Annotated in this window: 51 protein-coding genes and 3 riboswitches (2 of these 54 cut by a window edge); of the genes, 21 read left to right on the forward strand and 30 right to left on the reverse strand. The window is 60.2% G+C overall.

The window, feature by feature from the left end:
* The 3 genes in view from zwf to ACSQ83_RS11245 are tightly spaced (at most 10 nt apart) and all read left to right on the forward strand, a layout consistent with a single transcriptional unit that may run on beyond the window.
* Positions 1-1,282 carry the 3' portion of a glucose-6-phosphate dehydrogenase gene (zwf, locus tag ACSQ83_RS11235; protein WP_436228172.1) on the forward strand. Its footprint begins 275 nt before the window's first position, so only the last 1,282 of its 1,557 coding nucleotides appear in the window; its start codon lies off the left edge, out of view; its stop codon occupies positions 1,280-1,282.
* A gap of 10 nt (positions 1,283-1,292) precedes the next feature.
* The gene (locus tag ACSQ83_RS11240) at positions 1,293-2,144 is read left to right on the forward strand and encodes an ROK family protein (RefSeq protein WP_414952724.1); all 852 of its coding nucleotides are present in this window, start codon (positions 1,293-1,295) and stop codon (positions 2,142-2,144) included.
* Entirely contained in the window at positions 2,141-3,031 is an 891-nt protein-coding gene (locus tag ACSQ83_RS11245) for an HAD family hydrolase (protein WP_436228173.1), read from the forward strand. Before ACSQ83_RS11240 ends, ACSQ83_RS11245 begins: the two co-directional genes overlap by 4 nt.
* A gap of 171 nt (positions 3,032-3,202) precedes the next feature.
* Here the strand turns inward: ACSQ83_RS11245 and infA are convergent, their stop codons facing one another.
* The 7 genes from infA to ACSQ83_RS11280 form a co-directional block, all read right to left on the reverse strand.
* Entirely contained in the window at positions 3,203-3,469 is a 267-nt protein-coding gene (gene infA / locus ACSQ83_RS11250; protein ID WP_031361766.1) for a translation initiation factor IF-1, read from the reverse strand.
* A gap of 91 nt (positions 3,470-3,560) precedes the next feature.
* Positions 3,561-3,854 (reverse strand): hypothetical protein, encoded by a 294-nt coding sequence (locus ACSQ83_RS11255; RefSeq protein ID WP_174254562.1) that lies wholly within the window; start codon positions 3,852-3,854, stop codon positions 3,561-3,563.
* Positions 3,855-4,500: 646 nt separating this feature from the next.
* The gene (gene corA / locus ACSQ83_RS11260; protein WP_414952722.1) at positions 4,501-5,478 is read right to left on the reverse strand and encodes a magnesium/cobalt transporter CorA; all 978 of its coding nucleotides are present in this window, start codon (positions 5,476-5,478) and stop codon (positions 4,501-4,503) included.
* 173 nt (positions 5,479-5,651) lie between these two features.
* Positions 5,652-6,089 carry a bactofilin family protein gene (locus tag ACSQ83_RS11265; RefSeq protein WP_436228174.1) on the reverse strand — a complete coding sequence of 146 codons (438 nt, stop codon included), beginning with the start codon at positions 6,087-6,089 and terminating at the stop codon, positions 5,652-5,654.
* A gap of 93 nt (positions 6,090-6,182) precedes the next feature.
* Positions 6,183-6,560 (reverse strand): hypothetical protein, encoded by a 378-nt coding sequence (locus ACSQ83_RS11270; RefSeq protein ID WP_414952720.1) that lies wholly within the window; start codon positions 6,558-6,560, stop codon positions 6,183-6,185.
* Positions 6,547-7,533 (reverse strand): M23 family metallopeptidase, encoded by a 987-nt coding sequence (locus ACSQ83_RS11275; protein ID WP_414952763.1) that lies wholly within the window; start codon positions 7,531-7,533, stop codon positions 6,547-6,549. The genes ACSQ83_RS11270 and ACSQ83_RS11275 overlap by 14 nt, the downstream gene beginning before the upstream one ends.
* A gap of 229 nt (positions 7,534-7,762) precedes the next feature.
* Positions 7,763-8,725 carry a LysR family transcriptional regulator gene (locus ACSQ83_RS11280; RefSeq protein WP_436228175.1) on the reverse strand — a complete coding sequence of 321 codons (963 nt, stop codon included), beginning with the start codon at positions 8,723-8,725 and terminating at the stop codon, positions 7,763-7,765.
* Positions 8,726-8,940: 215 nt separating this feature from the next.
* Between ACSQ83_RS11280 and ACSQ83_RS11285 the strand changes: the two genes are divergently transcribed.
* The 3 genes from ACSQ83_RS11285 to ACSQ83_RS11295 all read left to right on the forward strand — a co-directional run bounded on the left by ACSQ83_RS11285 (position 8,941) and on the right by ACSQ83_RS11295 (position 12,075).
* Positions 8,941-10,485 (forward strand): CoA-acylating methylmalonate-semialdehyde dehydrogenase, encoded by a 1,545-nt coding sequence (locus tag ACSQ83_RS11285; protein WP_414952718.1) that lies wholly within the window; start codon positions 8,941-8,943, stop codon positions 10,483-10,485.
* Positions 10,486-10,526: 41 nt separating this feature from the next.
* Entirely contained in the window at positions 10,527-11,417 is an 891-nt protein-coding gene (mmsB, locus tag ACSQ83_RS11290; RefSeq protein WP_436228176.1) for a 3-hydroxyisobutyrate dehydrogenase, read from the forward strand.
* A gap of 310 nt (positions 11,418-11,727) precedes the next feature.
* A complete protein-coding gene (locus ACSQ83_RS11295) occupies positions 11,728-12,075 on the forward strand; it encodes a hypothetical protein (protein ID WP_414952716.1) in 348 nt (115 codons plus the stop codon).
* 133 nt (positions 12,076-12,208) lie between these two features.
* Here ACSQ83_RS11295 and ACSQ83_RS11300 read toward each other — a convergent pair whose 3' ends face one another.
* From ACSQ83_RS11300 to pdxY, 4 genes are all read right to left on the reverse strand, one after another.
* Positions 12,209-13,645, reverse strand: coding sequence for a dihydrolipoyl dehydrogenase (locus ACSQ83_RS11300; protein WP_436228177.1), 1,437 nt, complete (start codon positions 13,643-13,645; stop codon positions 12,209-12,211).
* A gap of 48 nt (positions 13,646-13,693) precedes the next feature.
* Positions 13,694-15,553 carry a glycoside hydrolase family 15 protein gene (locus ACSQ83_RS11305; RefSeq protein WP_436228178.1) on the reverse strand — a complete coding sequence of 620 codons (1,860 nt, stop codon included), beginning with the start codon at positions 15,551-15,553 and terminating at the stop codon, positions 13,694-13,696.
* Entirely contained in the window at positions 15,546-16,346 is an 801-nt protein-coding gene (locus ACSQ83_RS11310; RefSeq protein ID WP_414952713.1) for an SDR family oxidoreductase, read from the reverse strand. Before ACSQ83_RS11310 ends, ACSQ83_RS11305 begins: the two co-directional genes overlap by 8 nt.
* 172 nt (positions 16,347-16,518) lie before the next feature.
* Entirely contained in the window at positions 16,519-17,382 is an 864-nt protein-coding gene (gene pdxY, locus ACSQ83_RS11315; protein ID WP_414952712.1) for a pyridoxal kinase PdxY, read from the reverse strand.
* Between the two features lie 131 nt (positions 17,383-17,513).
* Between pdxY and ACSQ83_RS11320 the strand changes: the two genes are divergently transcribed.
* Genes ACSQ83_RS11320 through glgA form a run of 3 tightly spaced genes read left to right on the forward strand, consistent with a single transcriptional unit; the run spans position 17,514 to position 20,660 of the window.
* Positions 17,514-17,810 carry a hypothetical protein gene (locus ACSQ83_RS11320; protein ID WP_436228179.1) on the forward strand — a complete coding sequence of 99 codons (297 nt, stop codon included), beginning with the start codon at positions 17,514-17,516 and terminating at the stop codon, positions 17,808-17,810.
* A gap of 56 nt (positions 17,811-17,866) precedes the next feature.
* Positions 17,867-19,150: a glucose-1-phosphate adenylyltransferase gene (glgC, locus tag ACSQ83_RS11325; RefSeq protein ID WP_299711590.1), complete on the forward strand. Its 1,284-nt coding sequence runs from the start codon at positions 17,867-17,869 to the stop codon at positions 19,148-19,150.
* 34 nt (positions 19,151-19,184) lie between these two features.
* Positions 19,185-20,660: a glycogen synthase GlgA gene (glgA, locus tag ACSQ83_RS11330; RefSeq protein WP_436228180.1), complete on the forward strand. Its 1,476-nt coding sequence runs from the start codon at positions 19,185-19,187 to the stop codon at positions 20,658-20,660.
* 4 nt (positions 20,661-20,664) lie between these two features.
* On the opposite strand, the gene ACSQ83_RS11335 is transcribed toward glgA, so the two are convergent.
* The 10 genes from ACSQ83_RS11335 to ACSQ83_RS11380 are packed head-to-tail and all read right to left on the reverse strand — an operon-like array spanning position 20,665 to position 34,044.
* Positions 20,665-21,342, reverse strand: coding sequence for a response regulator (locus tag ACSQ83_RS11335; protein ID WP_436228181.1), 678 nt, complete (start codon positions 21,340-21,342; stop codon positions 20,665-20,667).
* Positions 21,339-23,288 carry a type IV pili methyl-accepting chemotaxis transducer N-terminal domain-containing protein gene (locus ACSQ83_RS11340; protein ID WP_436228182.1) on the reverse strand — a complete coding sequence of 650 codons (1,950 nt, stop codon included), beginning with the start codon at positions 23,286-23,288 and terminating at the stop codon, positions 21,339-21,341. The genes ACSQ83_RS11335 and ACSQ83_RS11340 overlap by 4 nt, the downstream gene beginning before the upstream one ends.
* A gap of 37 nt (positions 23,289-23,325) precedes the next feature.
* Positions 23,326-23,880 carry a molybdopterin-guanine dinucleotide biosynthesis protein B gene (gene mobB / locus ACSQ83_RS11345; protein ID WP_436228183.1) on the reverse strand — a complete coding sequence of 185 codons (555 nt, stop codon included), beginning with the start codon at positions 23,878-23,880 and terminating at the stop codon, positions 23,326-23,328.
* Complete coding sequence (locus ACSQ83_RS11350) at positions 23,877-24,638, reverse strand: peptidylprolyl isomerase (RefSeq protein ID WP_436228184.1); 762 nt, start codon at positions 24,636-24,638, stop codon at positions 23,877-23,879. The genes mobB and ACSQ83_RS11350 overlap by 4 nt, the downstream gene beginning before the upstream one ends.
* A gap of 20 nt (positions 24,639-24,658) precedes the next feature.
* Complete coding sequence (gene narI / locus ACSQ83_RS11355) at positions 24,659-25,336, reverse strand: respiratory nitrate reductase subunit gamma (protein ID WP_414952706.1); 678 nt, start codon at positions 25,334-25,336, stop codon at positions 24,659-24,661.
* An 18-nt stretch (positions 25,337-25,354) separates the two neighbouring features.
* Positions 25,355-26,023, reverse strand: coding sequence for a nitrate reductase molybdenum cofactor assembly chaperone (gene narJ, locus ACSQ83_RS11360; protein WP_436228218.1), 669 nt, complete (start codon positions 26,021-26,023; stop codon positions 25,355-25,357).
* Positions 26,017-27,570, reverse strand: coding sequence for a nitrate reductase subunit beta (gene narH / locus ACSQ83_RS11365; protein ID WP_436228185.1), 1,554 nt, complete (start codon positions 27,568-27,570; stop codon positions 26,017-26,019). The genes narJ and narH overlap by 7 nt, the downstream gene beginning before the upstream one ends.
* Positions 27,567-31,313: a nitrate reductase subunit alpha gene (locus ACSQ83_RS11370; protein WP_436228186.1), complete on the reverse strand. Its 3,747-nt coding sequence runs from the start codon at positions 31,311-31,313 to the stop codon at positions 27,567-27,569. Before ACSQ83_RS11370 ends, narH begins: the two co-directional genes overlap by 4 nt.
* Positions 31,314-31,341: 28 nt before the next feature.
* A complete protein-coding gene (locus tag ACSQ83_RS11375; protein ID WP_436228187.1) occupies positions 31,342-32,727 on the reverse strand; it encodes a NarK family nitrate/nitrite MFS transporter in 1,386 nt (461 codons plus the stop codon).
* A gap of 24 nt (positions 32,728-32,751) precedes the next feature.
* Entirely contained in the window at positions 32,752-34,044 is a 1,293-nt protein-coding gene (locus tag ACSQ83_RS11380) for an MFS transporter (RefSeq protein ID WP_436228188.1), read from the reverse strand.
* A gap of 220 nt (positions 34,045-34,264) precedes the next feature.
* Between ACSQ83_RS11380 and ACSQ83_RS11385 the strand changes: the two genes are divergently transcribed.
* Positions 34,265-36,820, forward strand: coding sequence for an adenosylcobalamin-dependent ribonucleoside-diphosphate reductase (locus tag ACSQ83_RS11385; protein WP_436228189.1), 2,556 nt, complete (start codon positions 34,265-34,267; stop codon positions 36,818-36,820).
* A gap of 96 nt (positions 36,821-36,916) precedes the next feature.
* On the opposite strand, the gene ACSQ83_RS11390 is transcribed toward ACSQ83_RS11385, so the two are convergent.
* From ACSQ83_RS11390 to ACSQ83_RS11400, 3 genes are all read right to left on the reverse strand, one after another.
* Positions 36,917-37,054 carry a hypothetical protein gene (locus ACSQ83_RS11390; RefSeq protein WP_414952701.1) on the reverse strand — a complete coding sequence of 46 codons (138 nt, stop codon included), beginning with the start codon at positions 37,052-37,054 and terminating at the stop codon, positions 36,917-36,919.
* A gap of 15 nt (positions 37,055-37,069) precedes the next feature.
* Complete coding sequence (locus tag ACSQ83_RS11395) at positions 37,070-37,423, reverse strand: DUF4148 domain-containing protein (RefSeq protein WP_299711551.1); 354 nt, start codon at positions 37,421-37,423, stop codon at positions 37,070-37,072.
* A gap of 1,267 nt (positions 37,424-38,690) precedes the next feature.
* Positions 38,691-39,701: a LysR family transcriptional regulator gene (locus ACSQ83_RS11400; RefSeq protein ID WP_414952700.1), complete on the reverse strand. Its 1,011-nt coding sequence runs from the start codon at positions 39,699-39,701 to the stop codon at positions 38,691-38,693.
* A 197-nt stretch (positions 39,702-39,898) separates the two neighbouring features.
* On the opposite strand from ACSQ83_RS11400, the gene ACSQ83_RS11405 reads away from it, so the two are divergent.
* From ACSQ83_RS11405 to ACSQ83_RS11425, 5 genes are all read left to right on the forward strand, one after another.
* On the forward strand, positions 39,899-40,762 hold the full coding sequence (locus tag ACSQ83_RS11405; protein WP_414952760.1) for an alpha/beta hydrolase fold domain-containing protein: 864 nt from the start codon (positions 39,899-39,901) through the stop codon (positions 40,760-40,762).
* Between the two features lie 12 nt (positions 40,763-40,774).
* On the forward strand, positions 40,775-41,965 hold the full coding sequence (locus ACSQ83_RS11410) for an efflux RND transporter periplasmic adaptor subunit (protein WP_414952699.1): 1,191 nt from the start codon (positions 40,775-40,777) through the stop codon (positions 41,963-41,965).
* 139 nt (positions 41,966-42,104) lie between these two features.
* Complete coding sequence (locus ACSQ83_RS11415; RefSeq protein ID WP_436228190.1) at positions 42,105-45,299, forward strand: efflux RND transporter permease subunit; 3,195 nt, start codon at positions 42,105-42,107, stop codon at positions 45,297-45,299.
* An 11-nt stretch (positions 45,300-45,310) separates the two neighbouring features.
* A complete protein-coding gene (locus ACSQ83_RS11420) occupies positions 45,311-46,843 on the forward strand; it encodes an efflux transporter outer membrane subunit (RefSeq protein ID WP_436228191.1) in 1,533 nt (510 codons plus the stop codon).
* A gap of 120 nt (positions 46,844-46,963) precedes the next feature.
* The gene (locus ACSQ83_RS11425; RefSeq protein WP_436228192.1) at positions 46,964-47,203 is read left to right on the forward strand and encodes a hypothetical protein; all 240 of its coding nucleotides are present in this window, start codon (positions 46,964-46,966) and stop codon (positions 47,201-47,203) included.
* Between the two features lie 12 nt (positions 47,204-47,215).
* Here ACSQ83_RS11425 and ppk2 read toward each other — a convergent pair whose 3' ends face one another.
* On the reverse strand, positions 47,216-48,112 hold the full coding sequence (gene ppk2, locus ACSQ83_RS11430) for a polyphosphate kinase 2 (RefSeq protein ID WP_414952694.1): 897 nt from the start codon (positions 48,110-48,112) through the stop codon (positions 47,216-47,218).
* Between the two features lie 291 nt (positions 48,113-48,403).
* Here ppk2 and ACSQ83_RS11435 point away from each other — a divergent pair, with 291 nt between their 5' ends.
* Together ACSQ83_RS11435 and ACSQ83_RS11440 are read left to right on the forward strand one after the other, a co-directional pair.
* On the forward strand, positions 48,404-48,964 hold the full coding sequence (locus tag ACSQ83_RS11435) for a DUF2878 domain-containing protein (protein ID WP_436228193.1): 561 nt from the start codon (positions 48,404-48,406) through the stop codon (positions 48,962-48,964).
* A gap of 100 nt (positions 48,965-49,064) precedes the next feature.
* The gene (locus ACSQ83_RS11440; RefSeq protein ID WP_436228194.1) at positions 49,065-49,406 is read left to right on the forward strand and encodes a hypothetical protein; all 342 of its coding nucleotides are present in this window, start codon (positions 49,065-49,067) and stop codon (positions 49,404-49,406) included.
* 30 nt (positions 49,407-49,436) lie between these two features.
* Here ACSQ83_RS11440 and ACSQ83_RS11445 read toward each other — a convergent pair whose 3' ends face one another.
* Positions 49,437-49,997 (reverse strand): histidine phosphatase family protein, encoded by a 561-nt coding sequence (locus ACSQ83_RS11445; RefSeq protein ID WP_436228195.1) that lies wholly within the window; start codon positions 49,995-49,997, stop codon positions 49,437-49,439.
* 39 nt (positions 49,998-50,036) lie between these two features.
* Positions 50,037-50,185: riboswitch (adenosylcobalamin (AdoCbl) riboswitch) on the forward strand.
* On the opposite strand from ACSQ83_RS11445, the gene ACSQ83_RS11450 reads away from it, so the two are divergent.
* Together ACSQ83_RS11450 and ACSQ83_RS11455 are read left to right on the forward strand one after the other, a co-directional pair.
* Entirely contained in the window at positions 50,186-50,419 is a 234-nt protein-coding gene (locus tag ACSQ83_RS11450) for a CbtB domain-containing protein (protein WP_436228196.1), read from the forward strand.
* 7 nt (positions 50,420-50,426) lie between these two features.
* Complete coding sequence (locus ACSQ83_RS11455; RefSeq protein ID WP_436228197.1) at positions 50,427-51,194, forward strand: CbtA family protein; 768 nt, start codon at positions 50,427-50,429, stop codon at positions 51,192-51,194.
* A 52-nt stretch (positions 51,195-51,246) separates the two neighbouring features.
* Here ACSQ83_RS11455 and ACSQ83_RS11460 read toward each other — a convergent pair whose 3' ends face one another.
* From ACSQ83_RS11460 to ACSQ83_RS11475, 4 genes are read right to left on the reverse strand one after another with little or no spacing between them, the layout of a single operon-like run.
* A complete protein-coding gene (locus ACSQ83_RS11460; RefSeq protein WP_436228198.1) occupies positions 51,247-51,498 on the reverse strand; it encodes a DUF1289 domain-containing protein in 252 nt (83 codons plus the stop codon).
* Positions 51,495-52,793, reverse strand: coding sequence for a cobyrinate a,c-diamide synthase (locus ACSQ83_RS11465; protein ID WP_436228199.1), 1,299 nt, complete (start codon positions 52,791-52,793; stop codon positions 51,495-51,497). The genes ACSQ83_RS11460 and ACSQ83_RS11465 overlap by 4 nt, the downstream gene beginning before the upstream one ends.
* A gap of 1 nt (position 52,794) precedes the next feature.
* Positions 52,795-53,397, reverse strand: a complete 603-nt coding sequence (gene cobO / locus ACSQ83_RS11470) for a cob(I)yrinic acid a,c-diamide adenosyltransferase (RefSeq protein WP_414952686.1) — start codon at positions 53,395-53,397, stop codon at positions 52,795-52,797.
* Positions 53,394-53,792, reverse strand: coding sequence for a cobalamin biosynthesis protein (locus ACSQ83_RS11475; protein ID WP_414952685.1), 399 nt, complete (start codon positions 53,790-53,792; stop codon positions 53,394-53,396). Before ACSQ83_RS11475 ends, cobO begins: the two co-directional genes overlap by 4 nt.
* Positions 53,793-53,926: 134 nt before the next feature.
* Positions 53,927-54,194: riboswitch (cobalamin riboswitch) on the reverse strand.
* Between the two features lie 114 nt (positions 54,195-54,308).
* Positions 54,309-54,575, forward strand: a riboswitch (cobalamin riboswitch).
* 170 nt (positions 54,576-54,745) lie between these two features.
* On the opposite strand from ACSQ83_RS11475, the gene cobW reads away from it, so the two are divergent.
* A complete protein-coding gene (cobW, locus tag ACSQ83_RS11480; RefSeq protein WP_436228200.1) occupies positions 54,746-55,834 on the forward strand; it encodes a cobalamin biosynthesis protein CobW in 1,089 nt (362 codons plus the stop codon).
* A 3-nt stretch (positions 55,835-55,837) separates the two neighbouring features.
* Positions 55,838-56,747: the 5' portion of a cobaltochelatase subunit CobN gene (gene cobN / locus ACSQ83_RS11485; RefSeq protein WP_436228201.1), read on the forward strand. It continues 2,864 nt past the right edge of the window; only the first 910 of its 3,774 coding nucleotides appear in the window; its start codon is at positions 55,838-55,840; its stop codon lies beyond the right edge, outside the window.

Genomic DNA, 56,747 nt, shown 5'->3' on the forward strand with positions numbered 1-56,747 from the left:
TTCCAAACTCGACGATCGTGCGTGGAACTGGGTCGCGGAGCGCCTGGAATACGTCGCTGGCGAGTTCGAGACCGATGACGTATTTAACAAGCTCAAGCAGTCGCTGGGTGACAGTGGAAATGTCATTTTTTATCTCGCTGTCAGTTCGCGCTTCTTCAAGCCGATCGTCGAGCGGCTCGGCAAGGCGGGTTTGCTGAAGGAAACCGACCAGGGTTTCCGGCGTGTCGTGATCGAGAAACCGTTTGGACACGACTACGCATCGGCGAAGGATCTCAACGAGAGCATTCTCAAGTTCGCCGGCGAGAACCAGATTTATCGTATCGATCATTTTCTGGGCAAGGACACGGTGCAGAGCATCCTCGCGGTGCGCTTCGCGAACGCGTTGTTCGAACCCATTTTCCGGCGCGAGTACATCGATCACGTGCAGATCACGGCGGCCGAAACCATTGGCGTGGAAGCGCGTGGCGGGTTTTACGAGCAGACCGGCGCATTCCGCGACATGGTCCCGAACCACCTGTTCCAGTTGCTCGGCATGGTCGCCATGGAACCGCCGAATTCATTCGATGCAGAAGCCGTGCGTGACAAGAAAGCGGACATTTTCGATGCGATCCAGCCGCTGAAACCCAATGACGTGGTGCTCGGGCAGTACGAAAAATCGGCGTCCATGGCGGGGTATCGGGAAGAAGCCGACGTCGCGCCGGATAGCCAGACGGAGACGTATGCGGCGGCGCGGGTGTTCGTGGAGAACTGGCGCTGGGCCGGCGTGCCGTTTTATCTGCGCACGGGTAAGCGGATGACGGCGCGGCGCACGGAGATATCGATACAACTGAAAGCCGTGCCGTTCCTGTTGTTCCGCGACACGCCGGTGGATACCCTCGTGCCGAACGTGCTGACTTTGCGGATTGACCCGGAACACGGCACGAGCTTCGATTTCAACGTGAAGGTGCCTGGGCCCGTGATGAAGGTCGGGGCCGTCAAGTCATCGTTCAAATACGGCGATTTCTTCGATGAAAAGCCGAACGTCGGTTACGAAACGCTGCTGTATGACTGCATGCTCGGCGACGAAACGCTGTTCCAGCGAGCGGACAGCATTGAAACAAGCTGGGCGGCGGTTGACGGTGTGTTGCATCCCGAAGGAGGCCCGTTGCCGGTACATGGCTACACGGCGGGCAGCGCGGGACCGAAGGAAGCCGACGAACTGCTGAAGGCCGACGGCCGCGCCTGGCGTCCGCTGGTGGCTGACGATCACACGCAAAAAACCGATCACGACGACAAGAACTAAGGAGAACCGTATGGGGACAGCAGCGCGCAAGGCCGCAGTGAAGAAAACCGTAGCAGTGAAGAAAGTCGCAAGCAAGGCACCAGCAAGCAAGACCGCCCGACGTTCGAGCGCGAAGGAACGGATTCTTGCCATCGACGTGGGCGGGACGGGCCTGAAGGCCGCGATTATCGACGCGCACGGGAAGATGGAAACGGAGCGGGTCAAGGTGGCGACGCCGCATCCGTGTCCGCCGGACGTGTTGGTGCAGAAGCTGGTGGAACTGGTCGGGCCGCTGTTGACGCCGCTGCCGGCCACGCAGATCTCGATTGGTTTTCCGGGCGTAGTGCGGGACAACCACATACTGACCGCACCAAACCTCGGCAACGAATTCTGGCGCAACGTGCCGCTCGCGGCGATGCTGGCCGAGCATCTTGGGCACCTCCCGGTGCGTATCATCAACGACGCCGAGATGCAGGGGCTTGCTGCTATCGAAGGGAAAGGGATCGAGTTCGTGCTGACGCTCGGCACGGGTGCAGGCACCGCGCTTTTCCGCGATGGTGAACTCATGCCGCATCTCGAGTTGGCGCATCATCCGGTGAGCAAGAACAAGACGTACGACGAATATCTCGGCAATGCGGCGCGCGACAAGGCGGGCAACAAGCGCTGGAACCGCCGCGTGGAGAAGATCATCGGCATTCTGAGTTCGCTCGTGAACTACGACCGTCTGTGGATTGGCGGCGGCAACGCAGCCAACCTTAACTTCGACTTGCCGGATAACGTGAAAGTCGTCTCGAACGAAGCAGGTATTGAAGGGGGCGCGCGGCTTTGGCACCCGCGTTCAGTGCGCGAGACGCGGCAGTTGCCGGCTGGAGCGTTTGAATGACATCCATTGGCGATACGGGTCTCAAGCTCAGTCCCGGTCACGATGATCCGGAGAAGGCGCTGGCGGCGCTGGCGAAGGTCGAACTCGTGATCACGGATTGCGACGGCACCTTGCTCTATACGGATAAATCGCTCGGTGAGCCTGCGAAGGAAGCGGTGCGCAATCTGACCGCCGCGGGTGTCCGCTTCACCGTGGCGAGCAGCCGGCCGGGCAAGGGCATGCATTCGATCGTCGAAACGCTTGGGATCCAGTCGCCGTTTGCCGCTTTCAACGGCGGCAAACTCGTTGATCCCGCCGGCTGGAAGACCTTGAGCGCTCACTTGTTGTCGCGCGACGCGGCGCAAGCGACCTTGGAGAGCCTGGAGCGCGACGGAGTGGATGCATGGGTGTTCATCGACGACCAGTGGTACATCACGAATCCCGGCGGCGAATACGTGCCGCTGGAGCGCCGGACCGTGGGATACGACGCGGTGGTGGTCAAGCGTTTCGAGGACATCGACCTGGATTCGGTCGAAAAGATCGTGGCATCGACGAAAGACGCGGTGCTGCTTGGACGAAAGGAGGCCGAGTTCCAGGACACGCTCAAGGGCCGCGCCATGGCGATGCGCTCACAAACCTATTACCTCGACATCACGCATCTGCTCGCGAACAAAGGCGAAGGCGTGCGCGAACTGGCGCGGCTGGCGGGCGTTGCGCTGGGAAACGTGGCGGTGCTGGGAGACATGGGCAACGACGTCGCCATGTTCGATGTGGCGGGCGTTTCCATTGTGATGGGTCAGGCGTCGGCAGACGTTCAATCGCACGCAACGTTTGTGTCGGCTACGAACGATGAAGACGGCTTCGCTTTAGGCCTCAACGGACTGCTGGCGGCCCGGAAGGGAAAATGATGATGCGAGGGTTGAGGAGAACGAGGACAGGTAGGAGAGCGACATCGGCGCCATGCGATGCTGACTGGCAGCATCAAGCGGTGGCGCCGACGAAGCGTTGCTCTCGTCTCGACTCCAGCCAACAAAACTGCGCGGGACTCGCTTTAACAGCGCGTCACGACAGCGTTCTGCTTAGCGGCGACGCATTTGCGGACGTTGACCGCCGCCGGTTGCGCGTTCGTCCTTGTGCCGGAAGTTGATCCGGCCTTTCGTCAGGTCATACACCGACAATTCCAGCGTCACACGGTCGCCCGCGAGAATCCGGATGTGGTTCTTGCGCATGCGGCCCGATGCGTACGCGCCCACGACCACGCCGTTGTCCAGCGTCACGCGGTAGCGGCTGTCGGGAAGCACTTCGTCAACAATGCCGTCCAGCTCGAGTAACTCTTCTTTCGCCATATAAAGCTCCTTAAATCATCTATTCGATGCGATTGTATGCGAGACCGGCCCGACCTCGCGATGCCTTTTAACGCCTAACAGTCGCATCTAGTCACAGATCTGCAACAGTCTGCCCGTCGATCTGGCCGTCGATCAGTTTTTCCGCATGCAACAAGCACGCCCGGCGAGCCTGGCCGCCGTTTTCAAACGATCCGGTCTGTTCAATGCGGAACACGCGGCTTTCGCCCGTTGCTTCCTCGCCTGCCGGCGGCGCGCGGCGGATGCGCACCGACGCTTCGTAGCCGGTATCCGCTGCACGGACTGCGGCACCGCCGTCACGGGCGCCACGGGGGTAAATCAGCGGATGAATTTCATAACCTTTGTACGTCTTAAGCGGCTTGACCAGTTCTTTCATGTTTCCTGAGTTCCTGTATTGCGCCCGCCCGGGCATCGAAATGGTGCGGACGATGCCTTGAAAACCACTTCGTCGACCGTTCGGTGCCCCATGGCACGCGCGGCCGACCAAGCGCTTACGAGCAAAAAATGACGCGCGGCGCACACATGGCGCAGCCGCTCGCTGGGCTGTAGGTGTTGAAGAACGTCGCGGTAACACCGCAGTAACACGTGCGCCGCGCATGTCGCGCTGCCCATGCCCCTATGCACGTATTACCTATGCAACCATGCGCGGTACAACGCGTGGAAACAAGCAACCGTCGACGTCGCTGCTGTTTAAACTTTGAAGACGAATGCAGGGCCGCGACCGTTTGCGGAGCCCACACTGCCGGGGCGATGACATTCAGCCAAAGCGAAGCGCTGAAATGTTGGATGGATCGCTGCTGCCGTGGCAAACACGCTGCGCTAGAAGCGCACTATGTATTATTAGACAGCAAATCAGAAAAAAGTTCCGCTGTCGCCGGAGGCCCCGCCTCTCGATGCTGCAATGCTGACATGCCGTCCGACGGGAGCTGCGCTTGGCTTCCGCGCTGTTTCTGCCGAATCGTCTTAAGTCATCCAACCGCCTTCCAGCGGCACCGAAGCATCCATTATAACCATCATAGCCATCCTGCCTTGCGGAACCGCCAGTAAAGGCCAATGTCCAGCGCCAGCATCACGACAATGACCGCCGGATAGCCATAGGCCCAGTCGAGTTCCGGGATGCGGTGGAAGTTCATCCCGTAGATCCCGGCGATCATGGTGGGCACGGCGAACAGTGCTGCAAACGACCCCAGCCGCTTGGTCACTTCGCTTTCCGCCAGCGAAATCATGCCCAGGTTGACCTGAATCGCGGTAACGATCATTTCGCGGCGTCCTTCGATGGTTTTCACGATACGCAACAGGTGATCGTACACATCGCGGAAATAATCCTGCATGCCGGTACAAATGCCCGGCGCGCGGCCGCCGTACAGCTTGCTGACCGCTTCCAGCAGCGGCGCGGTGTGATGTTGCAGCAGGACAAGCCGGCGCTTCAGGGAATACAGGTCTTCGATGATCACCCGCGACGCCGCCGACCCGTTGCGCTCGAAAATGCGTTCCTCGAGTTCGTCGAGCTCCGCGCCGAGCGTTTCCAGAATGGGGAAATACCGGTCGACTACATTGTCGATCAGCGCGTACATCACGAATGCCGGGCCGTGTTCCAGCAAATGCGGTTCGCGCTCGCACCGCTTGCGCACGTCCTGGAAACCCTGGCTCGTCCGGTTACGGACGGACAGCACGTAGTTCTTTCCGACGAACACGTTGATCTCGCCGACCACCAGCTCGTTGTCGGTATCGAGTTCCACGGTGTGGAGCACGCAAAACAGCGAGTCCGCGTACTCGTCGATCTTCGGGCGTTCGTGGCCTTGCTGAGCGTCTTCCACGGCAAGTTCGTGCAGCCCGAACTGGTGTGACATATGCGCGAGTTCGCCCGGGCCGGGGTCCTTCAGCGCGACCCAGACGAAGCAGTCGGAAATGTCCCGGTACGCGGAAATATCGTCGATAGCGACGTCGGCGAGCTTGCGGCCTTTCTGGTAAGCCGCGCAATTAACCAGCATGGATTCCTGCCCCCGCACGGTGATGGTGCCGGCGCATGCCGCCTTTCGCGAAGAGCGGCAGCGTATCAGGGAGGCATGGCCGGGATTGCGGTAGATGTTAGCGGATTTGCCGGGCGCCTACTGCGCAGGCGTCTTCCCTGATCCGTCGTCTTGCAACCCGGCCGGCACGCAAGTTACGTCTCGCTATGCGAGTAGTCCGAGGTCAGTTCGGAACCGAGCCGCGGCGTTTCCGCCTGCGGCGCCAGGGAGTTGTCGCGTTTCGTGAGCTTGCCTTCCACGGAAGCGCCAACGTCCATGCGCAGTTGCTGGTAATAGATGTTGCCGTTCACATGCGCATTCGATTGCAGCTCGACAAAATGCTCGACGGTGACATCGCCGGTGATGGTGCCGTTGATCACGATGTCATACGCGATGACATTGCCTGTGATCGAACCTTGGTCGCTGACGACCAGCAGCGTCTGCTCGCCCGCGCGGCCCGTCACGTTGCCCTTGACGTGGCCATCCATGCGCAGCCCGTCGCTGAATTCGAGGTTGCCGGCGATCTGGACATCGTGTGCGATCAGCGTAGCCAGCTTGGCTTGACTGACGCCGGGAGATTTTTTCTTGAACATGGGAGAACCCCTTCTGGTCTGGATTGCAAAAATGGTTGCCGGTCATGGACGGATCGATGTGCCGGCGTGGAGGGTGGCTTGGGACCGGTCGGTCTAGTTCGACTTGTCCCGTTGACGCTTGAGGAAGGTCAGGTCCGTTCGCATTCGATGAATCTCCGCCGAGCTTTCGGCCGCTTGCTGCTCCATGACGAGCCGCGTTGCCACTTCGTGGTCGAGAGCGAGGCGCGCCTTCGAAAGTTGCTCGCGGATCTCGCGTTCAGACATGGGCGGTGCGCACAACGCATCGGCCTTCTTGCTGTTGTCGCGCGACGTGACAAGTGCGAAGCCCGCCGCTGCCAGCGCGGCCGCGGCGCAGGCAGCGGCAATCGTGCCGAGCAACAGCATGGGCCACGTCGGACCGCGTCTTGATGTCAGCGAATAGGTGCGGCGCGTGAGCTTGTGCGAAGGCCTGTTTCGATCAGTTCGCGGCATTGGATTTCGGCTTGAAGAGGGCGAGATAAGACGTGGGATTGAGTTGTGTCCCGTCGATGATCACCTCGAAGTGCAAGTGCGGTCCGGTCGAGCGGCCCGTCGAGCCGATTTCGGCAATCTTCTGGCCGGGCATGACGAGATCGCCCACCTTCACGAATATCTTCGATGTATGTCCGTAGCGGGTAATCACGCCGCTGCTGTGCTGGATATCGATGGCATTGCCGTAGCCGCCATGCGGTCCCGCCTGGATCACGCGGCCGCCCGCGCTGGCGAAGATAGCCGTGCCTGTAGGGGCAACGAGATCCACGCCCGGATGAAAGTTCAGGTGTCCCGTGAAAGGGTCGATGCGGTTGCCGAATGGCGAGCCGGGGCGCGCAGCGGGCGCGGGCTGGCGGCCCGGAAACGCCATGTATGACGCGTAGTGAGCGAGCACGGCGTCATCGAGTGCACCGATGGTTGTATCGAGGCAATCGAGCGCGCTTTGTGTCCGCTTCAACCGCTGCGGCGCGGAACCGGTAGCCGCCGCGTGCTGGGCGTCGCAGAGGCGCGGCGGCATTGATGGTCCGCCCGATGCGCTGCTGTCGAGCGGCGATTCGTCGTCGTTATCGGGGAGCGGCGGAACCACGTGGATGTCCGGATGATCGGCCGCGCGCCGTGCCGCTTTCAATTGTGCTTCGAAGTCCTGAAGTTCATTCACTTGCGACACGAGTTCGATCACACGCGGTTCGATATGCGTGAGTGTTGCGCTGATCTTGCCGAGCTCATCGATTTCGTAGGAGCGCCGCTCTGTTTGCGCTTTCTCTTCGGCCGCGTGCGTGTTGCCCATGGCCGCGCCAATCGCGATGCCAAGCGCGAGCGCGGCCAGGATCATCGCAACGACGGCGACGATCACCATGGCGCGGACAGTGCGCGCTTCGACGAAACGCACACGCTGGTGCGACACGTTCCGGCGGGACCAGATGACGAACGCCATCAGCGCACCGAACGCGGCAAACGCGCGCGCAAAAACGGGGGCGAGCAAACACCCCCGGGCGATGGATGACCGGTCGGTCTGCGAGTGATAAATATGAGATGGATAAAGGTCACGTCCATGTGAAAACGCCGCAGCAGGGCTACGGCGGAAAGCCTTATGGGCGGACGATTATGCACCCGTTACGCGAATGCGTATCTCATATATAAGGGGAGCTGAACAAACACGAAATTCACGGCCTCACCGTTTCGTTCCATAGCATCTCGCGCGCCTCGCCCATCAGCAGCGGACGATTGATTTCAGCCACTGTGCGCAAGAAATCCCACACTGCCGTGATGCGTTTCAGTTTGCGCAAATCTTCGCGGCAGGAGAGATAAAAAGCGCGCGTGACGACGATGTCATCGGCGAGAACGGGCACGAGGCGCGGGTCCTGCGCGGCCATGAAACACGGCAGGATTGCGAGCGAGCGGCCCTGCAACGCGGCGTGATATTGCGCGATCACGCTGGTGCTCCGCCAACGCGATACAGCACCCGGAATCGCGCGTTCGAGATAGAGCAGTTCGTAGCTGAACGCGAGGTCATCGATATAACTCGCGAAGCGATGTGTCGCGAGGTCTTCCACCCGGCTTATCTGTTCATGCTGGTCGAGATACTCGCGCGTGGCGTAGAGGCGCAAGCGGTAGTCGCAGAGTTTGGTGTAGACGGTCTGGCCGTGTTCCGGGCGCTCGAGCGTGACGGCGATGTCGGCCTCGCGCTTGGACAAGCTGACGAAGTGCGGCACCGGCAACAAGTCGATGAAAATCTGCGGATGCGCGTCCTGAAAGCGCGCAAGTTGCGGCGCCAGAAAGAAGCAGCCGAAACCTTCGGTCGAGCCAACTCGCACGTGACCGGACAACGCGTGTCCCGAGTTGGCAATGTGCTCGGTCGCCGATTGAACCGTGCTTTCCATTGCGTCGACATATGCCAGCAGACGCTGTCCTTCGGCGGTCATGATGAAACCGCCGCTGCGGGATTTATCGAAGAGGAGGGTGCCGAGTGCGTCTTCCAGTGCGCGCACGCGCCGCGCGACCGTCGTGTAATCGACGCCCAGACGCTTCGCCGCGCCGCTTGCGCGCTGGGTTCGCGCCACTTCGAGGAAGTACCGGAGATCGTCCCAGTTCAGGTTGCTAAGGCCCGGAGTCGTGCTTTTTTGCATATCGGATGGGTATTTGTATCCATACTTCGTAGAGATTTGCATAACTATACTGAAGGTTGTGGACTCTCCCTAGCCGTTGTGTAATGGGTGAGCCAACAACATTCAAATAATCCGGAGACGACATTCCCCCTGGCGACCCGCGCGGCATTTTCCGCGTGCGTCCGCGTCTCTGTCATCCCGTTCCATCAGGAACGTTCCGTTCAAGGAGCCTCTCTATGAATACCGTTGCTGACCGTCCGTCGCAGGCCGAACAATCCAACGCCGGCGTGCGCACGGCAAAATTGCTGATCGATGGCAAGTTCGTTGAATCGACGACGCAGGAGTGGCGCGATATCGTGAACCCTGCGACCCAGGAGGTCGTTGGCCGGGTGCCGTTTGCGACCGAGGCAGAAGTGGACGCCGCCGTGGCATCGGCGGCAAAAGCGTTCCAGACGTGGCGCCTGACGCCGCTTGGCGCACGCATGCGCATCATGCTGCGCTTCCAGGACCTGGTGCGCCAGAACATGAAACGGATCGCGCAGACGCTGACGGCCGAGCAGGGCAAGACGCTGCCCGATGCCGAAGGCGATATCTTCCGCGGCCTTGAAGTGATCGAGCATGCGTGTTCGATCGGCACGCTGCAGCAGGGCGAATTCTCCGAGAACGTCGCGGGCGGCGTGGATACCTACACGCTGCGCCAGCCCATAGGCGTCTGCGCCGGCATCACGCCGTTCAACTTCCCCGCCATGATCCCGCTGTGGATGTTCCCAATGGCGATCGTCTGCGGCAATACGTTCGTGCTCAAGCCATCGGAACAGGACCCGTTGTCCACCATGGAGCTGGTCGAGCTGGCGCTCGAAGCGGGCATTCCGGCGGGCGTGCTGAATGTCGTGCACGGCGGCAAGGACGTGGTCGATGCAATCTGCACGCATCCGGACATCAAGGCGATCTCGTTCGTCGGATCGACGCATGTGGGAACGCATGTTTACAACCTCGGCAGCCAGCACGGCAAGCGCGTGCAGGCCATGATGGGCGCGAAGAATCACGCAGTCGTCTTGCCCGATGCAAACCGCGAGCAGACATTGAACGCGCTTGCCGGTGCGGGTTTTGGCGCGGCGGGGCAGCGTTGCATGGCGACATCGGTGGTGGTGTTCGTGGGGGCATCGAAGGACTGGTTGCCGGAACTGGTCGAGCGGGCGCGCGGTTTGTCCGTGAACGGCGGCACGGAGGCGAACACCGACGTCGGCCCGGTCGTCTCGCGCGCGGCCAAGGAGCGGATCCTCGGGTTGATCGATGCAGGCGTGAAGGAAGGTGCAACCCTTTCGCTGGATGGCCGCGATGTAAAGGTGAAGGGATACGAGCAGGGCAATTTCATTGGCCCGACGGTGTTCTCTGGCGTCACCACCGACATGACCATCTATAAGCAGGAGATTTTCGGACCGGTCATTTGCGTGCTGGAAGCCGCAACGCTTGACGATGCCATTGCACTGGTCAACCGCAATCCGATGGGCAACGGCGTTGGCCTCTTTACGCAAAGCGGCGCGGCGGCGCGCAAATTCCAGAGCGAGATCGATGTCGGCCAAGTGGGGATCAACATTCCGATTCCCGTGCCGGTGCCGTATTTCAGCTTCACCGGATCGCGCGGTTCGAAGCTGGGCGACCTTGGACCGTACGGCAAACAAGTCGTGCAGTTCTATACGCAAACCAAAACCGTCACGTCGCGCTGGTTCGACGACGCCACCGTCAACGACGGCGTCAACACGACTATTTCGCTGCGCTAAGTTGGTTGTCAGGTTTGCGATGCAATAAAAAGGGGTACGCAATGGAAATCGGCTTTATCGGATTGGGCAACATGGGCGGCCCCATGGCCGCCAACTTGCTGAAAGCGGGGCATTCGCTGACGGTTTTCGATTTATCGAAGACGGCATTGCAGGCGGCCGTCGATGCAGGCGCGCGGACGGCCGCATCGCCTCGTGAGGCGGCTCAGGCAAGTGAGGTAGTGATCACCATGCTTCCGGCCGCCGCCCACGTCAGGGCGGTGTATCTGGAACCGGATGGCGTGCTCGCCGGGGTTCGTCCTGGCGTGCCGCTGATCGACAGCAGTACGATCGATCCGGCTACCGCGCGGCTGATTGGCGAAGCCGCCTCGAAGCAGGGCAATCCATTCGCCGATGCCCCCGTTTCCGGCGGCACCGTCGGCGCGCAGGCGGGCACGCTGACGTTCATGGTCGGCGCCAATGCTGAGTTGTTCGAAACGCTCAAACCGGTGCTCGCCGGCATGGGCAAGAACATGGTTCAGTGCGGCGAAACGGGGACGGGTCAGATCGCGAAGATCTGCAATAACCTGCTGCTCGGCATTTCGATGATCGGCGTGGCGGAAGCAATGAAACTGGGTGCGTCGCTTGGGATTGAACCAGGCAAGCTTGCCGGAATCATCAATACATCGACAGGACGTTGCTGGAGCGCCGATACGTGTAATCCCTACCCTAACGTTTTACCGAATGCCCCTTCGTCACGCGGGTATACGGGGGGGTTCGGCGCGGATCTCATGTTGAAGGACCTGGGGCTGGCCGTTGATGCAGCGCGTCAAGTCAAGCAACCCATCCTGCTGGGTGCGCTCGCGCAGCAGCTTTACCAGACCATGAGCATGCAGGGTTTGGGCGGGTTGGACTTCTCCGCGATCATCAAGCTGTACGGTAGCGAGGAGGCCTGATTAATATTTGCCGATTGCGAATTGCTGCGGCGCATTTTATGTGATCTTTTAAGCTGCGTTGCAGCATCGCATTCGCTCTGCCATGCTAAGCAAGGACATGGGGAATACGATGATTCGCTTCTTCTGATTTTGGCCTATTCTCAAAGCACGACGTTCATGTCTTCATCTGTATTAGTAAGTAAATTACTAACTGAACGATGAATTCAGTGATGAAGGCAGCGAAGCCGCTTTGAGATGTTTATTAGGTTTATCAGGTTAATTAAGGCCAGCGAAATGCCGGCGGCAAATAGCCAGGATCAAGGAGAGCCAGATGCAAACAACTCGTCATTTTCACATGGAATTGCGGCATGCAACGCTGCCGACCTACGTGTTCAGCTACCTGTTCCCGTTGGTGCTGCTGGCGTATGAGTTATGGCGCGTAGGTTCGTGGGTGGCCGTGCGTGGCTTCAACTTCGCGGACTTCAGTTCGATGGGGTATGAATTTGCGCTGATGCTAGCGGTGTTTGCAATCCAGATTATTGTTGAAATCGCATTCATGGCTGCGGCCATGTTGACGAAACACCATGACGTTGCACATCGTGCAGGTAACTTGCTGCTTGGTGTGTTCTGCTCGGTGGTGGTGCTCGGATTTGACCTCGCACTGCAATACGCAATGTAACGTCAAAATAAAAGCGCGCGGTTTATGTGAGCAGTCGCGCTATTCAGGTTCTCGCAGCAATAAAAAGCCTGTTCGAATGTTTTGTTCGAGCGGGCTTTTTTCGTTGGGTTTTAAGCGCTTGCGGATTCGAAAATCAGCAACCTACCGCGGTTGGCAATTCAGGCGCCGACTGCGAGCGTGATTCAAAGCATTTCTTGTTCGCTTCCTTGAGCGCCGTGCGCAATCCTTCCTCGATCACCGGGTGATAGAACGGCAGCTTCAACATGTCTTCCACGGACAGTTCCAGTTGCACCGCCCATGCAAGCAGATGCCCGAGATGTTCGAGGGCCGGTCCACACCCTTGCGCACCGAGCAATCTGCCGGTCTTGGCGTCGGCATAGACATGCAGCAAACCCCGATTTTGCCGCAGTACGCGACTGCGCCCCTGGGTTTCGAACGACACGCTTCCGGTTACTGTCATCTGCTTGTCGAGGTCGTCGTAGGACGCACCCACGATCGCGACTTGTGGCTCGCAGAACACAATGGAAAATGGCGCCTTGCGTTTGACGGATTGAACATCAGGAAAACACGCGGCGTTGTCGCCGGCGAGCTTCCCTTCGTCGGCGGCATCGGAGAGAAAGGGACGCGTGCCGTCGCAATCGCCTGCCATGAAGATATTGCTGTCGCCACACTGCATCGACTGTTCGTTGAAGAGGGGAACGCCCTTGTCGTTAAGTTCGACGCCGGTCTTTTCAAGCTGCAATGAAGTCAATGCAGGCTTCCTGCCGGTCGCCACGAGCACGCGGTCGAAGCGCTCAGTGCGTTCGGTCCCATCCAGCGCTTTAAAGCGGATCGTGGGTTCTCCATCCTGCATCGATTTTTCGAGGATGGTCGCGTCGGGGTCGAGGTAAAACTCCTGCTGCAGCGCTTCAATCAATGTATCGCGCACAGGAGTGTCCGACAGCGCACCCACCTGGTTTTTCTGGCTGAACATGAAGACTTCCACGCCGAGTCGGGCGAATGCCTGGCCGAGTTCCAGGGCGATTGGCCCCGCGCCGAAAACGGCGCAGCGTTTGGGCAGGGTCTTCAACTCGAAGACATCGTCGCTTGTGATCAGGTGGTCGCCGAACAACTTGAAATCGTCTGGAACGATGGATGCCGAGCCTGTGGCGATCACTACGGCCGTGGCTTCCACGCGCGCGAAGTCATCGATGAGAAGAACGGTACGCGACTCGAAGCGGGCGTAGCCACGGATCACCGTGTCCTGAGGAAACGAATCCGTCTCCTCCAGCACCCCTTTGACGAAGTGATCGCGCTCCTTGCGCACATAGGCTAATACATGCTCACCGTTTGCTTCAAGCTCATACGTGCCTTCAATGCCTCGGGGCGCTTGTGCCTTTGCATCGTGTAGTCCATTGGCCGCCGCGAGCAGCAGCTTGGACGGCATGCAGCCCACGCGCGCGCAGGTGGTGCCGAACTCGGCGCCTTCGATGATTACAGCCTTTTTGCCTGCATGCCGTGCCGCACGATACGCGGCCATGCCAGCCGTCCCAGCGCCAATGACGGCGACGTCCACCTTGATCTGCTTCATTGTTACCCTTGCATTAGATAGCTTCGACTGCGTACTCGAGCGTGTTTTTTATGACCACTGCGGATGTGCCCCGTCCAGGCTCCGGTCGAGCTGGAACGCGGTGCTGATCAGCGCAAGATGGGTCAGTGCCTGGGGGAAATTGCCCAACGCTTCGCCGCTGATCGCAACCTCTTCGGAGTACAGGCCAACGTGGTTGGCATAGGCCAGCATCTTCTCGAATATCAGCCGTCCTTCATTCACCCGGCCTGCTCGCACAAGTGCTTCCGCGTACCAGAACGAACACGCGCTGAAACCGCCTTCCTCGCCGGGAAGACCATCGAGCGAATCGCCGCGCGTGTAGCGGAAAATCAGCGGATCGACGCCTAGTTCGCTGCCGATTGCATCGAGCGTCGAAAGCCAGCGCGGATCTTTCGGGCCGATAAAACGTACGAGCGGCATCATCAGCGTGGATGCATCCAGCGTCGCCGAATCGGGCGTCTGCACGAAGCTCTGGATCTTGTCGTTCCAGAAGTTCGCGTAGATATCGGCGTGAATGGCGTCGCGTACCGCGTTCCACTCGGCGAACGGCGCGGGCAGAGAACGTTTTTGCGCGAGGCGGATTGCGCGATCCATGGCGACCCAGCACATCAGGCGGGAATGCAGCAATGGCCGGCCGCCGTTGCGAAATTCCCAGATTCCCTGGTCTGCTTGTTGCCAGTTTTCCGCAACGAAATTCACCGTCTGCGTGACGTGGCCCCAGCCGTCGTAGGAAATGGCTTCGCCGTATTTGTTGTACAGGTAAATAGCGTCCAGCAACGCACCGTAGACGTCGAGCTGCGTTTGATCGCGCGCTCCATTGCCGACCTGTGGAGGTTCGCTGCCGGTGCCATAAAGTTCGGGGACGATTTCTTCTTCCGGCGTCTCCTCGCCATCTACCGCGTACATCACCCTGAATGATCCGTCCGAGCCGCACTCCTTGTTGCGCGCGGCGATCCAGTTCTTGAAGTCGCGCGCCTCGCCAATGTAGCCCAGCCGGAGCAACGCGTAGACGGAGAATGCAGCGTCACGAATCCAGGTGTATCGATAATCCCAGCGGCGTTTGCCATCCGATGTTTCCGGCAACCCGAACGTAGGCGCAGCGACAATCGCGCCAGTTGCCCGCGAGCTCAACAACTTGAGCAGCAGCGCGGAGCGCATCACGACTTCGCGATAACGGCCGCGGTAGGTGGATTGCGCGGACCATTCGCGCCAGAAGTCGATGGTGCCGGACAGCGCTTCCTTGCAAGGAAGCGTCCTGCGCAAGGCTTCAGATTCCGCGCCGAAGATGAAGCAAACCGTCTCGTCCTCCTTGAGATCGAAGCTTGCGACAGCGTCGTCGTGATCGATCGACAAGGGCACGGTTGCATCGAGCGTGAGGGCTTCTGTCTGAGCGCCAGCCGCCCGGCTTGCGGGCGTGAAGCGCAGCGTATTGGCATCGACTTGCGTAATTTCGTGACTGCCGCGGGCATAGTCCAAACGCGGTGCGCAGCGCATTTGCACGGACATGTCGCCGTAAATCGCACGCACGATCCGCACGACGCAATTGGAGGTCGCCTTGGCGTCGTCGCCATCCGAGACGGGCATGAAGTCGACGATCTCGCACACGGCCTGCGCCGACATGAAGCGCGTCAGCAGCACGTTCGTTTCCGGCAGATACATCTGCTTCGTGCGCGAGACGTCGAAGGTCGGCGTGATGCTGAACGCGCCGCCATTTTCCGGGTGCAGCAGTGATCCGAACACAGTCGGCGAATCGATGCGCGGAAAGCACATGAAATCGATCACGCCATCGGTCGACACGAGCGCGGTCGTGCGCATATTGCCGATCAACCCATGCGCCTCAACCCCAATGCCCTGTTCCGGTCGGGGGCGGTCTTCGCGAGGGCTAACCATTGTCGGCAAAGCCCGGATACAGGGTCATGCCGCCGTCCACGAACAAGGTGGTGCCAACCACATAGTCGCTGTCGTCGGACGCCAGCCAGACCGCTGCCCGGCCGATATCCTCGCTCTCGCCAATCCGGCCGTAGGGCACGAGTTCGAGCAGCGCCTTCAACGCTTCGGGGTTGTCCCACGCCGCCTTGTTGATCGGCGTGCGGATGGCGCCCGGTGCAATCGAATTCACGCGGATCCCGTGCGGCGCGACTTCCTGCGCGAGCGATTTCATCATCATCTGGATGCCGCCTTTCGACGATGCATAGTTGACGTGTCCCGCCCATGGAATCACCTCATGCACCGAGCTCATGCAGATGATCTTGCCCAGCGCCTTGGACACGGGACGCGAACCGCGCCGGAGGAATTCACGCACGGCGCGTTGAGCGGTGAGGAACTGGCCCGTGAGGTTCACGTTCAACACGGCGTTCCAGTCGGCGAGCGACATGTCGACGAATTTCGCGTCCTTCTGCAGGCCGGAATTTGCGACCACGATGTCGACCGTTCCGAAACGCTTGATCAATGTGTCGAACATGGCGTCGATGTCGGCTTCGTCGGAGACATCGGCCTGGATGGCGATAGCCTGGCCGCCGGCTTTTTGTATCGATGCCGCGAGCGCTTCAGCAGCTTCGCCATGCGAGTGGTAGTTAATCGCGACGCTCGCGCCGGCATCGGCGAGCGCTTGAGCCACGCCGTAGCCTATGCCCGAACTGCCACCGGTGATGAGCGCGACCTGACCTTCGAGTACTGGGTTCATAACGTTCCCTGATTCGGTGCGAAGCGCGCTGTAGGCAACGCGTTCTTGCGTAGCGCCTGCTCGCGATGCACCTGCTGGGGGCCGGCCTTAAGCCGGAGACGTCAGGGGACGGAGCAAGTGCCGGTCCCGCTCGCGAAAGCGTTCGTGGACTGGCGCCAAGGCGTCCTGCTTGCTATTCCGACTCCACCCCAAGCGCGGGAAAACGTTCCGTGGGATAGGCGATCTCGTCTTGCGACGCGACGATCTCAAGCTCATAGCGTCCGGCCTGGAATGTATTCCGTACGACGGCGTTCACTGCGGCAAGCGTGTGCTCCAGCGCATCTCGCACCGAGTCGCCCAGCAGCGTACGCGCGAGAAATACCGCGCTGGTCAGGTCGCCCACGCCGACCGGTTGCCGCGCGAAAGGGTAGAGCGGCCGCTGCGCAAACCACGCTTCGGTCGCGGTCACGGCGAGCATGTTGAAGGTATCGGCGCGGCTGTTTCTGTCGATCAGGTGTTTGACGAGGATGACTTTCGGGCCACGGGCGATCACCTCGCGGCAGGCCGCGACCGCTTCGTCCACCGTTTCGATGGTGCGTCCCGTCAGCTTCTGCAATTCGATGTGATTCGGCGTCATGGCATCGGAGACCTCCGGCATGATGTTCACCAAGAACTCCTGGATGCCCGGTTCGACGATGCAGCCGCTAGTCGTGCCCATGACGGGGTCGCAGAAATAGCGCGCTTTCGGATTGACGGCTTTCACCATCCTGACAATTTCCACGACTGCGGCGCCTTGCTCAGGCGAGCCGAGATAACCCGACAGGATTGCATTGCAGCGCGACAGCACGCCGATAGCACCAATCCCTTCGATCACGCGCGTCAGTTCGTCGGCGTCGACAACCCCGCCGGTCCAGCGCCCGTATTGCGTGTGATTCGAAAACTGCACGGTGTTGAGCGGCCAGACGTTGACGCCCATGCGGCGCATGGGGAAAACCGCCGCGCTGTTGCCTGCGTGGCCGAAGACCACGTGTGACTGAATACTGAGGACGTTTTGCATGATGGTTTTTAGAGGTGCAGGACAGCGGCCTCACGGCCGCGCACGAAAACCGCATGCATGTTCGGCATGCCAGACATCATTGTGCCGTGGTTTTTGCCTGTATCGGAAGATCCTGTCCGTGGAACCTGCTCGTGAAAGACCCGTGGAGCGGGACCCGCTTGGCATCACTTGGCACGAGGATTGCTAAATTTTATGGATTTGATGCGACGCATAAGGGCGAGAGCCTGTCCGCCAAAGACATTCCATCGGATTGCCAAGCGATTTTGACGAACTCGCGCATCAATTTCCGAAAAGCAGGTGCGAACTATTCACCTTTGCAGCAAAATCATCCCAAACCGCTCAATCAACTGTTGTTCAAACTGAGGTTCAAATCCTCTGGAGAAAACCACCCAATCCCATTCGAGTCATTCGCCAGCAAGCACCGGTAAACAGCTGAAACAAGCTACAAACAGGCCAGAGACAGGCCGCAAAACAGGAGGTCGGTATGGAGACGCTGACAGGAAATCGTACGGATCTGCAGAAGAACACGCTGGCTATCGTCCTTGCGGGCGGCCGGGGTACCCGGCTCGGACCGCTCACGAATAAACGCGTTAAGCCAGCAGTGCATTTTGGCGGCAAATACCGGATCGTGGACTTCGCGTTGTCGAATTGCCTGAACTCAGGCATCCGGCGCATCGCGGTTGTCACGCAATACAAGGCGCATTCGCTCTTGCGCCACCTGCAGCGCGGCTGGGGTTTCCTGCGCGGCGAGTTCAACGAGTTCATCGATATCTGGCCGGCCCAGCAACGCGTTGACTCAAGCTGGTACAGGGGGACGGCGGATGCGGTCTTCCAGAACCTGGACATCATCCGGTCGATCGGGCCCGAGTACATCATCGTGCTGGCGGGGGACCACATCTACAAGCAGGACTACACGCGCATGATTCTCGATCACGTCGAGAGCGGCGCGGATTGCACGGTCGGCTGTATCGAGGTGCCGCGCATGGAGGCGACCGCGTTCGGCGTGATGCACGTCGATGCACAGCGTCGTATAACGGATTTCCTGGAGAAGCCGGAGGATCCTCCCGCGATGCCGGGCAAGCCGGACGTCGCGCTCGCGAGCATGGGCATCTATGTGTTCAGCGCGAAGTACCTGTATCAATTGCTCGAAGAAAACATCCTGACCTCCGATACGGATCACGACTTCGGCAAGGACATCCTGCCGCGTGTGGTGACAAGCGGCAAGGCGATCGCGCACCCGTTCGGCATGTCATGCGTGACGTCGGAAACCGACCCGAACGCACCGCCGTACTGGCGTGATGTGGGTACCGTGGACGCATATTGGTCGGCAAATCTGGACCTCGCGTCGACCATTCCAGCGCTCGACTTGTACGACCGAAAATGGCCCATCTGGACGAATCAGGAGCAGTTGCCGCCGGGCAAGTTCGTGCGCGACCTGCACGGGCAGCAAGGCGCGATCAACAACTTGCTTGTGTGCGGCGGCTGCGTGATCTCGGGTTCGCAAGTCGCGCGGTCGGTGTTTTCATCGGCGGTGCGGGTGCATTCGTTCTGTCACATTAACGAAGCCGTTCTGTTGCCGCAGGTCACGGTAGGCCCGAGCTGCCGCCTGAAGCGGGTGGTGATCGACCGGGGTTGCACGTTGCCCGAGGGGCTGGTCATCGGTGAAGATCCTGATTACGATGCGGAGCGGTTTTTCCGAACCGAAAACGGCGTGGTGCTCGTGACACAGGACGCGCTGACACGTCTCGGACAAGCGAAGCAGTCATAATTCGGGCGACCGGAAACAAGCCAATGGGGAACCGATGACCGTATGCGTGCTGCATGTTGCAGCGGAGATGTATCCGCTTTTGAAAACCGGCGGCCTCGCCGATGTCGTGGGCGCATTGCCGCCGGCCCAGACGCAACTGGGCACGAATGCCCGCGTGATCCTGCCGGCATTTCCTTCGGTGGTGGCGGGGTTGACGCAGATCGAGCCCGTAGCCGACCTTGGCTGGGCGTTTGGCATCGATCACGTGCGGCTCGAGCGAGGTCTGCTCGGACCGCATGGAATCGTGGTCTACGTAGTCCGCGCGGATGCGTTCTACGATCGGCCGGGCAATCCGTATCTGGACAGCTCGCATACGCAATATGCCGATAGCGACCGGCGTTTCGCACTGCTCGGCTGGGCGGCCGCGCGGCTCGCGAACGGAGCGGACACGGCCTGGAAACCCGATGTCCTCCACGCGCACGACTGGCACGCCGGCCTCGCGCCGGCGTATCTGCGGGCACACGAGCGCGCGACCGGCGCGGCGCGCGTGCCCTCGGTCATGACGGTTCATAACCTCGCGTATCAGGGCGTGTTTCCCGCCGCGGAATTCGGCGTGCTGCAGTTGCCGGCGGATTTTTTCTCCGTCGATGGCGTCGAGTTCTACGGTCACCTGTCGTTTCTCAAAGCCGGACTGTTCTACGCGGATCGCATCACGACCGTGAGTCCGACTTACGCACGCGAGATTCAAACTCACGCTCAGGGCGCCGGGCTCGATGGTTTGCTGCGAACCCGCACGCACGATATCAGCGGCATTCTCAATGGCGTCGATAAAACCGTGTGGAATCCGGCGACCGATACCACCATCAACACGCCTTACTCCATCGCCAAATTCACCGGCAAAGCGAAGTGCAAAGCGGCATTGCAGGAACGTGTCGGGCTGGCGCGCGAGCCGGATGCGTTGCTGTTCGGCGTGGTAAGCCGGCTGACCGAGCAGAAGGGAATTGATCTGTTGCTGTCGGCGCTTCCGGATATCGTCCAGCGCGGGGGGCAACTCGTCGTGCTGGGCACCGGCGATCCAGCGCTTGAAAATGGCCTCAAGAATGCTGCGCTGGCGCATCCGCAAGCGGTTGCCGTGGAGCTTGGATTCGACGAAACGCTCTCTCATTCGATTATCGCGGGCAGCGATATCGTCATGGTGCCGTCACGCTTCGAGCCGTGCGGCCTGACGCAGTTGTACGCGCTGGCATACGGTTCGCTGCCGCTCGTGCACTGCGTTGGAGGGCTCGCCGATACCGTGGTGGATGCGTCGCTGGAGAATCTCGCGGACGAAATCGCTACTGGTTTTGTATTCGAGAAATTCGACCGGCCATCGATTGTTGCCGCGATCCGGCGCGCGTTTGCATTGAAGCAACGGCGGCTGGAATGGAAAGCCGTGGTGCGTCGCGCGATGGAACAGGACTTCGGCTGGGAAGCATCGGCATTGCGATACTGCGACGTGTATCGCGAGCTGATGGGATCGCGTCAGGGTTAGTCGGTTACTCGTCGGCCAGGTCGCGTGCAAGCGCGTGAATCGCGATCTGCACGCGGCTCGACAGATTGAGTTTTCGAAGCACGTTGCGCACGTGAATCTTCACGGTGCTTTCGGCCAGATCGAGTTCACGCGCAATATCCTTGTTGCTTGCGCCGCGCGCCAGGATCCGCACGATGTCGCGTTCTCTTGGCGTTAATACAGGAGACGCTGAACTGCGTGATTCGAGCGACGTGGGCAGCACGGCTTCTTCCACGTGTGCCGGCGTTCTCATCTGCGCGATCAGCCGCTGAGTCATGCTCTCCGCGATCACGGATTCGCCCGCCGCCGCGCGGCGGATCATGGTAGCGAGCGCATCGGCTTCCATGTTTTTCAACAGATAGCCGCACGCACCGTCACGCAGCGCGCGGGTCAGTTCATCCACGTCTTCCGACACGGTCAGCATGATGACCGCTGTATCCGGCAAATCCTGCTGCAGCAACTGCAACGTTTCGATCCCCGATAACCCCGGCATGTTCAAGTCGAGCAGGATCACGTCCGGGCGATGCTGCTTTGCGCGCTTGAATCCTTCGATGCCATCGGCGGCATCGTCCACGACTTCAAAGTCGGGCAGACGCTGCAATAACGCGCGCACGCCGGAGCGAAACAGCGTGTGGTCATCGATTAAAAGAATGCGGATAGTCATGCTGCCTGCCGTTCGCTGACGGGCAGCAGAAGGTATACGCGTGCGCCCGTGCCAGGTTCGCTGGTCAGCTCTAAGAGCGCGCCAAGCCGCGCCGCGCGTTCATGCATGATGTGGAAACCGACGTGCGCCTCACCGCGGCTGGCGATATTAGCGGGATCGTAACCGTCGCCGTTGTCTTGTATCGTCAGTTCAAAATCGCGCGCGTTCTTGAGCGTAACGTGGACCTGCGTAGCCAGCGCATGTTTGCGTACGTTCGACAACGCCTCCTGAAGAATGAACAGCACCTGTAGCTGCTGGTCGGGCGGCAAGGGCAGTCCGCCTGTTTCGTCGTAGTCGAGTGTGACTACTGCATCCGTTTGCCGCTCGAAGCGCGTGACCGTCTCGTCCACCGCGTCGCGAAGGTTGCCGGTCGCAAACTTCGTGCGGAAATTGACGAGCAGTTCACGCACGTCCTCATAACTTTCCTCGAGACCTCCGCGCAACAACGGTGCGATCTCGCGCACTTCGTTCATGTCGTCGCGGCTGGCGGCGTTATCGAGTAAATGCAGTTGCAGCTTCAGGAAATTCAGGCTCTGCGCAATGCTGTCATGCAGTCCTTGCGCGACCAGGTGACGTTCCTGCGCGACCGCAAGCTGACGCGCCGCCGTGGCGAGCCGATGATTCTGCAAAGCTGTGCCCAGATGTTTGCCGAGCGTTTCGAGCAGCCGTGTTTCCGACGGCAGCATGGGGCGGTCACCGCGAAAATGCAGCGAGAACGAACCCAGCGTTACGTCGTGCGAGACGATGCCGAAGGCGGCGACTGCATCGAAACCTGCCTTGCTGCAACGAGTCGCGGGCCCGCTGTCAGCCGTTTGCTGCATGCGCAGATCGCGTACGACCGTAAGGCCGCTGGTGGCTGCCGCGCCGCACGCGCAGGTGCTGGCCGGCATGCAGCGCTCGGCATTCAGAATGGGCTCGGGCAAACCTTCGGACACAACGAGATGCAGGTTGTCCGCTTCTTGCGCGAGGACACGAACGGTGCCTCCGCCGGCATTGAACTGGCGCATGACACGCGCAAGAAACCCGCGGCACAGGACTTCAACGTCATGCGCGCCATGCAGGAATGAGGTCATCTCGTAGAGTGCGACCAGCTCGCCGTTGCGGGTGGCGAGTTGAGCGGTTTTGCTTGTCACGCGCAGCGCGAGATCCCGGTACAAGCTTTGAAGCTCGCTCGCCATCCGGTTGAAGCCATGCGCAAGATGACCGAACTCGTCGCGCGATTCGACGGGCAAGCGCGCGCTGAATTCGCGCTGCTCGATACGGGACAGACCGCGCTCCAGACGCCGTACGGGCGTGACGAACCACGCATAGAGCAAATACACGATCGCAATCGTACCCAGACACGCGAGCGCTGCAAGGGCTATTTGCCAGCGTCGCAGCCAGGCGGTCTTGCGCGCGTTTTCACGCTCGATCATGCGGACCAGGGCATCGGCTTCGGCCACGAACGCGGGCAGCCGGGCGAGATACAGCGAGGGGGTATCGATGGAACTCGATAAATCATGCGAGATTGCTGGCATCAGCGACTCGTGCCAGGACCGCGACACGGCCGTGAGCTGAGCGTGGATTGCGGGTGCGGCGGGAAGGAATAACGGGCGTTCGGGATCTCCGCTTTCCAGATTGGCCAGGGTGAGATCGAGCAGGGTGCTTTGCGACTTTACGTCGGCTTTGTGGCCGGCCCGTGCTTCGTTGAGCTGGATCGCCACGTTACCCGCGCGCATGCGCAGGCTGCCTGCGTCATTGATTGCGGCCCCTGCGCCTTCGAGTTGCCAGGACAGCCAGAGCGTACCCGCAATCATGGACAGAACTAATGCCAGCGCCACGCCGGACAACGCGACAATGCGCGTGGATAAGCGGTATCGGAACGGCGTGGCGAGGGAGGAGTTGAGGTGAAGCGGATGATCGGACATGGAACTGCGTGCTTGCGCGACCGGAATGCAAAGGGTGCTAATTATCCGGCGTGTGAGCGTCCATCAGGGAGAGTCCGACTGTTTTACATATGAACTCACCAATCCGGCCAACGTCCGCCAGAGGCAGAAGCGGGATCGCGGGTGCGTCATGAAGACGCAGGGCGTCGTTGGTGGCAATCGCAAGGATTGCCGCATCGGTCAGGTACAGCGGGTCGCGGCCCGCCTCGGGACGCACGACTTCAAGGCGCGGCAAAGGCTCGCGCGTGAAGCCTTCCACCAGCGTCAAGTCCGCTGGTGCGAGCCGAGCGACAAGGTCCGCCAGCGGCGGTTCGGGCGCGTCATGCAGTTCGCGCACGATGGCGTATCTGAACGGCGATGCAATCAGCACTTCGCCCGCGCCGGCCGCGCGATAACGCGCGCTGTCCTTGCCCGGCGGTTCGAGATCGATTGAATGATGACTGTGCTTCACCACGTTCACGACCAGTCCACGCGCGTGGAACCAGGGCAAAAGTGCCTCGATCAACGTTGTCTTGCCCTGTCCCGACCGCCCGCAAATACCAAAGATGCGCAGGTTCGCCGCTGCTTCTGTCATGTCGCTACCCCGTCTTTCCAGCCTTGAATATTAGCGCGTCCGACCGCTTCCATCACATAACGCCGCTCGGCGAGATCGCGCAACGCCTGAGACATGGCCACGCGAATCCGCAGTTCGACCTGCTCGAACGGTAACACCGAACCCGGCGACTTCTCGTGAACCCGGATGATGTGGAAGCCGAACTCCGTTTCCACAAGTGCAGGGCAGAGGGTATCAGCGGGCGCTGCAAATACAGCGCGTTCGAACGCCGCGACCGTGTCGCCGCGGCCTATTTCACCGAGTGCGCCGCCATCGACGCCCGACGGGCAATTCGACAAGGTACGCGCACAGTGAGCGAAGCGCAGGTCGAGATCGTCGGCGTGCAGCAGTTCATCGAGCGTCTGTTGGGCGCGTTGACGCAGCGCCGCCAGATCCACTTTCTCCGTTACCTGAAACAGGATGTGGCTGACACGCGCGCGCTCGTTCACTCGCCAGCGCTCCAGGTCAGCGAGGTAGTGGCGCTCGCATTCTTCATGCGTGGGTGCAGCAGCTTCAGCGAGTTGATGATCGAGCAACGCTTCGATCATGGCTTCGTCGTTCTGAGCCGAGGCCATGATGTTCAACTGAGCCGCTTCATCGAGTAGCACGCGGCGCAGCACTGCCGCCGTCAGCGCTGCCTGATATGAGTCCGGCGCTGAGTCCAGCGTACTCCTATGCGCCGGCATTTCGCGCTCCAGGTCTATGTCCGCAAGCTCCACGCCATTGACGATGATCGCCATGATGTTCTCCTCTTGACAGGTTAGCGAGGCCGCACGAGTTGCCATGCGCGGCTCAGGTACGTGACGGAAGCGAAGCCGCTCCAGACGTGCACGAGGCGGGTGAACGGGAAGATCACGAACAGCGACATGCCCATGAACAGATGCATCCGGAATACGAATGGCGCGGCCGCCACGTACTGCGCTGCGTCACCGCGGAACGTGACGACATGCTGCGCCCAAGTCATGAGCTGGACCATCATGTGGCCGTCCATGTGATCCGCTGACTCCCGGATAGTCGACAAGCCGAGCAGCAGGGTGACGAGAATCCACACCAGCAACACCTTGTCGCCAGTGCGGGTCACGGCGGAAACACGCGCGTTGGTGAGGCGGCGGTGAATCAGGATGACGAGACCGGCGAGACACAGGGAGCCCATCACGCCGCCCGCGATCATCGCCACAGCTTGTTTCGTGCTGTGCTCGATCCCGAGCCAGTCCCAAACAGCAACGGGCGTGAGCAGGCCGGCAAGATGCCCGAAGAAGAGTCCGAGAATACCGACGTGAAACAGGATGCTGCCAAGCCGCAGATTGCCGCGATGAAGCAGCTGCGAACTATCAGCTTTCCATGTGTATTGTTCGCGCTCGAAGCGCGCGAAGCTGCCGAACAGGAAAACGGCCGCCGCAATGTACGGATAGATACCGAACAGAAATTGATTGAGCATGAACGTAATCCCTGGAACTTAGTTGGCCGTAGCAGGCGGTCGCGGATGGAAGTGCATCGGCTGGGCGAGCGGCGTGGGCATCAATGGCGCGAGCAGCGGCTCTACACCGTCGGCGCCGGGGCCGAAACGTTCGAGCGCTTCGTCCATGTCGCGGATCGGCGGTGTTTCGGCGGCTTGCGGCACGACGTCCGTCATTGAACGGAGCACAGTGAAGACACCTGCGTACGGACTCTCGTCGCGTGCCAGACGATCCCCCAGCGCGGCCAGCACGTGGATGGCTTCATCGAGCAGTGCGGGTGCTTCCACCGGATCGATAGTTCCCAGCACTTCGAGGAACAGCGGCACATGATCGGGCAACTCGTTGGTCGCCATCTCAAGACCCAGCCGGCGATATTCATCCAGAAGGTCGACCATCGCCTGTCCGCGATCGCGGCTCTCGCCGTGAACGTGTTCGAACAGATGCAGCGAGTGCGCAGGATTGCGATCGAACGTTGCAACGTAGTTCTCCTGCAACTCGATCAACGAGTGCTCCCTGAGCAGGGCGAGCAACGGTTGCAAGGCGGCTTGAGTGGCCTCAGGAAAGCCACTGAGTTCCTGATTGATCTCTTGCAAGGCATCGAGCAACTCGGCCTCCGGATAGTCGAGCAAGGTCGAGAGCAACGTGTAAATGGATGTTTCGCTCACGATGCCACTCCCGATTTCTTGCGTGACTTCGGCATGTCCGCGAACACCACGCTGCCTTGCTGTTTCTTGCCGAACAACGATCCCTCCGATACCCCGCCGGAGCAACCATTGCCGAAGGTAAATCCACAACTGCCTTTGTCGTTGAAGCTGTCTTCGGCTTGTTCCTTATGCGATGACGGCACCACGAACCGGTCCTCATAATTGGCGATGGCCATCGTCTGGTACATGTCTTCCACTTGCGCGGGTGTGATGTTCAGACCGTCGAGCAACTCGGGTTCAGCGCGGCCATGCACGACCTCGGCGCGTTTGAACGCACGCATGGCGAGCATGCGTTCCAGCGCGGACGTGACAGGCGCCTCGTCGCCAGCGGTCAGCAGGTTCGCTAGATACTTCACCGGAATGCGCAGGCTCTTGACGTCCGGAATGATGCCGTCCATGCCGATATGTCCCGCGTCCGCTGCAGATTGAATCGGAGAAAGTGGGGGGATGTACCACACCATCGGCAAAGTCCGGTACTCCGGATGCAGCGGGAACGCGACTTTCCATTCCACCGCCATCTTGTAGACGGGCGATTTGACCGCTGCGTCCAGCCAGCTTTGCGAAATGCCCTGTGCGAGCGCTTCGGCCTGAACAGCCGGATCATGCGGATCGAGGAACACGTCCAGCTGCGACTGGTACAAGTCCTGTTCATGTTCGACCGATGCGGCGTCGCCAATCTTGTCCGCGTCGTACAGCAGCACGCCAAGATAGCGAATACGCCCGACGCACGTTTCCGCGCACACGGTCGGTTGACCCGCTTCAAGACGCGGATAACAGAAGATGCACTTCTCCGCCTTGCCACTTTTCCAGTTGAAATAGATCTTCTTGTAAGGGCAACCCGAGATGCACATGCGCCAGCCGCGACACTTGTCCTGATCGACGAGCACAATGCCGTCGTCTTCGCGTTTGTACACCGAGCCCGACGGACACGACGCCACGCATGCCGGGTTCAGGCAGTGCTCGCACAGACGCGGCAGATACATCATGAACGTGTTCTCGAAGGTCGAGTACATCTCCTTCTGCACGTTCTCGAAGAGCGCATCGCGGCCACGCGACGAGAACTCGCCGCCGAGGTCATCTTCCCAGTTCGGGCCCCATTCGATCTTCTCCATCTTCTTGCCCGTGAGGACGGACACCGGCCTTGCGGTCGGCGGCGTCTCGGACAAGCGCGCCTTTTGCAGATGTTCGTAATCGAACGTGAAGGGCTCGTAGTAGTCGTCGATGGCTGGCAGATTCGGATTCGCGAACAGGTTTGCGAGGACCTTCAGCTTGCCGCCCTGACGCGGATGAAGCTTGCCGCTGGCGTCGCGGGTCCAGCCGCCTCGCCACTTCTTCTGGTTCTGCCATTCCTTCGGATAGCCAATGCCGGGTTTCGTTTCCACGTTGTTGAACCATGCGTACTCCACGCCATCGCGCGAAGTCCACACGTTCTTGCATGTCACGGAGCAGGTATGGCAACCGATGCATTTGTCCAGGTTCAACACCATTGCAACTTGTGCGCGGATCTTCATGATGCGGCTCCTTCACCTTCATTGAGCGGGCCTTCGAGCCACGCGACCTTTTTCATCTTTCTCACGATCACATACTCGTCGCGGTTCGAACCCACCGTGCCGTAGTAGTTAAAGCCGTAGGCCTGCTGCGCATAACCGCCAATCATGTGAGTGGGTTTGAGCACCGTGCGCGTGACCGAGTTATGGATACCACCACGCATGCCGCTCGTTTCCGCACCCGGCACGTTGACGATTTTTTCCTGCGCGTGATACATCAGGCACATGCCGCGCGGCACACGCTGGCTGACCACCACGCGCGCAGTCAGCGTGCCGTTCAGATTGAATACTTCCACCCAGTCGTTATCGACGAGACCAGCTTCCTTGGCTTCCGCTTCCGAGACCCATACGTGCGGCCCGCCGCGCGACAGCGTCAGCATGCGCAGGTTGTCGGAATACGTGGAATGGATGCCCCATTTCTGGTGCGGCGTGATCCAGTTGAGTACGAGTTCGTGCTCGCCATTCGACTTCGCGCCGAGCATCGCGGTGACAGTCTTCGTATCGATAGCCGGGCGATACACGCACGAGCCTTCACCGAAGTCGAGCATCCAGCGATGGTCCTGATAGAACTGCTGGCGGCCCGTCAGCGTGCGCCATGGGATCAGTTCGTGCACGTTGGTATAGCCGGCGTTGTAGCTGACTTCTTCGGACTCGAGCCCTGACCAGGTTGGGGCGGAGATGATCTTGCGCGGTTGCGCCTGGACATCGCGGAAACGGATCTTGTCGTGTTCGCGACCCGTGGCCAGGTGCGCGTGTTCGCGTCCCGTGATCTTCGACAACGCTTCCCATGCCTTGACTGCAACGTGGCCGTTGGTCTCGGGTGCGAACGTCAAGATCATTTCGGCGGCGTCGATAGCGCTGTCAAGCCGCGGCCGTCCGTGACTCACGCCGGCTTCAGTCACCGTGCGCGTGATGTTCGCGAGTTCGCCCACTTCGTGCGCGCTGTTCCAGTTGATGCCCTTGCCGCCGTTGCCCTGTGTATCGAGCAGCGGTCCTACTGACGTGAACTTGCGATATACGTCCTTGTAGTTGCGTTCAACGACCGTCATGGAAGGCGCGGTCTTGCCAGGGATCAGGTCACATTCGCCTGCGCGCCAATCCTTCGGTTCGAATGGCTGACCAAGTTCACCGGGGGTGTCGTGCATGAGCGGCGTGCAGACGAGATCCGTGCGCGTGCCCAGATGTTCACCGCCAATCTCCGCGAACTTTGCCGCGATGCCTTTGTAAATTTCCCAGTCGCTCTTGCTCTCCCACAAGGGTTGCACGGCTTCGGACAACGGATGAATGAACGGATGCATGTCCGATGTGTTCAAGTCATCCTTCTCGTACCACGTGGCTGTCGGCAGGACGATATCGCCGTACAGGCAGGTAGTGCTCATGCGGAAGTCGAGCACGGTCAGCAAGTCGAGCTTGCCTTCCGCCGCTTCGCGTACATGAACCTCGCCGGGCATGATCGCTTCGTTTTCATCGGAGAAAAGGGCGTTCTGCGTGCCGAGCAAATACTTCAGGAAGTACTCGTGGCCCTTGCCCGAGCTGCCCAGAATATTCGAGCGCCAGACGAACATGTTGCGCGGGAAGTTGACGGGGTTATCGGGGTCATCGCAGGAGAATTGCAACGCGCCCGACTTCAGGCGGTCCACCACGTAGTCAATCGGTTTCATGCCGGCGCGCGCCGCTTCGTCGGTGAGATCGAGCGGATTCGCGCCGAGTTGCGGCGCGCTTGGCAACCAGCCCATGCGCTCGGACTTGGCGTTCAGGTCGAGCATGGCGAGGTTCGAGTAATTCGCCTTGTTCGCGGTCGGTGCCAGCACTTCATCCAGCGCGAGTTTTTCATGACGCCACTGGCTCGTGTGGTTATAGAAGAACGACGTGCCGTTCATCTGGCGCGGCGGCTTGGACCAGTCGAGCGCGAACGCGAGCGGCGCCCAGCCGAATTGCGGCCGCAGCTTTTCCTGACCGACGTAATGCGCCCAGCCGCCGCCGCTTTTACCCACGCAACCGCACATCATCAGCAAGTTGATGATGCCGCGATAAATCATGTCGTTGTGGTACCAGTGATTGAGCGCCGCGCCCACGATCACCATGCTCTTGCCCTGCGTCTGATGGGCGTTCGTCGCGAACTCGCGCGCCACCTGGATCACGAGATTGCGCGGGACCGTGGTGTGCTTTTCCTGCCATGCGGGCGTGTAGGGGACATCGTCGTCATAGCTTTGCGCGACGTTCGGTCCGCCAAGTCCTTGATCCACGCCGTAGTTCGCCATCTGCAAGTCGAACACGGTTGCGACCAGCGCGCTCGTGCCGTCCGCGAGCGTCACGCGGCGTGCGGGTACGTGACGTTCAAGCAATGCGTTGTGTTCGCTGCCGAAATAGGGGAAACCAACGGCGACGACTTCGTCGCGCGCGTCTGCATCGATCAGGGAGACGCGCGGGTCGATCGCTCGTCCGCTGCCGCCGTCCTTCATTTCCAGATTCCAGCGGCCGACCTTCTGGCCGTCGTTGTGCGCGGCTTCGTTCCAGCGAAACCCGATGGTGCCGTTCGGCGCAACAATCTCGCCGCTGTCTGCATCGATCACGAGCGTCTTCCATTGCGCGTTGTTCGCTTCGTCGAGGTTATCGGCGAGATGCGAGGCGCGCAGGAAGTGATCGGGGACGAGCATGCCGTCGTTGTCGCGCAAGAGCACGAGCATGGGCATGTCGGTGTATTGCTTGATGTAGTCGCGGAAGTAGGCGGACTTGTTCGACGCGTTCGCCGCGTGGAATTCCTTGAGCACGACGTGGCCCATTGCCATCGCCAACGCTGCGTCCGTGCCTTGCTTCGGCGCGAGCCAGATGTCGCCGAACTTGACCATCTCGCCGAAATCCGACGATACCGCGACGGTCTTCGTGCCCTTGTAACGCACCTCGGTATAGAAGTGCGCATCGGGCGTGCGGGTCTGGGGAATGTTCGATCCCCATACCATCAAATAGGTGGAGTTGTACCAGTCCGCCGATTCGGGCACGTCGGTCTGCTCGCCCCAGACTTGCGGCGAAGCGGGCGGCAGATCGCAATACCAGTCATAGAACGACAGGCACACGCCGCCGATCAGGCTGAGGTAACGCGACCCCGCGGCGTAGGACACCATCGACATCGCGGGAATGGGCGAGAAACCGATCACGCGATCCGGTCCGAACTTGCCGATCGTGAACGCGTTCGCAGCAGCGATCATTTCGTTGGCGGTGTTCCAGTCGGCGCGCACAAAACCGCCTAGACCACGCACGCTCTTGTAGCGTTTGGACTTGACGGGGTCCTGACTGATCGATGCCCACGCCGCGACCGGGTCGAGACTCTGCCGTGCTTCGCGCCACATCTCCATCAGGCGGCCGCGGATCATCGGGTACTTCACGCGCTGCGCGGAATACACGTACCAGCTATACGAGGCGCCACGCGGACAGCCGCGCGGTTCGTGATTCGGCAGGTCGGCGCGCGTACGCGGATAGTCGGTCTGCTGCGTTTCCCAGACAATCAGCCCGCTCTTGACATAGACCTTCCATGAACACGAACCCGTGCAGTTCACGCCATGCGTTGAGCGCACGACCTTGTCGTGTTGCCATCTATTCCTATACCCTTCTTCCCACTTGCGATCCTCGTTGACAACCGCACCGTGCCCGTTCGAAAACGTCGACTGCGTGCGCTTGACGAACTTCAGGCGATCCAGAAAATGACTCATTGTTGTGTCCTGTGTCGAATAGGGTGCGTCAGCAAGGCATGCTCGCGTTGCGGCGTGCGTAGCAGAACCACGTGATGGCGACGCACGTCACGTAGAAGGCGATAAAGACGTAGAGCGCGGGAATAGCGGAGCCCGTCATGTCGAGCGCGGTGCCGAAGGTCTTCGGGATGAAGAAGCCGCCATACGCGCCGATAGCAGCGGAGAAGCCGAGTACCGCAGCGGACTCCTTGCCGGCGTTGTGCAGGGCCTGGCGTTGCGCGGCTTCGTCGAGGCCGTTGGCGCGGCGCTGATGCTCGGTCATGAAGATCACGGGGATCATGCGGAAGGTCGAACCGTTGCCAATTCCGGTCAGCATGAAGAGCACGATGAACATCGCGAGAAAGCCGGTGAAGTTGCCCGCCGCGCCGGCGTCCGGCATGAACGAGATCACTCCGAACACGGCGGCGATCATGCCGATGAAGGTCCAGAGCGTGACGCGCGCGCCACCAAGATGGTCGGAGATCCATCCGCCGATCGGACGTGTCAGCGCGCCAGCGAGCGGCCCAAGAAATGCGTAGGCGGTAGGGTTGATCGACGGAAATTGCGCTTTGGTCAGCAAAGCAAAACCCGCAGAGAAGCCAATAAACGAACCGAACGTGCCGATATAAAGCCAGCACATCAACCAGTTGTGCTTACGCTTGAAGATCACGGCCTGTTCAGCGAACGAAGCTTTCGCATCGGCGATGTCGTTCATGCCGAACCAAGCCGCCACCGACGCCGCCACGATAAACGGCACCCAGATGAAGCCCGCGTTCTGCAGCCATATGCCGCGTTCGGCACCGTTCGCGACGAAGGTCTGGCCATCGCCCGCGAACGAAGCGAACGCGGCCGTGGCGATCACGAGGGGCGTCACGAACTGCACGAGCGACACACCCAGGTTGCCAATGCCGGCGTTCAATCCCGTGGCTAATCCTTTCTGTGCTTTGGGAAAGAAGAAGCTGATATTCGCCATCGATGAACTGAAGTTCGCGCCGCCAAATCCGCACAGCAACGCGAGCACCAGCAGCGTGCCATAGCCCGTTGATGGATCACGCAATGCGAAGCCCATGCCGACTGCCGGAATCAGCAGCGTGGCCGTGGAGAACGCGGTGAAGCGGCGGCCGCCGAAGATCGGCACGAGAAAGGAATAGAAGATCCGCAGCGTGGCGCCCGATAATGCGGGCAACGCGGTCAACCAGAACAACTCGTTCTTCGTGAAGTGGAATCCGCCTTTGTCGAGGTTGACGACAACGACGCTCCATAACGACCACACCGCGAAGGCGAGCATCAGCGCCGGGATCGAGATCCAGAGGTTGCGATTGGCAATGGCCGAGCCGCGTGTTTTCCAGAAAGCCGGATCTTCCGGTTCCCATTTTTTGAGGAGATAGTCGGACATGTTTTTATGGGTTGGATGGTTAAATTAGACGCGGGCAAGCGGCACGGCAGAGTCGCCATGCGAGCGGAAGGAGAAGGTCATCCAGATGAGGCTGACGGCGGTAGCGCCGAACAGCAGCATGAAACAGGTGCTGCTCACGCCGGTCAGGTCGGCGAGCAGTCCGAAAAGAATGGGTAGGGCGAAGCCGGCCAGACCGCCCGCGAGGCCGACCACGCCGGATACCGCGCCAATGTTGCCGGTGTAGTCATCGGAGACAAACTTGAAGACGGACGCTTTGCCGATCGCCATTGCAATGCCGACGGTAAACATCAGGACCGTAAACACAGTGGGCGAGAGCGCAATGTTGAAGCCGATCGGACCGTAGCTCGACTGCACGGTGAAACCGGTGTCGGGATAGCTTAAAAAGAAGAAGCACGTCAGCACGGTCCACATGACGACCCACGTTGTTTTCTTCGCGCCGTAGCGATCGGACAGCCATCCGCCAAAAGCACGAAGAACACCGCCCGGCAGCGAGAAGCATGCGGCCAGCAGTGCGGCCTGTTCAATATGGAATCCATAATGATTGACGTAGTAATGCGGCAGCCACAGCGCTAATCCAACATAGCCTCCGAACACAACCGAGTAATACTGCGAATAGCGCCATGCGCGGCGGTCTTTCATCACAGCCAGCTGGCTCGCGAAGCTCGGCGGATTGGCAATGCGATGGGCGGGATTCGTTGCCGATGTCATCCAGAAGAGAATGGCCGTGACAAGCATGGCGATGGCGTAGACCTTCGGCACGATCATCCACGTACCGGCCGTCACGATCAACACGGGTGCGACGAATTTGGTGAGTGCAGCCCCCGAATTGCCTGCACCGAAGATGCCCATGGCCAAGCCTTGGCGGTCCTTGGGGAACCAGCGTGCCACATACGGTGTACCGACCGAAAAGCTCGCGCCGGCGAGGCCTACAAGCAGCCCCAGCGCAATGAATTGCCAGAACTGCGTGGCGTAGGTGAGCATCCAGATGGGGATGACGGTAGCGAGCATCGTGAGGAAAAAGACGATGCGTCCGCCGAAGCGGTCAGTGCAAATGCCGAGCGGGACACGGGCGAGGGAGCCCGACAGAACCGGGGTGGCGGCGATCAGGCCGAATTCCGTATCGGAGAGACCTAGTTGAGTCTTCAGCGGAATGCCGAGAATCGCGAACATCATCCAGATCGCGAAGCAGATGGTGAACGCGAAGGTGCTCGACCACAGCACGCGCCAGGCGCGCGGGTCCGCGGTTGATGCGTCATGGCCGACTGAGGTGGCTTGCGATTTGCGTGCGGCAGTCATGGTGCTTGCCTGTCGATTAAATTTGCGTTTAGTGAAGAATCGACTGCAAGATTAGGAACTGCGGCCTATGCCGCCCATTCGCCGTTAGGAGGGCGCGACTCCAAGTCGCTCCTCCGGCGGGACTACTCCGAAAGGTGTAATTTGGACGGAGTGCCGCCGACGAGGTGCGCTCCAACCATTCCGGTGCAACGCAACAAACCGCTGGACATGAGGACAGGACATGGCTGAAGACGACTTGAAGATTACCGTTTCACCGCAGCAGTTTTCCATCGACGTCATGCTGGAAAAGTACGCGAAGGGTGACGAAACGCGCATCGACGATATTTACCGGCGGGTCGCACGAGGCGTAGCGCTCGCCGAACCCGAGGCGCGGCGCAAGCAGGTCGAGAACGATTTTTTCGAGAATTTCCAGCGTGGCGCGCTGGGGGCAGGCCGGATCATGAGCGCCGCCGGCACGGGTATCCAGGCAACGCTCATCAACTGCTTCGTGCAACCGGTGGGCGACGCCATCCAGGGCGTCGACGAGGACGGTTTGCCGGGCATCTACGTGGCCTTGCTGCAGGCCGCCGAAACCATGCGGCGCGGTGGCGGCGTGGGTTACAACTTTTCCGCGATCCGTCCGAAGGGCGCACGCGTGCATTCCACGGGATCGTCGGCGTCGGGGCCGTGCAGTTACATGGATGTGTTCGACGCGTCATGCCGGACCGTTGAAAGCGCCGGGTCGCGGCGCGGCGCGCAGATGGGCATCCTGGATTGCTCGCATCCTGACTTGCTTGAATTTATCGCGGCAAAGCATGTGAAAGGGCGCTGGAATAACTTCAATGTATCGGTGGCGGTGACCGATGAATTCATGCAGGCCGTGGCCGACGATGCCCCGTGGCAACTCGTGCATCGCGCGGAACCGTCGCCTGCGTTCAAGGCATCGGCCGATGCACGGCAGCGTGACGATGGCGTGTGGGTCTATCGGGAAGTGCGGGCGCGGGAGGTGTGGGACACCATCATGCGCTCGACCTATGACGTCGCGGAGCCGGGGGTGGTGTTCGTGTCGCGCATGAACGACGACAACAACTTGCGCGCCGTGGAGACAATCCGCGCGACGAACCCCTGCGGCGAGCAACCGTTGCCTGCGTATGGCTGCTGCAACCTTGGACCGTTGAACCTGACGCGGTTGGTGCGTGAGCCGTTCGCGCAGCGTCATGGAGGAACACCGGTATTCGACTGGGATGGTTTGGCGAAAAGCACGCGCACGCAGGTTCGTTTTCTTGACGATGTGCTCGACGTCACGCTCTGGCCGCTACCCGAGCAGGATCGGGAAGCGCAGGCGAAGCGGCGCATAGGTGTAGGTTTCACCGGTCTTGGCGACACGCTCGTCATGCTCGGCGTGCGCTACAACTCGCCGGAAGGCCGCGACTTTGCGACACGTGTGGCGCGGACCATGCGCGACGAAGCGTATCGCGCGTCGGTTGAACTGGCTCGCGAGCGCGGTGCGTTCCCCTTGTTCGATGCAGAAAAATACCTTGAAACAGGCACTTTTGCGTCGCGTTTGCCGGATGACATCAAGGCGGAGATTCATCGCGACGGCATTCGCAACAGCCACCTGCTTTCCATTGCGCCGACCGGCACCGTGAGCCTGGCGTTTGCCGACAACGCGTCGAACGGTATCGAACCGGCGTTCTCGTGGACTTATCAGCGGACCAAGCGCATGGCCGACGGCAGCCGGCAATCGTTCACGGTGGAAGACTACGCGTACCGCTTGTATCGCGAGCTGGGTGGTGACGTGAAGGCGTTGCCTGATTACTTCGTAAGCGCACTCGATATGTCCGCGAACGATCATCTGGAAATGATGGCGTCGGTGCAGCCTTTCGTCGATACCTCCATTTCAAAGACGGTCAATGTGCCCGCCGATTATCCATTCGATAAGTTCAAGGACCTTTACTTCGACGCGTGGCATCGGGGCCTGAAAGGGTTGGCCACCTACCGGCCGAACGATACGCTGGGGGCGGTGTTGTCGGTGACGCCGGAAGCGCCCGCGGTCGCGGCATCCGATCCTTCAGACGCGGCAGATGCTGAGGTTCAACTGGACCCGTTGCGCATTGCGATCGATCATCGTCCGCGCGGCGAGTTGCCGGCGATCATCGAGAAGGTGGAGTACCTCACGCAGGCCGGCAAGAAGTCGCTTTACGTGGCGGTGTCGTTCATGGAGATTACCGGGCGGCTGGGTGGCGAAGATGTCACCATCGAGCGGCCTATCGAGTTCTTCATTCCGACGGGTCAGCGCGACGAATCGCAGCAATGGATCACGGCGACCATGCGGTCGTTGTCACTGGCGGCGCGGGGTGGTTTTGTCGCGCGCAATCTGCAGGATATGCGCAAGGTATCGTGGGATCGCGGACAGGTGCGGCTGGGCGACGTTGAACGTCCCGGCGGGCACAAGGCACCGCGCTGGCACGATTCGGAGGTCGCGGCGCTTGCGTATGCGATCCAGCAGATCTTGCATCGACGCGGTTTCCTCGATATCGAGGGCGGTCAGGTCCCGTCGCGCGTATTGGCGCAGCGCCGGCATGAGAGCGCGCAGGCGGGTCTTGAATCGGCGCCGCTTGAGTCGAGCGATGACGACATCACTGCAGTCGTGGAAGACAACGTGGATGCCGCCAATCCGCACGCGTTGTTGCCCATTCCTGGCCGCAAGTGCCCGACATGTGGTGCGAATGCAATGATCCGCAGGGACGGTTGCGACTTCTGTACTGCGTGTGGCGAAATAGGGGCGTGTGGTTGAAACAAAAGCGGCTGATCGCTTCTACCGCGATCGGCCGCTCACATCATTAGCTGTGGCGCGGAGCTGAAGTTTCGCGCCTACCACACTCTGACCCGTTCAACCTGCCGCCGAATCCGCCCATTCCATTGCCTGGCGCGTGTGCGTTGTTTGCGGGCGATACGGTTGCCATTGCGCTGCTTCCGGAAGCCAGTCGTCTAGCGCGGAGAAGTCTTCAAGGGGTGCTGATTCATTCATGATGGGCTCCTTGGTTTACTGGACGTGAGCGTTGCCGCTTTGCGTCACCGAACCGTTTGCGAATTCTACGATTCCACGGTTGCGTTGTTCCGCGGCTGCTGCGTCGCGTGCACGTTGTTCGTGCTGCTCGGCAATTGCGATCCCGGCCATGCTGCGCTCGGGGTAGGTATTGCGATTCAGCGCGGGCAGGGTGCCGTTTGCGTAGGATGCGGCCAATTCGGCGCGGACTTGCGCGCGTGTCATGGTGCTTTGGGTGGCTACGGCTGTTTGATACGTGCCTGCGTGGCCAATGCCGCCGTCAGCGAATGCGGTTGTGGAAACGATGGCTGAGATAGCGGTAAGCGAGAGAGTTGCGATTGCGGTTTTCATGCGTGCTGCTCCTGTCGGTTCATTTCGATAGGCACCGAACGTGGTCGATGCTATCGGACTGATAGCGGGGCAGCGGGCCTTGATGTAGGCAATGAGTCTGAGCAATAACGCTAATCGACGAGCCGCGCTGCGACAGAACGAAATGTAATCAAGTGAGCGCTGCGGATAAATGATCGTTAAGCGAATTGATTAATCGCGGTACGCGAATAATCGCAAAATCCCTTATAGGAAGGGCTTTTGCGACTAAACCAGTAATGGCGGAGGGGGCTTAAGCCCTTACTCGGGAAGGTGGTTTTCGCTCGCGCCGGTGGACTTTCGGGGGGGCGGTGGCGGTCGGGGTCAATGCTAGGTTCCGGGGGTGGCGGTCTGGTTCATTGCCGGGTTGCTGCTTTTTAGGTCTTCGCGCATTTAGTGTTAGCTGATCTTTTTCGCTCTATTAGCCACTGCGCGTGGCGGCGCGTCATTTCTTTGTCCAAAGCGACAAAGAAACGAAGCAAAGAAAGCGCTTTTAACAGCTCTACCCTAAGTGTCCACAGCGTGCAGTTTCTATTCATTGGTGCCCCAAAAGCACGGTGCTCGCCAGAGCGGAGGATGTGTGAAACCCTCTTTCTCGCGAATCCTGACAGTAAAACGCTTCGCCCCGTACGCTCTCGGGCTAGCACTAGCGACTGAACCTGCCCAAGGAGTACCCCGCGCTATCCGCGGAAAACCAATCTCCAAATTTGTATGCATGTCGAACCATTTTTTAAACCACCCAGAAATGGATCTGCAGAATGCTTAAGGCATAACCCGGCAAATAACAATGCGAACTGATAGCTAACCCGCGAAGCACCACAGCGGCAAATACGCGTGAGGCTGTGCGGGTTTCTATGGCACGGGTGCTTGCCCGAGAGCGTACGGGGCGCAGCGTTTTACTGTCAGGATTCGCGAGAAGGAGGGGTTCACACATCCTCCGCTCTTGCGAGCACCGTGCTTTTGGGGCACCCATGAAATGGAACTGCACGCTGTGGACACTTAGGGTAGAGCGGTGAAAGCGTTTTCTTTGCTTCGTTTCTTTGTCGCTTTGGACAAAGAAATGACGTGCCGCCACGCACAGTGGCTAATAGTGATAAAGAGATTAGCCAACCTAAGCAAACCACTATGCTAAGCAGCAGCAACCCGGCATTGCCCCAGAACTGCTAACCCCAGAACCGTGCAACCCGGCATTGCCCCAGAACTGCTAACCCCAGAACCCGTGCAACCCGGCATTGCCCCCGCCCACGCCTCCCTAAACCACCACCTCAGCGGTGCCGGCAACATCCGGCGTCCCATGCTTGACGATAGCCTTCGCCGGCGTGGCAGTCGGCAGACACCGTTGCTCGGCATCTTCCTGCCCGGAAAGCAACGGACACCGTTCAAACAACTCAGCGGCCCAGTCGACAAAAACCCGCACCTTCGGCGACAAATGCCGGTTATGCGGATAAACCACCGAAATCGGCATGGGCAACGGCTTCCACTGCGGCAGCACTTCAATCAATTCGCCGGAGCGCAAATGCGGAAGCGCCATGAAGCGGGGTATCTGCACGATTCCCACACCTTTGACGCCGCACGCAATATAAGCCTCGGCGTCGTTCACGGCGATCTTCCCGCGCATTTTCACGTCGATGGACTTCCCATCCACAACAAAATCCATATCCATCACGCGACCGGTGCGGCTGGAGAAATAATTCACGGCCGTGTGCTGCTGCAAATCGTCGATGGTATGCGGCACGCCATGCAGTTCGAGATATTCCGGACTTGCCGCGGTCAGGCCCTGAAACACGCCAATCCGCCGCGCCACCAGACTCGAATCCTGCAGCGTTCCCACGCGAATGACACAATCCACGCCTTCCTGAATGAGGTCGACCGGTTTGTCGCCGAAACCGATCATCAACTCGATATCCGGATAACGGTTGTGGAATTCACAAAGCTGCGGCATGACGATCATGCGCCCAATAGAACCCGGCATATCGATGCGCAATTTACCGCGCGGACCCTTGCCGGTATTGGCGAACGAACTCTCGGTCTCCTCAATGTCCGCGAGGATCCGCACGCAGCGCTCGTAATACGCAGCACCGTCCGGCGTGAGGTTCAGGCGCCGTGTCGTGCGTTGCAGGAGACGCACGTTCAGGAACGCTTCGAGGTTCTGAATAATCGTTGTCACCGAGGCGCGCGGCATGTCCAGCGTGTCCGCTGCGCGTGAAAAACTATTGGTGTCGACGACTCTTGTAAACACCTGCATAGCTTGTAGCCGGTCCATTTTTCTCTCACCGTCAATGCTTTGCGGCTCCAGGAATAAGGATGCCGCTCAGACAGGAATGGGCAGTTTCAATCGCGATTGTTCGGTGCGACCGAATTGTGTTGCCGGATTATAGGCATTTATTTCAAATGTCGTTGCCCCCAGAATTCGTTCCATCGCAACTCGGGTGGGATGGCGCGGACGCGCTGAAAATAACCATGGCATCGACGCTGGATCTGGGCCTCTGCATAGAGGATGTTCGAATCGCGGGACATGCGCAACCCATAACCTTGCGCAGTTATCGCCCCGCCTCGGACGGCACCGTCCTCCCGGTCGTGCTTTATTTTCACGGCGGCGGCTTTGTGCGCGGCACGCTGGATGATGCCGACGTCACGGCTAGCACCATTGCACGGGATACAGCGGCGTGGGTCATCTCGGTGGGCTATTCACTGGCGCCGGCTTTCCCGTTTCCTGCCGCGCCCGAAGATGCCTATCGGGCGGCGCAATGGGCCATAGCGAACGCTCGTGCACAACGAGCCGATGCAAACCGCCTCGGGGTCGCGGGGCACGACGCAGGCGGCAACCTCGCTACCTGTCTGGCGGCCATCGCGCGGGATCGCGGCGACATCGTGATCCTGGCGCAAGCGCTGCTCGCGCCGTTGCTGGACCCAAGCATGACGCGCATGGCCGATGAGAACAAAGTGCGCTCGCCGGATATTTGCATGACGGAGTGCGCGCAGTGTTATCGCGCCTATCTGCCGAACGCATCACAACGGCTTCATCCGTATGCAGCACCGCTGGAATCGCGGCGTCTTGCCGGTCTGCCGCCGGCGCTGATCGCAAGCGCCCAGCATGACCTGCTGCATATCGAAGCAGAGAAATATGCGGGTGAGCTGATTGCGGCAGGCGTGCCAACGGAAGTCACGCGGCACGTCAATGCATCGCATAACGCGCTTGCAGCGGACCCGGCGGCCATTGCCGACGTGGTCGCGTTCTTCAAGAAACGGCTTCGTGTGCAGACGGCCGCGCCGGTTGCGGCGCTTCGCGACACCCAAAAAATTCAAACAATCTCAACGACTTAATCGGAGCAACGCATGTCCATCACTCGCAAACGTCTTACCGTCGCGCTAGGCGCCGCGCTGGTCGTCGCAGGCATCGGAACATTCACTGCCATGCATGGTTTCGGCCGCGGCGATCTGCCGGTGAACGGTGCTGAAGCCGCCGTCAAACCGTCGGCGCCGGCCATGGAAGTGGATGTCGCCACGGTGGTCTCGAAGACCATCACCGACTACCAGAACTATTCGGGCCGCCTGGAAGCGGTCGACAAGGTCGAGATCCGTCCGCTTGTGCCGGGAACTATCGTCGCGGTGCATTTTGCCGATGGCGCATTGGTGAAGAAGGGCGATGCGCTCTTCACCATCGACCCGCGGCCGTACGTGGCGGCAGTCGATCAAGCGGCTGCGCAACTCGCGGCAGCGCAGGCTCGCAATGGTTATACGTCGACCGATGCCGCGCGCGCGGAGCGCTTGCTGGCGGATAACGCCATCGCCAAGCGTGACTATGACGAGAAGCAAAACGCGTCGCACGAAGCGGCGGCGAACCTGAAGGCTGCGCAAGCGGCGCTCGAGACGGCGAAGATCAACCTGACATACACGCAGATCACCGCGCCGGTGTCGGGCCGCGTATCGCGTGCGGAAATGACGGTCGGCAACATCGTGTCGACGGGTTCCAGCGCGCCGCTGCTGACCACGCTGGTGTCGGTGTCGCCCATCTACGCTTCGTTCGATGTCGACGAACAAACCTACCTGCGCTACCTGAGCCGCGACTCGCGTGCCAGCGTGCCGGTCTCGCTCGGCCTCGCGAACGAAGATGGTTTCTCGCGCGAAGGCAAGGTTGCGTCCGTCGACAATCAACTCGATACGGGCTCGGGCACGATCCGCGTGCGGGCACGTTTCGATAACGCCGACGGTTCGCTGGTGCCGGGCCTCTATGCACGCATCAAGGTTGGCGGAGGCACGCCGCATCCGGCTGTGCTGATCGACGATGCCGCGATTGGCACCGACCAGGACAAGAAGTTCGTGATGGTGGTCGACGCGGACAGCCGCGTGCAATACCGCGAAGTCACGCTCGGCACCTTGAGCGAAGGGATGCGCGTAATTGTGAAGGGCCTGCAGCCAGGCGAGCGGATCGTGGTGAACGGTCTGCAGCGCGTACGTCCGAACGATGTGGTGAAGGCCAATTCCGTAGCAATGGCGAATGCGTTGCCGGCCAAAGACGCTTCATAAGACGCGCTTTGCAAGACGGGTTTATAAGCGCTTAACAGCGGCTCCTTGTGTGCGTGGCACGTGGCGGGTTCGTTCCTGACAGGACGAACCGGCCGGTGCTCACGCGCGCGCAGCCTCTCATGCACATAAAGAAAACGTCATGAACATTTCCAAGTTTTTCATCGACCGCCCGATCTTTGCGGGTGTGATGTCGGTGCTCATCCTGCTGGCGGGCATCATCGCCATGTTCAAGCTGCCGATCTCCGAATATCCGGAAGTCGTGCCGCCGTCCGTGGTCGTCCATGCGCAGTATCCGGGTGCCAATCCGAAGGTGATCGCCGAAACGGTGGCGTCGCCGCTGGAAGAGCAGATCAACGGCGTGGAAGACATGCTGTACATGCAGTCGCAAGCCAACAGCGACGGCAACCTGAACATCACGGTGACGTTCAAGCTCGGCACGGACCCGGACAAGGCGCAGGAGCTCGTGCAGAACCGCGTGGCGCAAGCGCTGCCGCGCCTGCCGGAAGACGTGACGCGACTTGGTGTGACGACGATCAAGTCGTCGCCGACGCTCACCATGGTGGTTCACTTGAATTCGCCCAATGACCGCTACGACATGACGTATCTGCGCAACTATGCGCTGATCAACGTGAAGGACCGGCTTGAGCGGATCCAGGGCGTGGGGCAGGTTCAGCTGTGGGGCTCGGGCGATTACTCCATGCGCATCTGGCTCGATCCGCAAAAGGTCGCCCAGCGTGGCATGACGGCGACCGACGTAGTCAACGCAATCCGCGAGCAGAACGTGCAGGTGGCGGCGGGCGTGATCGGTGCATCGCCGACATCGTCGAACGTGCCGTTGCAACTGAACGTGAATGCGCAAGGCCGTTTGCAGACCGAAGCGGAATTCCGGGACATCGTGCTCAAGACGTCGCCCGACGGCGCAGTTACGCATCTGAGCGATGTGGCGCGGGTCGAGTTGGCGGCATCGGAATATGGCTTGCGTTCGCTGCTCGACAACAAGTCGGCGGTCGCGATGGCGATCAACCAGCAACCGGGTGCGAACTCGCTGCAAATTTCCGATCAGGTCCGCCAGACCATGAAGGAACTGAAGGCGGACATGCCGGCGGGCGTCGATTATGAAATCGTCTATGACCCGACGCAGTTCGTGCGTTCAAGTATTGAAGCAGTGATCCATACGCTGATCGAAGCTATCGCGCTGGTCGTGCTGGTGGTGATCGTGTTCCTGCAAACCTGGCGCGCATCGATTATTCCGCTGCTGGCCGTGCCGGTGTCGATCATCGGTACGTTCTCGCTGCTGCTGGCTTTCGGCTTCTCGATCAACGCGTTGTCATTGTTCGGAATGGTGCTGGCAATCGGGATCGTGGTGGACGATGCGATCGTGGTGGTGGAGAACGTTGAACGGAACATCGAGGCGGGGTTATCGGCGCGAGAGGCGACCTATCAGGCCATGCGAGAAGTGAGCGGGCCGATTATCGCCATTGCCTTGACGCTGACTGCCGTGTTTGTGCCGCTCGCGTTCATGTCCGGTTTGACGGGTCAGTTCTATAAACAGTTTGCGATGACCATCGCCATTTCGACGGTGATCTCGGCGTTCAATTCGCTCACCTTGTCGCCGGCGCTGGCTGCTTTGCTGCTGAAGGGCCATAACGAACCGAAGGACTGGCTGACGCGCGGCATGGACCGTGTGTTCGGTGGTTTCTTCCGCCAGTTCAACAAGGTCTTCAAGCGTGGTTCGGAAAACTACGGCAAGGGCGTAACGGGCGTCATCAACCGCAAGGCGCTGATGATGGGCGTGTATATCGTGCTGCTGTGCGGCGCCGTGCTGATGAGCAAGGTCGTGCCCGGCGGTTTCGTGCCGGCGCAGGACAAGGAGTATTTGATCAGCTTTGCGCAGTTGCCTAACGGCGCGTCGCTCGATCGTACCGAGGCGGTCATTCGCCAGATGACGGACATCGCGAGAAAGACGCCGGGCGTTCAAAGCGCGGTGGAGTTTCCGGGTTTGTCGGTGAACGGTTTCACGAATTCGTCGAGCGCGGGCATTGTGTTCGTGACGCTCAAGCCGTTCGGCGAGCGTAAGGGCGCAGCACTTTCCGCAGGCGCCATAGCGGGCTCGCTGAACCAGAAATATGCGGCAATCAAGGGTTCGTTCATTGCTGTGTTCCCGCCGCCGCCCGTGCTTGGACTCGGGACGCTGGGAGGCTTCAAGCTGCAACTGGAAGACCGTGGCGCGCTGGGCTACGCCGCATTGAACGACGCGACTCAAGCGTTTATCAAGCGTGCATCCCAGACGCCTGAACTCGGTCCGACGTTCTCGAGCTATCAGATCAACGTGCCGCAACTGAACGTGGATCTGGACCGGGTGAAAGCGAAGCAACTGGGTGTCTCCGTCACCGATGTATTCAGCACGATGCAGGTGTATCTCGGCTCGCTGTATGTGAACGACTTCAACCGCTTCGGCCGTGTGTATCAGGTCCGGGTGCAGGCGGATGCGCCGTTCCGTTCGAGTTCGGAAGACATCGGTCTGCTCAAGACGCGTAACGCAAATGGCGAGATGGTGCCGTTGTCGTCGCTCGTGAAGGTGACGCCGACCTATGGTCCCGAGATGGTGGTGCGCTACAACGGCTACACCTCTGCCGATATCAACGGTGGTCCGGCTCCGGGTTATTCGTCGGGTCAGGCGCAGGCAGCAGTGGAACGCATCGCGGCTGAAACGTTGCCGCGCGGCATCAAGTTCGAATGGACCGATTTGACGTATCAGCAGATCCTCGCGGGCAATGCCGCGTTGTGGGTGTTCCCGATCAGCGTGCTGCTTGTGTTCCTCGTGCTGGCTGCGTTGTATGAAAGCCTGACGCTGCCGCTCGCCGTGATCCTGATCGTGCCCATGAGTATTCTCTCGGCGCTGGTCGGCGTGTGGCTCACGAAGGGCGACAACAACATCTTTACGCAGATCGGCTTGATGGTGCTCGTGGGGCTGTCGGCGAAGAACGCCATCCTGATCGTGGAGTTTGCGCGCGAGCTGGAAATGCAGGGACGCTCCATCGTGGAAGCGGCAATCGAAGCGAGCCGCTTGCGTCTGCGGCCGATCCTGATGACGTCGATTGCTTTCATCATGGGCGTGGTGCCGCTGGTGCTGTCGTCGGGTGCGGGTTCGGAAATGCGCCATGCAATGGGCGTGGCGGTGTTCTTCGGCATGCTAGGGGTGACGCTGTTCGGCTTGATGCTCACGCCGGTGTTTTATGTGCTGTTGAGAAAGCTGGCTGGCGGCGAACATCTCGTCGACAAGCATGGCCACAATCCGCACATGCGCGGTGTCAATGCTTCAGTTGAAGCATGAGAGAGATTGAAATGAAAACGTTGAATACGAAGCGATGGCTGGGGTTGTCGGCGTTACTTGGATCGTTGCTGGTCGTCGCGGGCTGCTCGCTCGCACCGACCTACACGAAGCCCGACGTAAGCGCGCCGGCAGCCTTCAAGGAAACACCGCAGGAAACGGCGTTGGCGCCCTCTGAACAGGGCATGTGGAAGACGGCGCAGCCGTCGGAACAGGTGCTGCGCGGCGAATGGTGGACGGTCTTCAACGATCCCACGCTCAACGACCTGGAGCATCAGGCGCTCGAGGCGAACCAGAACCTGAAGGCAGCGGCCGCGCGCGTGAAGGAATCACGGGCGATCAACCAGACCGCGCGGGCAGGCTTGTTCCCGACACTGGATGCAGGCTTTGGTCCGACGCGCGAGAAGCTCTCGCCGGCGTCGCAGTTCCTTCCCGCTAACGGGAATGTACCGGCACAGACTTTGTGGCGTGCAGAGGGCAGTGCGTCGTATGAAGTGGATCTGTTCGGCCGCGTGTCGGACTCGGTGAAGGCGGCGAACGCCGACACCGAGCAAAGCGAAGCGCTGTTCCGGTCCGTGCAACTCGCGTTGCAGGCGGACGTGGCGCAGAACTACTTCAACCTGCGTGAGCTCGATTCGGAAAGCGATGTCTTCGCGCGGACCGTGACGCTGCGCGAGCAGGCTTTGAAGCTGGTGCAAAACCGCTTTAACGAAGGTGAGATCAGCGAGCTGGACGTAGCACAGGCAAGGTCAGAACTTGCTACGGCCAAGTCCGACGCCATGACGGTGCAGCGCTTGCGTGCTGCATCCGAGCATAGTCTTGCAGTGCTGCTCGGTAAGGCAGCGTCGCAGTTCTCGATGGCGGCTAACCCGCTGACGCCGGTCGATATCAAGATTCCGCCGGGCTTGCCTTCATCGCTGCTCGAACGCCGGCCGGATATCTCGGCGGCCGAACGTGCAATGGCAGCGGCGAATTCGCGCATCGGGGTGGCGAAGGCGGCGTTTTTCCCGTCGCTCAACATAACGGGTTCGGGCGGCTTCGAATCGGCGACGCTGGGCGATCTCTTCAACTGGTCGAGCCGTACGTTCCTGCTAGGACCGTTCGCGGGCACGGCGCTCAATTTGCCGATCTTCGATGGCGGCCGGCGCAAGGGCAATCTCGCGAACGCACGCGCGATCTATGAAGAGGATGTCGCGAATTACCGGCAGCAGGTGCTGGTGGCGTTCCAGGAAGTAGAGGACAACCTCTCGGACCTGCGCATCCTGCAGGACCAGACGCGCACGCAAGCTGAAGCGGTGAATGCGTCGAACCGGGCAGCTCAGCTCTCGCAGTCGCAATACAAGGAGGGGGCGGTGACGTATCTTGACGTGATCGATGCACAGCGTACCGTGCTCCAGTCGCAGCGCACAGCGGTTCAACTGGCAGGCGTGCAGGCGACGTCGACAGTGAACCTGATCCGTGCGCTGGGCGGTGGCTGGGGAGACATGCCGGCTGCACCTGCCGCACCGGTTGCGTCCGCGTCAGATGCGAGCGTAGCGTCACGTTAAGCGTGAATCGCAGCACCGTTAGCGCGATTGTTCAATACGCGCGACAAGTGTCTTCGATAACAGAGGGTTTATCCGGGGGCTCCCGGTCCGTAGAATAAAACTATGGATACGGGAGCCGTCATGAGAGCTTTAATCGAACGACAACTCTACCGACCCGCCGTCGTACTACCGTTGTTGGTCTTGATGCGCCTGATGGTGACGCTCGATTTCAACCTGATGCAAGTGACGTTCGTCGTGGTCATGAAGAGTTCGCAATACATGTTTCAAGCGGTCTTCAGGCATCGCCACGATCAAGCCGATCGTAGCGATGTCCAACCGCCGCAGGTCCATGCCATGCATGACAAGACTTGCCACTGCTAAACCCTTCATCAATCAATATATTTCCGGCACGATAATGCTTTCGGGCACGGGCTGCCGCAGGTAATCGTCGTTAAAGACGCGGTCAGGCAACTCGATCGTGGGATGATCGATCTCGTGATACGGCACCTGGCTCAGCAAATGGTGAATGCAGTTGAGCCGAGCGCGTTTCTTGTCCACGGCTTGCACGACCCACCACGGCGCTTCGGGAATATGCGAACGCGCCAGCATCACTTCCTTCGCGTGCGTATAGGCTTCCCAGCGACGACGGCTTTCCAGGTCCATCGGACTTAGTTTCCACTGCTTCAACGGATCTTGAATGCGCGCCTGAAAGCGGACTTCCTGTTCGTCATCCGTGATCGAGAACCAGTACTTCAGGATCTGCACGCCGCTGCGCGCCAGCATCTTTTCGAATTCCGGCACTGAGCGAAAGAACTCTTCGTACTCGGCATCGGTACAGAAATTCATCACGCGTTCCACGCCCGCCCGGTTGTACCAGCTGCGGTCGAACAGCACGATCTCGCCGCCCGCCGGTAGATGCGAGACATAACGCTGGAAATACCATTGCGTGCGTTCGCGATTGTTCGGTGCGGGCAAGGCAGCGACCCGGCAAACCCGTGGATTCAGCCGCTGCGTGATGCGCTTGATTGCGCCACCCTTGCCGGCGGCGTCGCGTCCTTCAAAGATCACCACGAGCCGGTGGCCGCTGGCGACAACCCAGTCCTGCAGCTTGACGAGTTCACCTTGCAGGCGGAACAGTTCGCGAAAGTAGATCTTGCGCTGCTCGCGTGCTTCGGCGGAAAGCGCGCTGTCGCCATCGAGGATACGGTCGTCGACTTCCATCTCGAGTTCTTCGTCGTAGCTGTCAATCAGGTCTTCTTCGAAGCGGCGCTGTTTATCCTGCGAAATCATGGGAAGCTCCGTTTGGTTGGGCGTATTGACCGCGTTGACTCGTCCCTGCAGGCAATACAAAACCGGCAATCCTGCAAATTATCGATTATCCGGCGCGATAATTTCAGGAATGTTACGACAGGGCCGTCGAAAGCGGAGCCGATGGTCAGACGAATGATCCACGTTTGTCCGGGCATCGCGGGTATCGTGCTTAGGGTGCACAAGCGGGCGGCATGCGATATGCGCAAGCTATACGTCGAGCGGTATTGCATCTTCACACCTTACGCACCTGGTCTGGAAACAAGAAACGGCATGCAAATCTCATCCTTTGGCACACGGCGCCCGTCGAGGGCGGAGCGCTGGGCACCGTCCATCTATTTCGTGGTCGGGCAACTCGGCTGGTTTGCGTGTGTACTGAGCGCTGCACACGACGTCCCATGGATGGGCGTTGCCACAGCCGTCATGCTCGTCGCCATCCATCTGGCGCGGGTCGAGCGGCCGCTGACAGAGTTCAAGCTACTGGTCAGTGTAGTAGCGATGGGCGCAATCTGGGAGAGCCTGCCGGTTCTCGGCGGACTGCTGGCGTACCCCAACGGCATGATATTGCCCGGCGCTGCACCTTACTGGATCCTTTCATTGTGGGCGCTGTTTGCCGCTCAATTCAACACAACGTTCGGATGGCTCAAACAACGCGCACTGCTTGCTTCGGTGCTCGGCGCCATTGCCGGACCGATGTCGTTTCGCGCCGGCGCAGCGCTCGGCGCGGTTCGCTTCGTGCATCCGCTGCCCGCGATGATCTTGCTGGCTATCGGCTGGGCGATCCTGATGCCGCTGCTGATCGTGTTCTCACGGCGGTGGGATGGGGTGCACTGAGCGGTGCGTCCCGGTTCGTCTTTAGCGTACTCATTCAACCTGGAATAATCCTTGCTGTTTCTCCCCGCAGTGATCCGAGGAATATTTCAGGGCTTGATTGATGACCAGTCGAAACGAGTTTGAACTGAGTGAATTGAGAAGCGCGGATTGGCGCGCCCAATCCGATGTAGCGACCATTGCAAAACAGGCGTGGACAGATGCCATTCCGGTCGCCACGCCAACGGGGTCTTCGCGCTCGACGCCACCGGCGACCTACTTTATATCGGTGCTCGAATTAGCGACCGGCGAGAAGCTCGGCAATGGTGAACGGCTTCGCGCCATCGCTATTCTTGAAGCGCATTTCGCGGCGGGCCGCCCCCGCACGCTGAAAGAAGCGGTCAGGATCTGCGCAGGCGCGATCGACTCTTCGACGCTGCAGCGGATGGCACGCGCCGCAGACTGACGCACGCCAGCGAAGACGACGGTGGTTTTATCACACGAAAGATTTGCAACGAAGACGCCATGCGTCGCCTGAGCGGGTCAGTGTGACGGCCGAAAGCGGCTCCAGGTCCATGCAATAGACTGCAGTCAGCGGTGCGTCCAGGACTGTCGCCAGCACGGTCTTCACTACGATGGCATGCGTCACGACCAGTGTGACTCCGGCCTCCCGATTGTTCTTCAGTGCGCTGCGAACCCTTGTTTGAAGGGCTTCCAGACTCTCGCCTCCATGCGCCATGCTTCCCGGTTCGGAAAGCCATGCGCCCAAACCCTCCGCATCTTCATCATGGATCTCGCGGATCGAGCGGCCTTGCCATCGACCGTAATCAAGATCGCGCCATGAGGTGTCGACACTCGCTGTAATGTTGAACGTGTGACCCGTTTGCATGGCCGCGTCTGCCGGGCTTGTGACAACACGATCCGGACGAAACGCCGAAGCAAGTTCCGGGAGACGGGGTAACTCTGATTCATCAATAGCGTCGCCTATTTTCGGAAACGAGCCGGTTTTCATCGCGCGCGTAGTTGCGTGACACAGCAAGATAAGTTCAGTTTTCATGGCTCTCGATTAACGGATTGCTTTACATTCCACCAACTCATTTTAGAATGGCAAGCTTGCAGCGCGAGGAAGCCGGTGAAAACCCGGCACGGTCGCGCCACTGTGAGCAGATATTCCTATCTGCAAGTCAGACCCCCGCTGCAGCCTTTCTTTTGTCTTACGGGACGCGTATTCCCTTGGAGTCGTTCATGAACCACCCTGCCACATCCGCCAGTTTCTCCGGCATCAATCCCGCATTTGATGCACCCGTGCCCATTCCGGTGCGCGAAGTGTTGCCCTGGGCTATCTTTATTGGCTTGCTTGCGCTGCTCGCGATTTATTTTGTCGGCGCCGAACAGGGCGCGACGTCGATCTTCCAGGGCATGTACATCCACGAGTTCGTCCACGACGGTCGCCATCTGCTCGGCTTTCCCTGCCACTGAGACCGACATGATCCGAAACCTTTTGATACGCGGCATGATCGCGGGACTAGTCGCGGGCCTGCTCGGCTTTTGCGTGGCCAAGACCTTTGGTGAACCTGCAGTTGACCGGGCGATTGCTTTTGAGTCGCAGCAGGAAAAGCTGCACGAGCAAGCGGAAGCGGCGGCGGGGCATCAGCACGATCCCGCCGACGACGTCGAACTTGTCAGTCGCGGCACGCAAGCGGGACTAGGTTTGCTGACCGGTGTTTGCGTGTTCGGGACAGCACTGGGCGGCCTGTTCTCGCTCGTGTTCGCCTTCTCGTATGCTCGGATGGGCGTTTTGCGCGCACGCGGCACGTCGGCATTGCTCGGTTTGTTCGGCTTCGTGACGGTTGCGATTGTGCCGTTCCTCAAGTACCCGCCTAATCCGCCATCCGTAGGCAATCCTGACACCATCGGCGCACGGACCGCGTTGTTTTTCGGCATGGTCGCGATCTCGCTGATCGTGGCGGTGTTTGCTGTTCGGCTGCAGCGCCGTTTGCAAACGCGTCATGGCAACTGGAACGCGGTACTGGTTTCGATTGCTGTGTATATCGTGCTGATGGCGCTGGCGTACCTTGCGTTGCCGCCGATTGATGAAGTGCCGAGGCTGTTCTCGGCCACGCTGCTGTGGAAATTCCGCGTGGCCGCGATTGGTATTCAAGCGGTGATCTGGACCACGCTCGGCTTGCTCTTCGGTGCGCTTGCACATCGCGAGTTGGAGAAGGTGCCGGCACGGCGGATTGCTTCGGCTTGAGCTTTTCGCGAGCGGAGACTCAATGAGGGGCGGCTTGCGGGCCGCCCCTTTTTTATCGCGCTGTCTTGCGTGCAAGGAGGGTATCGAACAGCGCGAGCTTGTCGGTATCGGCCATGGTCTTCCATGCCTTGATTTCTTCACGGCTTCTGAAGCAGCCTTCGCAATGACCGGTGGTTTTGTCGAGCCGGCATACGTCCGTGCAGGGTGAGCCCACGGGTTCAAGCCGTCTGGCGCGCTCAATAGTGAACGCGAGTTCAAGCGGTACTTTTATTTCGGTAGGCATTTCCATCGGCGTAATTGTCATAGCATTTCGCCGCGAAAGAGGGCGGCGGCTGCCGCCGGATTCGTCGGCCAGTAAGTGTGCATGTAGGTTGCGGTGATCGGGCCGTGACGGTAAATCGCTTCGCCTTCCACGCCCGTGGTGGCATGCGTCGCGGTGAGCGCTGGCAGCATGGAAGTGGTCATCGACGAGTAGTGGAAGGTGTGGCCGGTGTGAGTGCCGTGGCGGCTTTCAACACGTTGCATCGCGAGCCGGGCCAGGCGCTTTTGCATCTTCGCGTGGCCGGGCAGGAGACCGAGCATCGTATGCTGCGAGCCCTCTATGTCCGTCAGCGAATCGAGCAGATACAGCATGCCGCCGCATTCCGCGACCACCGCTTTACCTGCGCCACTATGCGCACGAATTGAGGCGGCGCTGACTGCGTTCGCGGCGAGTTGAACGGCGTGCAATTCCGGATATCCACCCGGCAGATAAAGCGCATCGGCATGCGCGGGAACGGGTTCATCGGCGAGGGGTGAGAAGGGCGCAAGCGTTGCGCCCATCGACGTCAGCAGATCGAGGTTGGCCGGGTAGATAAACGAAAACGCGCCGTCGCGGGCGATGGCGATGTGCATGCCGTCGAGCAACCGCGGAGGCTGCTCAAGGGCTTCGTGGGCGAACATTACCGCGGGCGGCAACTCGCGCAACGTCGTCTCGCCGATGGCATCCGCTGCGCGATCCAGCCGTGCATCGATGTCCGCCACCTCTGCTGCTTGCGTGAGACCGAGGTGCCGACCGGGGAGCGCAATGTCGTCGGTGCTCGACAGATGCCCGCAATATCGAATGCCTTCGGGAATGGATTCGCTCAGCATTTGCGCATGCCGTGCCGACGCCACGCGATTGGCAAGCACGCCGTGAAACGGCAGGTCAGCGCGATAGCGCGCGAGTCCAAACGCCATTGCTCCGAAGGTCTGCGCCATGCCGTGCGCGCCGATCACAGCGAGCACCGGCACGCCGAACGTGGTGGCGAGATCGGCGCTGCTGGGCGTGCCGTCGAAGAGGCCCATCACGCCTTCGATCAGGATCAAATCGGCTTCCTGCGCGGCTTTTGCGAGCAGCGCGCGGCAGCCGCTTTCACCCACCATCCACAAATGCAGCGAATACACCGGCGCGCCGGACGCGCGCTCCAGGATCATCGGATCGAGGAAGTCGGGACCGGTCTTGAAGACCCGCACTCGCAGGCCATGCCGCGCGTAATAGCGAGCGAGTCCCGCGGTGACGGTGGTCTTGCCCTGGTTCGACGCGGGCGCGCTGATGAATAAAGCGGGGCAGGCGCGCACGTCAGAACTCGACGCCGCGTTGTGCCTTGACGCCTTGCTCGCGATACGGATGCTTGATCGCGCGCATCTCCGTCACAAGATCTGCTGCTTCGATCAGCGCATCCGGCGCATGGCGGCCGGTCACGACCACATGCAGCATCTCGGGCCGCGCAGTGAGCACCGCGAGCACTTCATCAAGGGGCAGGTACTCGTATTTGAGCACCGTGCACAGTTCATCGAGCACGACCATTTGATACTCGCCGCTTTCGATCATCGTGCGCGCAGCGTCCCAGCCTTTGCGAGCCGTAGCAATATCGGCATCGCGATTCTGCGTGTCCCACGTGTAGCCGTCGCCCATGGTGATGAAGTCGCAGTGCGCGATTGCGCCCAGGAAATCGCGTTCGGAGGTGTGCAATGCACCTTTGATGAACTGCACCACGCCGAGCCGCATGCCATGCCCGAGCACACGGACGGCCATGCCGAACGCCGCGGTGGTCTTGCCCTTGCCCGTGCCCGTATTGACGATCAGCAGACCCTTTTCTATCGATGCGGCGGCCTGCTTTTTCTCGTGACCTTCCTTGCGCCGCTGGGTCATGCGCAGATGCGATTCTTCGTCCGTTTTCATGATGTTGTCTCGTTGTCAGTCTGTTGATTCAGATTGTCTTCAGCGATAGCGACAGTCACGCCATCGGTCACCGTCTTCGGCGCGACAATGCGGCCATTGCGCGACGCGAGCAACGCGCACGGCTCGCACACACCGTCGATGCCAAGCAGCGCCTGAACGCGTTCCGACGCGCCGGTTTCAACCTGCGCGATGCGTTGCTTCGAGAAAAAATGCAGCGGCAAACCGTGGCGAGCGGCGAATTCGAGCAGCGCGGTTTCGTCTTTCTTGCTATCAATCGATGCCAGCGCGCGAGCGCCCGCCAGTGGCCGCGTTCCCAGCGCCGCGAATACGGCAGCATGAATCTGTTCGACGCTGACGCCGCGACGGCAGCCTATGCCGATGACCCATGCGCTCATGATGGCCCGCGTAAAGGTAAAGGTCGGCGCGAGGGCGGTGCCAGACGCGGAAAAATTGGATTCATGTCAGTCGATAAAAGCATTGCGTCCTTCATCCGTCCCTCGCGGATGTGGCGTCCGGCGCGCTTTTAGAGCGCGCCACTTGGCGACTGGCCGGTATCCGGGCTGAGCAACCTCATTCCGCTCGCCTTCCCGCTCCGCGGAGCAGTGGCTATGGAGGAAATGGGCGCGCGGGTCGAACGAGTGTCATTCGATGCGCGCGCGGGTCGCTTACCGTTGCGGGGACAGCACAGGTTTTGTCGACACTGCGCGTGAGGTCTCAAGCGTAAGTCTTAAGCGTTGAACCTTGAAAATACGCGCGCGGGAAAAGCGCGCGTGAGCACCAGACGCGGGCCAAAGATAGCACAGCGGGTGTGGGTTGCGCTGGGCTTTCAGGCCTTTAACCGCCACGCGATCCCCGCGCATACCCCACGCGTACCCCGCCTGAACCTTGACGCTAATCAGCCATCAGCCTAGACTTCGCGATAGTTTTCTGGTGCTCGCGCGCGGTCTCTGCTGCGCGCAGTTAAACGGGAAGCAGGGAGCGTTGCCGGAACTCTGGCCATGCCAACCTGCGCTGCCCCCGCAACGGTAAGCGAAAATCGCGCGACGTGGATTCACCCCTGTTTTACGTCATGTAGCGCGATAAAGCCGGCTTCAAGAACCACTGCATGGCCATGCCACGCGGGAAGGTGAAGCGGCACTTTCGCCAGCCCGGATACCGGCCGGAACGAGTCACACTGAAGCGGACGATGTCGCGGGGATGCGGCATACGCTCGGCACTTTTCACCATGCTGTTTCCGGATATCCGTCCCGCATCGCCGTATTCGCACGCGCATTTCAATGCTCGCGTGAGTCGCAAAAGGGCCGCGCAATCCGGCAGCAAGCAGCCAATCGATAAAACGGAGCAACGGATGCAAACGCGCAAAATCCCGGTCACGGTGGTCACGGGTTTCCTCGGCAGCGGCAAGACCACGCTGATGCGGCACATCCTGCAACACGCGAAAGGGCTGCGGATTGCGGTGATCGTGAACGAGTTCGGCGAACTGGGCATCGATGGTGAAATCCTGAAGGGCTGCAACATCGGTTGCGTGGATGAAAGCGTCACGGACCAGCCGAATCTGTATGAGTTATCGAATGGCTGTCTTTGCTGCACGGTGCAGGAAGAGTTCTATCCCGTGATGGAGCAGCTTGTCGAGCGGCGCGATCAGATCGATCACGTGCTGATCGAGACCTCCGGACTTGCGTTGCCCAAGCCGCTCGTGCAGGCGTTCAACTGGCCCTCCATCAAGAATGCGTTCACCGTGGATGCCGTCGTGACGGTGGTCGATGGACCCGCTGCGGCAAGCGGCCAGTTCGCGGCTAACCCCCAGGCAGTGGATGCACAACGCCGCGCCGATCCGAATCTCGATCACGAATCGCCGCTGCATGAGTTGTTCGAAGATCAACTCGCTTCAGCGGATCTGGTGATCCTCAACAAGACTGATTTGATCGATGAAACGCAGCAGCGCGCGGTGGAAACGCTGATTCGCGGCGAGATTCCGGCCGGCGTCAAGATCGTACCGGCGCAGATGGGGCAGCTTGATCTGCATGCGCTGCTCGGGCTTGAGGCGGCGTCGGAAACGACGATTCATCTGCGTGTCGACCATCATGGTTCTGCCGACGACGAAGGCCATGTCGATCATCACCACGATGACTTCGATTCAGTCGTGGTCGAAGCACGGGTCGAGTCGCGCGAGGCCGTGATTGCGGCATTGCGCTCGCTGGTGGATGCCAACACGATTTATCGCGTGAAGGGTTTCGCGGCTTTGCCGGGCACGCCCATGCGGCTGGTCGTGCAGGGCGTGGGTCAGCGGTTTGACACCTACTTCGATCGCCGTTGGACCGGCAAGGAGGCTCTCGAAGGCATCAGCCGCTTCGTGTTGATTGGCGAGGATCTCGACCAGCCGCGCCTGCAACAAGCGCTGACTGCCGCCCTCGCCAACGCACCCGTGCAGGCCTGATCCATGCATCTGCTACGCACGACGCCCGGTGGTTTTGTCGACGACGCTGCCGGCGTCATGCGTATCGACCAGACGCCGGCACCTGTCGTCATATTGAGTTCCGCCGATACCACGCTCTCGCTTTTAGCCAGTGTCGTGCCGAATCTGGAAGCGGACTTCCCGGCGATCCGGCTGGCGAACCAGGCGTTCTTGCGCCAGCCGGCATCGGTGGATTTTTACGTCGATGACGTGCTCAAACATGCACGCGTGATCGTTATCGATCATCTTGGCGGCGAAGCGTATTGGCCCTACGGGATCGAGAGCATCACCACGCTTGCGCGCCGCAATGGCCAGATGCTCGTGATGTTTTCAGGCGACCTGCAGGAAGATGCGAATCTCGTGGCGAAGAGTACAGCCGAGCCTGCGTTGTGCGATCAGCTTTGGCGTTATCTGCGTGAGGGTGGCGCGAAGAATGCCGAAGCGTTCCTGCGTTGCATCGCGTTCCGGGGGCTGGGATATGGGCGTGAAGCGAACGAACCGACCCCGTTGCCAGCGGTGGCGATCTATCATCCGGCGCGGCAGATCGCGATCGTGGACGACTGGAAGGAGCAGTGGGTTCAAGGCGCGCCCGTTGTTGCGGTGCTGTTCTATCGGGCGCATTTGCAGTCCGGCAATACCGATGTTTTCAATGCGTTGATCGATGCCCTGGAGGCGCAAGGCCTCAACCCGCTGCCGATCGCCATGGCGTCGCTTAAAGACCCGTTGAGTCGCGAGGTCGTGCAACAGCTTTGCGCGGATCACGCTGTGTCACTGGTGCTGAACACAACCTCATTTGCTGCCGGCGTCATAGACGACCCTGTGCCGTTCGAACTCGCGGGCGATGCGCCGGTACTGCAAGTCATTCTTAGCGGGGGAAATCGCGAAGACTGGTTGA

Source organism: Caballeronia sp. LjRoot29, assembly GCF_964252755.1.
GTDB lineage: Bacteria > Pseudomonadota > Gammaproteobacteria > Burkholderiales > Burkholderiaceae > Caballeronia.

What these genes read in the sequence shown, in the direction of transcription:
- ACSQ83_RS11240 (WP_414952724.1), top strand. Translation starts at nt 1,293, where the DNA reads ATGGGGACAGCAGCGCGCAAGGCCGCAGTGAAGAAAACCGTAGCAGTG.
- ACSQ83_RS11245 (WP_436228173.1), top strand. Translation starts at nt 2,141, where the DNA reads ATGACATCCATTGGCGATACGGGTCTCAAGCTCAGTCCCGGTCACGAT.
- infA (WP_031361766.1), bottom strand. Translation starts at nt 3,469, where the DNA reads ATGGCGAAAGAAGAGTTACTCGAGCTGGACGGCATTGTTGACGAAGTG.
- corA (WP_414952722.1), bottom strand. Translation starts at nt 5,478, where the DNA reads ATGCTGGTTAATTGCGCGGCTTACCAGAAAGGCCGCAAGCTCGCCGAC.
- ACSQ83_RS11265 (WP_436228174.1), bottom strand. Translation starts at nt 6,089, where the DNA reads ATGTTCAAGAAAAAATCTCCCGGCGTCAGTCAAGCCAAGCTGGCTACG.
- ACSQ83_RS11270 (WP_414952720.1), bottom strand. Translation starts at nt 6,560, where the DNA reads ATGCCGCGAACTGATCGAAACAGGCCTTCGCACAAGCTCACGCGCCGC.
- ACSQ83_RS11275 (WP_414952763.1), bottom strand. Translation starts at nt 7,533, where the DNA reads ATGGCGTTCGTCATCTGGTCCCGCCGGAACGTGTCGCACCAGCGTGTG.
- ACSQ83_RS11280 (WP_436228175.1), bottom strand. Translation starts at nt 8,725, where the DNA reads ATGCAAAAAAGCACGACTCCGGGCCTTAGCAACCTGAACTGGGACGAT.
- ACSQ83_RS11285 (WP_414952718.1), top strand. Translation starts at nt 8,941, where the DNA reads ATGAATACCGTTGCTGACCGTCCGTCGCAGGCCGAACAATCCAACGCC.
- mmsB (WP_436228176.1), top strand. Translation starts at nt 10,527, where the DNA reads ATGGAAATCGGCTTTATCGGATTGGGCAACATGGGCGGCCCCATGGCC.
- ACSQ83_RS11295 (WP_414952716.1), top strand. Translation starts at nt 11,728, where the DNA reads ATGCAAACAACTCGTCATTTTCACATGGAATTGCGGCATGCAACGCTG.
- ACSQ83_RS11300 (WP_436228177.1), bottom strand. Translation starts at nt 13,645, where the DNA reads ATGAAGCAGATCAAGGTGGACGTCGCCGTCATTGGCGCTGGGACGGCT.
- ACSQ83_RS11305 (WP_436228178.1), bottom strand. Translation starts at nt 15,553, where the DNA reads ATGGTTAGCCCTCGCGAAGACCGCCCCCGACCGGAACAGGGCATTGGG.
- ACSQ83_RS11310 (WP_414952713.1), bottom strand. Translation starts at nt 16,346, where the DNA reads ATGAACCCAGTACTCGAAGGTCAGGTCGCGCTCATCACCGGTGGCAGT.
- pdxY (WP_414952712.1), bottom strand. Translation starts at nt 17,382, where the DNA reads ATGCAAAACGTCCTCAGTATTCAGTCACACGTGGTCTTCGGCCACGCA.
- glgC (WP_299711590.1), top strand. Translation starts at nt 17,867, where the DNA reads ATGGAGACGCTGACAGGAAATCGTACGGATCTGCAGAAGAACACGCTG.
- glgA (WP_436228180.1), top strand. Translation starts at nt 19,185, where the DNA reads ATGACCGTATGCGTGCTGCATGTTGCAGCGGAGATGTATCCGCTTTTG.
- ACSQ83_RS11335 (WP_436228181.1), bottom strand. Translation starts at nt 21,342, where the DNA reads ATGACTATCCGCATTCTTTTAATCGATGACCACACGCTGTTTCGCTCC.
- ACSQ83_RS11340 (WP_436228182.1), bottom strand. Translation starts at nt 23,288, where the DNA reads ATGTCCGATCATCCGCTTCACCTCAACTCCTCCCTCGCCACGCCGTTC.
- mobB (WP_436228183.1), bottom strand. Translation starts at nt 23,880, where the DNA reads ATGACAGAAGCAGCGGCGAACCTGCGCATCTTTGGTATTTGCGGGCGG.
- ACSQ83_RS11350 (WP_436228184.1), bottom strand. Translation starts at nt 24,638, where the DNA reads ATGGCGATCATCGTCAATGGCGTGGAGCTTGCGGACATAGACCTGGAG.
- narI (WP_414952706.1), bottom strand. Translation starts at nt 25,336, where the DNA reads ATGCTCAATCAATTTCTGTTCGGTATCTATCCGTACATTGCGGCGGCC.
- narH (WP_436228185.1), bottom strand. Translation starts at nt 27,570, where the DNA reads ATGAAGATCCGCGCACAAGTTGCAATGGTGTTGAACCTGGACAAATGC.
- ACSQ83_RS11370 (WP_436228186.1), bottom strand. Translation starts at nt 31,313, where the DNA reads ATGAGTCATTTTCTGGATCGCCTGAAGTTCGTCAAGCGCACGCAGTCG.
- ACSQ83_RS11375 (WP_436228187.1), bottom strand. Translation starts at nt 32,727, where the DNA reads ATGTCCGACTATCTCCTCAAAAAATGGGAACCGGAAGATCCGGCTTTC.
- ACSQ83_RS11380 (WP_436228188.1), bottom strand. Translation starts at nt 34,044, where the DNA reads ATGACTGCCGCACGCAAATCGCAAGCCACCTCAGTCGGCCATGACGCA.
- ACSQ83_RS11385 (WP_436228189.1), top strand. Translation starts at nt 34,265, where the DNA reads ATGGCTGAAGACGACTTGAAGATTACCGTTTCACCGCAGCAGTTTTCC.
- ACSQ83_RS11390 (WP_414952701.1), bottom strand. Translation starts at nt 37,054, where the DNA reads ATGAATGAATCAGCACCCCTTGAAGACTTCTCCGCGCTAGACGACTGG.
- ACSQ83_RS11395 (WP_299711551.1), bottom strand. Translation starts at nt 37,423, where the DNA reads ATGAAAACCGCAATCGCAACTCTCTCGCTTACCGCTATCTCAGCCATC.
- ACSQ83_RS11400 (WP_414952700.1), bottom strand. Translation starts at nt 39,701, where the DNA reads ATGGACCGGCTACAAGCTATGCAGGTGTTTACAAGAGTCGTCGACACC.
- ACSQ83_RS11405 (WP_414952760.1), top strand. Translation starts at nt 39,899, where the DNA reads ATGGCATCGACGCTGGATCTGGGCCTCTGCATAGAGGATGTTCGAATC.
- ACSQ83_RS11410 (WP_414952699.1), top strand. Translation starts at nt 40,775, where the DNA reads ATGTCCATCACTCGCAAACGTCTTACCGTCGCGCTAGGCGCCGCGCTG.
- ACSQ83_RS11415 (WP_436228190.1), top strand. Translation starts at nt 42,105, where the DNA reads ATGAACATTTCCAAGTTTTTCATCGACCGCCCGATCTTTGCGGGTGTG.
- ACSQ83_RS11420 (WP_436228191.1), top strand. Translation starts at nt 45,311, where the DNA reads ATGAAAACGTTGAATACGAAGCGATGGCTGGGGTTGTCGGCGTTACTT.
- ACSQ83_RS11425 (WP_436228192.1), top strand. Translation starts at nt 46,964, where the DNA reads ATGAGAGCTTTAATCGAACGACAACTCTACCGACCCGCCGTCGTACTA.
- ppk2 (WP_414952694.1), bottom strand. Translation starts at nt 48,112, where the DNA reads ATGATTTCGCAGGATAAACAGCGCCGCTTCGAAGAAGACCTGATTGAC.
- ACSQ83_RS11435 (WP_436228193.1), top strand. Translation starts at nt 48,404, where the DNA reads ATGCAAATCTCATCCTTTGGCACACGGCGCCCGTCGAGGGCGGAGCGC.
- ACSQ83_RS11440 (WP_436228194.1), top strand. Translation starts at nt 49,065, where the DNA reads ATGACCAGTCGAAACGAGTTTGAACTGAGTGAATTGAGAAGCGCGGAT.
- ACSQ83_RS11445 (WP_436228195.1), bottom strand. Translation starts at nt 49,997, where the DNA reads ATGAAAACTGAACTTATCTTGCTGTGTCACGCAACTACGCGCGCGATG.
- ACSQ83_RS11450 (WP_436228196.1), top strand. Translation starts at nt 50,186, where the DNA reads ATGAACCACCCTGCCACATCCGCCAGTTTCTCCGGCATCAATCCCGCA.
- ACSQ83_RS11455 (WP_436228197.1), top strand. Translation starts at nt 50,427, where the DNA reads ATGATCCGAAACCTTTTGATACGCGGCATGATCGCGGGACTAGTCGCG.
- ACSQ83_RS11460 (WP_436228198.1), bottom strand. Translation starts at nt 51,498, where the DNA reads ATGACAATTACGCCGATGGAAATGCCTACCGAAATAAAAGTACCGCTT.
- cobO (WP_414952686.1), bottom strand. Translation starts at nt 53,397, where the DNA reads ATGAAAACGGACGAAGAATCGCATCTGCGCATGACCCAGCGGCGCAAG.
- ACSQ83_RS11475 (WP_414952685.1), bottom strand. Translation starts at nt 53,792, where the DNA reads ATGAGCGCATGGGTCATCGGCATAGGCTGCCGTCGCGGCGTCAGCGTC.
- cobW (WP_436228200.1), top strand. Translation starts at nt 54,746, where the DNA reads ATGCAAACGCGCAAAATCCCGGTCACGGTGGTCACGGGTTTCCTCGGC.